64 protein-coding genes and 1 pseudogene are annotated in these 45,400 nt (G+C 48.3%); 8 read left to right on the forward strand and 57 right to left on the reverse strand.

Annotated features, from left to right (window positions below; translation table 11 throughout):
- The 24 genes from IJN28_05130 to IJN28_05245 form a co-directional block, all read right to left on the reverse strand.
- A partial coding sequence (locus IJN28_05130) for a hypothetical protein (protein MBQ6713150.1) occupies nucleotides 1-286 on the reverse strand: 286 nt, incomplete at its 3' end.
- Nucleotides 287-288: 2 nt separating this feature from the next.
- Nucleotides 289-561 carry a hypothetical protein gene (locus IJN28_05135; protein ID MBQ6713151.1) on the reverse strand — a complete coding sequence of 91 codons (273 nt, stop codon included), beginning with the start codon at nucleotides 559-561 and terminating at the stop codon, nucleotides 289-291.
- A gap of 3 nt (nucleotides 562-564) precedes the next feature.
- The gene (locus IJN28_05140; protein ID MBQ6713152.1) at nucleotides 565-1,038 is read right to left on the reverse strand and encodes a DUF4376 domain-containing protein; all 474 of its coding nucleotides are present in this window, start codon (nucleotides 1,036-1,038) and stop codon (nucleotides 565-567) included.
- A gap of 14 nt (nucleotides 1,039-1,052) precedes the next feature.
- Nucleotides 1,053-1,649, reverse strand: a complete 597-nt coding sequence (locus tag IJN28_05145; protein MBQ6713153.1) for a hypothetical protein — start codon at nucleotides 1,647-1,649, stop codon at nucleotides 1,053-1,055.
- A 12-nt stretch (nucleotides 1,650-1,661) separates the two neighbouring features.
- Entirely contained in the window at nucleotides 1,662-2,747 is a 1,086-nt protein-coding gene (locus IJN28_05150) for a hypothetical protein (protein MBQ6713154.1), read from the reverse strand.
- Between the two features lie 12 nt (nucleotides 2,748-2,759).
- Nucleotides 2,760-3,413: a hypothetical protein gene (locus tag IJN28_05155; protein MBQ6713155.1), complete on the reverse strand. Its 654-nt coding sequence runs from the start codon at nucleotides 3,411-3,413 to the stop codon at nucleotides 2,760-2,762.
- Nucleotides 3,414-3,429: 16 nt separating this feature from the next.
- Nucleotides 3,430-4,626 (reverse strand): hypothetical protein, encoded by a 1,197-nt coding sequence (locus IJN28_05160; protein ID MBQ6713156.1) that lies wholly within the window; start codon nucleotides 4,624-4,626, stop codon nucleotides 3,430-3,432.
- A gap of 10 nt (nucleotides 4,627-4,636) precedes the next feature.
- Nucleotides 4,637-12,988 carry a hypothetical protein gene (locus IJN28_05165; GenBank protein ID MBQ6713157.1) on the reverse strand — a complete coding sequence of 2,784 codons (8,352 nt, stop codon included), beginning with the start codon at nucleotides 12,986-12,988 and terminating at the stop codon, nucleotides 4,637-4,639.
- The gene (locus tag IJN28_05170) at nucleotides 12,989-15,112 is read right to left on the reverse strand and encodes a C40 family peptidase (GenBank protein ID MBQ6713158.1); all 2,124 of its coding nucleotides are present in this window, start codon (nucleotides 15,110-15,112) and stop codon (nucleotides 12,989-12,991) included.
- 4 nt (nucleotides 15,113-15,116) lie between these two features.
- Nucleotides 15,117-15,752, reverse strand: coding sequence for a hypothetical protein (locus IJN28_05175; GenBank protein MBQ6713159.1), 636 nt, complete (start codon nucleotides 15,750-15,752; stop codon nucleotides 15,117-15,119).
- Complete coding sequence (locus tag IJN28_05180) at nucleotides 15,752-16,222, reverse strand: DUF2833 domain-containing protein (GenBank protein ID MBQ6713160.1); 471 nt, start codon at nucleotides 16,220-16,222, stop codon at nucleotides 15,752-15,754. Before IJN28_05180 ends, IJN28_05175 begins: the two co-directional genes overlap by 1 nt.
- Complete coding sequence (locus tag IJN28_05185; GenBank protein ID MBQ6713161.1) at nucleotides 16,215-18,491, reverse strand: hypothetical protein; 2,277 nt, start codon at nucleotides 18,489-18,491, stop codon at nucleotides 16,215-16,217. The genes IJN28_05180 and IJN28_05185 overlap by 8 nt, the downstream gene beginning before the upstream one ends.
- Before the next feature lie 4 nt (nucleotides 18,492-18,495).
- Nucleotides 18,496-19,104, reverse strand: a complete 609-nt coding sequence (locus IJN28_05190) for a hypothetical protein (GenBank protein MBQ6713162.1) — start codon at nucleotides 19,102-19,104, stop codon at nucleotides 18,496-18,498.
- Nucleotides 19,105-19,146: 42 nt separating this feature from the next.
- On the reverse strand, nucleotides 19,147-19,296 hold the full coding sequence (locus tag IJN28_05195; protein MBQ6713163.1) for a hypothetical protein: 150 nt from the start codon (nucleotides 19,294-19,296) through the stop codon (nucleotides 19,147-19,149).
- Complete coding sequence (locus IJN28_05200) at nucleotides 19,293-19,625, reverse strand: hypothetical protein (protein MBQ6713164.1); 333 nt, start codon at nucleotides 19,623-19,625, stop codon at nucleotides 19,293-19,295. Before IJN28_05200 ends, IJN28_05195 begins: the two co-directional genes overlap by 4 nt.
- A gap of 13 nt (nucleotides 19,626-19,638) precedes the next feature.
- Nucleotides 19,639-20,652 carry a hypothetical protein gene (locus IJN28_05205; GenBank protein MBQ6713165.1) on the reverse strand — a complete coding sequence of 338 codons (1,014 nt, stop codon included), beginning with the start codon at nucleotides 20,650-20,652 and terminating at the stop codon, nucleotides 19,639-19,641.
- Nucleotides 20,653-20,667: 15 nt separating this feature from the next.
- Complete coding sequence (locus IJN28_05210; GenBank protein ID MBQ6713166.1) at nucleotides 20,668-21,276, reverse strand: hypothetical protein; 609 nt, start codon at nucleotides 21,274-21,276, stop codon at nucleotides 20,668-20,670.
- Nucleotides 21,269-21,634 (reverse strand): hypothetical protein, encoded by a 366-nt coding sequence (locus IJN28_05215; protein ID MBQ6713167.1) that lies wholly within the window; start codon nucleotides 21,632-21,634, stop codon nucleotides 21,269-21,271. Before IJN28_05215 ends, IJN28_05210 begins: the two co-directional genes overlap by 8 nt.
- Nucleotides 21,634-23,370, reverse strand: coding sequence for a head-tail connector protein (locus tag IJN28_05220; protein ID MBQ6713168.1), 1,737 nt, complete (start codon nucleotides 23,368-23,370; stop codon nucleotides 21,634-21,636). The genes IJN28_05215 and IJN28_05220 overlap by 1 nt, the downstream gene beginning before the upstream one ends.
- A 4-nt stretch (nucleotides 23,371-23,374) precedes the next feature.
- Nucleotides 23,375-23,578, reverse strand: coding sequence for a hypothetical protein (locus IJN28_05225; GenBank protein ID MBQ6713169.1), 204 nt, complete (start codon nucleotides 23,576-23,578; stop codon nucleotides 23,375-23,377).
- Nucleotides 23,579-23,590: 12 nt separating this feature from the next.
- Nucleotides 23,591-24,913 (reverse strand): hypothetical protein, encoded by a 1,323-nt coding sequence (locus IJN28_05230; protein ID MBQ6713170.1) that lies wholly within the window; start codon nucleotides 24,911-24,913, stop codon nucleotides 23,591-23,593.
- On the reverse strand, nucleotides 24,885-25,280 hold the full coding sequence (locus IJN28_05235) for a terminase small subunit (GenBank protein ID MBQ6713171.1): 396 nt from the start codon (nucleotides 25,278-25,280) through the stop codon (nucleotides 24,885-24,887). The genes IJN28_05230 and IJN28_05235 overlap by 29 nt, the downstream gene beginning before the upstream one ends.
- 50 nt (nucleotides 25,281-25,330) lie before the next feature.
- Nucleotides 25,331-25,483 carry a hypothetical protein gene (locus IJN28_05240; GenBank protein ID MBQ6713172.1) on the reverse strand — a complete coding sequence of 51 codons (153 nt, stop codon included), beginning with the start codon at nucleotides 25,481-25,483 and terminating at the stop codon, nucleotides 25,331-25,333.
- A 24-nt stretch (nucleotides 25,484-25,507) separates the two neighbouring features.
- Nucleotides 25,508-25,855, reverse strand: coding sequence for a hypothetical protein (locus IJN28_05245; protein MBQ6713173.1), 348 nt, complete (start codon nucleotides 25,853-25,855; stop codon nucleotides 25,508-25,510).
- Nucleotides 25,856-26,106: 251 nt separating this feature from the next.
- On the opposite strand from IJN28_05245, the gene IJN28_05250 reads away from it, so the two are divergent.
- From IJN28_05250 to IJN28_05260, 3 genes are read left to right on the forward strand one after another with little or no spacing between them, the layout of a single operon-like run.
- On the forward strand, nucleotides 26,107-26,379 hold the full coding sequence (locus tag IJN28_05250) for a hypothetical protein (protein ID MBQ6713174.1): 273 nt from the start codon (nucleotides 26,107-26,109) through the stop codon (nucleotides 26,377-26,379).
- A gap of 11 nt (nucleotides 26,380-26,390) precedes the next feature.
- Nucleotides 26,391-26,705 carry a hypothetical protein gene (locus tag IJN28_05255; GenBank protein MBQ6713175.1) on the forward strand — a complete coding sequence of 105 codons (315 nt, stop codon included), beginning with the start codon at nucleotides 26,391-26,393 and terminating at the stop codon, nucleotides 26,703-26,705.
- Complete coding sequence (locus IJN28_05260; GenBank protein ID MBQ6713176.1) at nucleotides 26,706-27,056, forward strand: helix-turn-helix transcriptional regulator; 351 nt, start codon at nucleotides 26,706-26,708, stop codon at nucleotides 27,054-27,056.
- A gap of 19 nt (nucleotides 27,057-27,075) precedes the next feature.
- On the opposite strand, the gene IJN28_05265 is transcribed toward IJN28_05260, so the two are convergent.
- The 22 genes and pseudogenes from IJN28_05265 to IJN28_05370 all read right to left on the reverse strand — a co-directional run bounded on the left by IJN28_05265 (nucleotide 27,076) and on the right by IJN28_05370 (nucleotide 36,467).
- The gene (locus IJN28_05265) at nucleotides 27,076-27,345 is read right to left on the reverse strand and encodes a hypothetical protein (GenBank protein ID MBQ6713177.1); all 270 of its coding nucleotides are present in this window, start codon (nucleotides 27,343-27,345) and stop codon (nucleotides 27,076-27,078) included.
- Nucleotides 27,320-27,841, reverse strand: coding sequence for a sigma-70 family RNA polymerase sigma factor (locus IJN28_05270; protein ID MBQ6713178.1), 522 nt, complete (start codon nucleotides 27,839-27,841; stop codon nucleotides 27,320-27,322). Before IJN28_05270 ends, IJN28_05265 begins: the two co-directional genes overlap by 26 nt.
- A gap of 177 nt (nucleotides 27,842-28,018) precedes the next feature.
- On the reverse strand, nucleotides 28,019-28,456 hold the full coding sequence (locus IJN28_05275; GenBank protein MBQ6713179.1) for a RusA family crossover junction endodeoxyribonuclease: 438 nt from the start codon (nucleotides 28,454-28,456) through the stop codon (nucleotides 28,019-28,021).
- Nucleotides 28,457-28,466: 10 nt separating this feature from the next.
- A complete protein-coding gene (gene ssb, locus IJN28_05280) occupies nucleotides 28,467-28,838 on the reverse strand; it encodes a single-stranded DNA-binding protein (protein MBQ6713180.1) in 372 nt (123 codons plus the stop codon).
- Entirely contained in the window at nucleotides 28,835-28,993 is a 159-nt protein-coding gene (locus IJN28_05285) for a hypothetical protein (GenBank protein ID MBQ6713181.1), read from the reverse strand. The genes ssb and IJN28_05285 overlap by 4 nt, the downstream gene beginning before the upstream one ends.
- Before the next feature lie 91 nt (nucleotides 28,994-29,084).
- Entirely contained in the window at nucleotides 29,085-29,906 is an 822-nt protein-coding gene (locus tag IJN28_05290; GenBank protein ID MBQ6713182.1) for a site-specific DNA-methyltransferase, read from the reverse strand.
- A gap of 10 nt (nucleotides 29,907-29,916) precedes the next feature.
- On the reverse strand, nucleotides 29,917-30,216 hold the full coding sequence (locus IJN28_05295; protein MBQ6713183.1) for a hypothetical protein: 300 nt from the start codon (nucleotides 30,214-30,216) through the stop codon (nucleotides 29,917-29,919).
- Nucleotides 30,217-30,222: 6 nt separating this feature from the next.
- Nucleotides 30,223-30,525, reverse strand: coding sequence for a hypothetical protein (locus IJN28_05300; protein MBQ6713184.1), 303 nt, complete (start codon nucleotides 30,523-30,525; stop codon nucleotides 30,223-30,225).
- On the reverse strand, nucleotides 30,492-30,680 hold the full coding sequence (locus IJN28_05305; GenBank protein ID MBQ6713185.1) for a hypothetical protein: 189 nt from the start codon (nucleotides 30,678-30,680) through the stop codon (nucleotides 30,492-30,494). The genes IJN28_05300 and IJN28_05305 overlap by 34 nt, the downstream gene beginning before the upstream one ends.
- Nucleotides 30,670-31,011 carry a hypothetical protein gene (locus IJN28_05310; protein MBQ6713186.1) on the reverse strand — a complete coding sequence of 114 codons (342 nt, stop codon included), beginning with the start codon at nucleotides 31,009-31,011 and terminating at the stop codon, nucleotides 30,670-30,672. Before IJN28_05310 ends, IJN28_05305 begins: the two co-directional genes overlap by 11 nt.
- A gap of 6 nt (nucleotides 31,012-31,017) precedes the next feature.
- Complete coding sequence (locus IJN28_05315) at nucleotides 31,018-31,269, reverse strand: hypothetical protein (GenBank protein ID MBQ6713187.1); 252 nt, start codon at nucleotides 31,267-31,269, stop codon at nucleotides 31,018-31,020.
- Between the two features lie 221 nt (nucleotides 31,270-31,490).
- A complete protein-coding gene (locus IJN28_05320) occupies nucleotides 31,491-32,318 on the reverse strand; it encodes an ATP-binding protein (protein ID MBQ6713188.1) in 828 nt (275 codons plus the stop codon).
- 409 nt (nucleotides 32,319-32,727) lie between these two features.
- Nucleotides 32,728-33,039 (reverse strand): annotated as a pseudogene (locus tag IJN28_05325) (replisome organizer).
- Nucleotides 33,039-33,578, reverse strand: coding sequence for a hypothetical protein (locus IJN28_05330; protein MBQ6713189.1), 540 nt, complete (start codon nucleotides 33,576-33,578; stop codon nucleotides 33,039-33,041). Before IJN28_05330 ends, IJN28_05325 begins: the two are co-directional and overlap by 1 nt.
- A complete protein-coding gene (locus IJN28_05335; GenBank protein ID MBQ6713190.1) occupies nucleotides 33,575-33,868 on the reverse strand; it encodes a hypothetical protein in 294 nt (97 codons plus the stop codon). Before IJN28_05335 ends, IJN28_05330 begins: the two co-directional genes overlap by 4 nt.
- On the reverse strand, nucleotides 33,861-34,475 hold the full coding sequence (locus IJN28_05340) for an ERF family protein (protein MBQ6713191.1): 615 nt from the start codon (nucleotides 34,473-34,475) through the stop codon (nucleotides 33,861-33,863). Before IJN28_05340 ends, IJN28_05335 begins: the two co-directional genes overlap by 8 nt.
- Nucleotides 34,408-34,776, reverse strand: coding sequence for a hypothetical protein (locus IJN28_05345; GenBank protein ID MBQ6713192.1), 369 nt, complete (start codon nucleotides 34,774-34,776; stop codon nucleotides 34,408-34,410). Before IJN28_05345 ends, IJN28_05340 begins: the two co-directional genes overlap by 68 nt.
- An 11-nt stretch (nucleotides 34,777-34,787) precedes the next feature.
- Nucleotides 34,788-34,991 carry a hypothetical protein gene (locus IJN28_05350; GenBank protein MBQ6713193.1) on the reverse strand — a complete coding sequence of 68 codons (204 nt, stop codon included), beginning with the start codon at nucleotides 34,989-34,991 and terminating at the stop codon, nucleotides 34,788-34,790.
- A 62-nt stretch (nucleotides 34,992-35,053) separates the two neighbouring features.
- On the reverse strand, nucleotides 35,054-35,203 hold the full coding sequence (locus tag IJN28_05355; GenBank protein MBQ6713194.1) for a hypothetical protein: 150 nt from the start codon (nucleotides 35,201-35,203) through the stop codon (nucleotides 35,054-35,056).
- Nucleotides 35,196-35,396: a hypothetical protein gene (locus IJN28_05360; GenBank protein ID MBQ6713195.1), complete on the reverse strand. Its 201-nt coding sequence runs from the start codon at nucleotides 35,394-35,396 to the stop codon at nucleotides 35,196-35,198. The genes IJN28_05355 and IJN28_05360 overlap by 8 nt, the downstream gene beginning before the upstream one ends.
- 124 nt (nucleotides 35,397-35,520) lie before the next feature.
- Nucleotides 35,521-36,159 carry a hypothetical protein gene (locus IJN28_05365; protein ID MBQ6713196.1) on the reverse strand — a complete coding sequence of 213 codons (639 nt, stop codon included), beginning with the start codon at nucleotides 36,157-36,159 and terminating at the stop codon, nucleotides 35,521-35,523.
- A 14-nt stretch (nucleotides 36,160-36,173) separates the two neighbouring features.
- Nucleotides 36,174-36,467: a helix-turn-helix domain-containing protein gene (locus tag IJN28_05370; GenBank protein ID MBQ6713197.1), complete on the reverse strand. Its 294-nt coding sequence runs from the start codon at nucleotides 36,465-36,467 to the stop codon at nucleotides 36,174-36,176.
- Nucleotides 36,468-36,561: 94 nt separating this feature from the next.
- On the opposite strand from IJN28_05370, the gene IJN28_05375 reads away from it, so the two are divergent.
- Nucleotides 36,562-36,762, forward strand: a complete 201-nt coding sequence (locus IJN28_05375) for a KTSC domain-containing protein (GenBank protein ID MBQ6713198.1) — start codon at nucleotides 36,562-36,564, stop codon at nucleotides 36,760-36,762.
- On the opposite strand, the gene IJN28_05380 is transcribed toward IJN28_05375, so the two are convergent.
- Genes IJN28_05380 through IJN28_05390 form a run of 3 tightly spaced genes read right to left on the reverse strand, consistent with a single transcriptional unit; the run spans nucleotide 36,680 to nucleotide 37,370 of the window.
- A complete protein-coding gene (locus IJN28_05380; protein ID MBQ6713199.1) occupies nucleotides 36,680-36,847 on the reverse strand; it encodes a hypothetical protein in 168 nt (55 codons plus the stop codon). The two genes, IJN28_05375 and IJN28_05380, sit on opposite strands and share 83 nt — an antisense overlap.
- A gap of 4 nt (nucleotides 36,848-36,851) precedes the next feature.
- Nucleotides 36,852-37,109 carry an aminotransferase gene (locus IJN28_05385; GenBank protein MBQ6713200.1) on the reverse strand — a complete coding sequence of 86 codons (258 nt, stop codon included), beginning with the start codon at nucleotides 37,107-37,109 and terminating at the stop codon, nucleotides 36,852-36,854.
- Nucleotides 37,110-37,166: 57 nt separating this feature from the next.
- The gene (locus tag IJN28_05390; protein MBQ6713201.1) at nucleotides 37,167-37,370 is read right to left on the reverse strand and encodes a helix-turn-helix transcriptional regulator; all 204 of its coding nucleotides are present in this window, start codon (nucleotides 37,368-37,370) and stop codon (nucleotides 37,167-37,169) included.
- Between the two features lie 160 nt (nucleotides 37,371-37,530).
- Between IJN28_05390 and IJN28_05395 the strand changes: the two genes are divergently transcribed.
- The 4 genes from IJN28_05395 (at nucleotide 37,531) to IJN28_05410 (ending at nucleotide 40,810) form a co-directional block, all read left to right on the forward strand.
- Complete coding sequence (locus IJN28_05395) at nucleotides 37,531-38,106, forward strand: helix-turn-helix transcriptional regulator (GenBank protein ID MBQ6713202.1); 576 nt, start codon at nucleotides 37,531-37,533, stop codon at nucleotides 38,104-38,106.
- A 15-nt stretch (nucleotides 38,107-38,121) separates the two neighbouring features.
- Nucleotides 38,122-38,958 (forward strand): DUF805 domain-containing protein, encoded by an 837-nt coding sequence (locus IJN28_05400; GenBank protein MBQ6713203.1) that lies wholly within the window; start codon nucleotides 38,122-38,124, stop codon nucleotides 38,956-38,958.
- Between the two features lie 80 nt (nucleotides 38,959-39,038).
- Entirely contained in the window at nucleotides 39,039-39,593 is a 555-nt protein-coding gene (locus IJN28_05405) for a hypothetical protein (protein ID MBQ6713204.1), read from the forward strand.
- A gap of 53 nt (nucleotides 39,594-39,646) precedes the next feature.
- Nucleotides 39,647-40,810, forward strand: coding sequence for a site-specific integrase (locus IJN28_05410; protein ID MBQ6713205.1), 1,164 nt, complete (start codon nucleotides 39,647-39,649; stop codon nucleotides 40,808-40,810).
- Between the two features lie 425 nt (nucleotides 40,811-41,235).
- Here the strand turns inward: IJN28_05410 and IJN28_05415 are convergent, their stop codons facing one another.
- The 8 genes from IJN28_05415 to IJN28_05450 form a co-directional block, all read right to left on the reverse strand.
- Nucleotides 41,236-41,694, reverse strand: coding sequence for a hypothetical protein (locus tag IJN28_05415; GenBank protein MBQ6713206.1), 459 nt, complete (start codon nucleotides 41,692-41,694; stop codon nucleotides 41,236-41,238).
- A complete protein-coding gene (locus IJN28_05420) occupies nucleotides 41,694-42,077 on the reverse strand; it encodes a hypothetical protein (GenBank protein ID MBQ6713207.1) in 384 nt (127 codons plus the stop codon). Before IJN28_05420 ends, IJN28_05415 begins: the two co-directional genes overlap by 1 nt.
- A 65-nt stretch (nucleotides 42,078-42,142) precedes the next feature.
- The gene (locus IJN28_05425) at nucleotides 42,143-42,865 is read right to left on the reverse strand and encodes a hypothetical protein (protein MBQ6713208.1); all 723 of its coding nucleotides are present in this window, start codon (nucleotides 42,863-42,865) and stop codon (nucleotides 42,143-42,145) included.
- A gap of 52 nt (nucleotides 42,866-42,917) precedes the next feature.
- A complete protein-coding gene (locus IJN28_05430; protein ID MBQ6713209.1) occupies nucleotides 42,918-43,094 on the reverse strand; it encodes a hypothetical protein in 177 nt (58 codons plus the stop codon).
- Entirely contained in the window at nucleotides 43,066-43,530 is a 465-nt protein-coding gene (locus IJN28_05435; GenBank protein MBQ6713210.1) for a hypothetical protein, read from the reverse strand. The genes IJN28_05430 and IJN28_05435 overlap by 29 nt, the downstream gene beginning before the upstream one ends.
- A gap of 198 nt (nucleotides 43,531-43,728) precedes the next feature.
- Nucleotides 43,729-43,977 carry a response regulator transcription factor gene (locus IJN28_05440; GenBank protein ID MBQ6713211.1) on the reverse strand — a complete coding sequence of 83 codons (249 nt, stop codon included), beginning with the start codon at nucleotides 43,975-43,977 and terminating at the stop codon, nucleotides 43,729-43,731.
- A gap of 223 nt (nucleotides 43,978-44,200) precedes the next feature.
- The gene (locus tag IJN28_05445; protein ID MBQ6713212.1) at nucleotides 44,201-44,722 is read right to left on the reverse strand and encodes a hypothetical protein; all 522 of its coding nucleotides are present in this window, start codon (nucleotides 44,720-44,722) and stop codon (nucleotides 44,201-44,203) included.
- Nucleotides 44,719-45,234 (reverse strand): N-acetylmuramoyl-L-alanine amidase, encoded by a 516-nt coding sequence (locus tag IJN28_05450; GenBank protein ID MBQ6713213.1) that lies wholly within the window; start codon nucleotides 45,232-45,234, stop codon nucleotides 44,719-44,721. Before IJN28_05450 ends, IJN28_05445 begins: the two co-directional genes overlap by 4 nt.
- Nucleotides 45,235-45,400 lie beyond the last annotated feature (166 nt).

Consider the following 45,400-nt stretch of genomic DNA (forward strand, 5'->3'; position numbering starts at 1 on the left):
CGGGGATCCCATCTTTGTCGGTATCGACCATACAGCCTGCGATGAATGTCACGAAAGCGATCATTCCACCGCCGACCATTTCGGTGATAAGAGAAAGGAGATCGCGTAGTGCGACCTCTCCTTCTTTCCACAGCCACAGCCATGCCGCGTAATATGTCAGCACAAGCACCGTGACCAAGCCGAAATATAAAAAGACAACCCATTTGATAGGTTGCTTCATCCCGACTATTTTGCTTTTTGCTGTCACCGTCAATCGTGACATTGCATCTTTTACCTTGTTCATCATCGTTAATCCTTCCTGCACTTGCAATTGTTGCAGAACGAGTGAAATTCTTCTTCCAAATGCGTTAGGCGGTTTGTATTTGTTTCAATCGCTGTTTCTCCCGCCGCCACTCGCTCCCCCAGTGCCGCCATCTCCTTGCGCCGCTCCTCAAGCGACTTTGCCAGATTATCTACCGACTTTTGCAGTCCATCTATCGACCCTCGCAATGGAGATACGATAAGCCATGTGATGACCATCGCCAGAAGTCCGATGACGTTGATGAAATCGTTCATATCCATACGTTATACCTCCAATGCCACCGCATTGACTTCCTCTGCCGTCATTGCTGCATTGACCTTCGCCTTTGCATCACGGTATGCGACATGAAGTGCGTTGGAACGGACAGCCACCGCCGATACCACCGCGATAAGGTCTTGTGCCGTTACCAGTACCGAATTGTTGTCGGCGAGAGTCCATAAAATAGAACCGTTCGATGCTTGCAACGCGATGATAGCATTATTGATACGCTCTCTTGCCTTTTCATCGTAGTCGTATAGATGACCGTCAACTTCAATATCCTCGACCTCAAGACGGTCGCGGTCTGCTTTGAGAGAAGCGATTTTTGCCGTTTTGACTTCATCAAGCGTAGGTTTGGGAATACCTACGATGCGATACCCACCTTCAATGACCTCCATGTACGCTCTGTTTTGGTTGCACCATGCCGCCGCCTCGGGCGGATATGTCTCTTTAAATGTTTGTCCGATATTAAATGTCATGTGTTATTACCTCCTTATGTCCCACTACCGACATAACTTGATGAGCCATTTGTGAATGTGATGTCATGGCTGGTATCCATCGTGAATGTGTATCTCCCCTTTTTCGTGTTCGTGCCGTCAAGTTTCACATATGTCATGTAAATCCAATCAGCATCGCTAGAGGTATCTTGAGCCGTCACGGTAACACTTGTATCTGGAGCTAAATACACAGACAGACTACCTATATACGACACTCCGTTTATATTTGTCGTTATGGTGAACTTTTCGCTATAGGTAAAGTCTGTAGCCGTTACAGTGAGAAGGTGCATCTGTACGAGGTGTACGCTTGCATCTTCGCCATAACTGACTTCTACCGTCGCCATGTACATTTCGTTATACACAATGTCAAAAGATGCGTTTGTGTTTTTCTCACCTTCCACGTATATCTTGCCTAAGCTGTCCGTAATAAGCGTTTCACCATTTATCACGACAGAAGCATTAGTCAGAAGTGTTCCATCGGGCATATATATGGTGAGCACTGATGTGGCTTGTAGCGATAATGTGCTTACATACGTTTTACCATTTCTTATGTATACGTATGTCTTGCCGTCATCTTTTTTTGCAACGTACATGATGTATCCTCCTTAGCGACCAGAAGCGTGCCAATATCCTCGAGAACTGTCGGTGATGTCCCACGTAAAACCAGTAAGAGATTCAGTGTACACAAAAGCTGTTTTGTCGCGACTGTTTGATTCATAGTCCACACCAAACGTTAAATATACTTCTGCGGAAAATGCTTTGGGGAACGTAATTGTTCCAGACGTGCCAGAACCAAAAGTACCGCCTTGTTCAAGCCATCCGTCAGAATACTTACGATACCAAGACGAACCATCGTCGCTTCGCCACGTTTCAACAATGAACGAATCAATGTATGCCACGTTATCCGTGTATTCATCCATCTTATTTTCTACTCGCGTAAGACCTGCCGAAACATCTGCGATATCTTGATTGCCAATATTCGACACCGTGCCAAACGCTTTGACAAGATACATCCCTACGATGGATGGTGGTTGTACCGTATCGCTGTTGCCATAAATTGGATTCGACAAAGATGCATCAAACGAAAATATATTCGATAAGTTTGCATACTTGCTACTAGATGCGGAATGTGGCTTATATGACCCTTTTTCCGAATCGAATGCACCTGCCGTATTCTCGAACGCAGCAGTATCATTCCCGCCTGTGCTTTGTGCACTACCTGTAATATTCGGCAACCCTGCCTTGAGGTAACCGCCTACTTCTTCGACACCGTTCGCACCCTGTACGTGGCACTTTAAGCTAGGTACGCGGAATGTCGTAGACCCGTCACCGTCCGAATAAAAGGCTACATTGCCTTCGTTCGCCGTGGCTTTCTCTTGCCATTCTGCTTCTGTGATGAGATAGCTACCTTGTGTTTGCACCCATGCCCACAAGTCAGCATATGCCGTTCGGCTGAATGTACCGCCGAAGAGAGGCAGACAGCCTGTCGGGATGTTCGGATTTGTCGTGAACCATTCGTGACCGATGGGAAGACCTGCCACCAGTACATCACCGTTTGCATCAGGCTCGATGCCGTTGACAGTACATACCGCACCTTCGACATATTTTACGCTTGTAACGGGGTAGTGCATCACAGTATTACCATCTTTGTCTTTTGTTGCGATGACTGTCTGACGTTCTATTACTGCCATACATTACACCTCCTATTCTCCGATGATCTGGAGAAACATTTCGCCTTCGGCAAGGTCATCAGGTACCGACGCGCCGCTCCTGACAGCTACGCCCCATTCACCCGCGCCGCTCCCTGTTGCGCGAAGCACCTGCCCGACTGTTCCGCCCGTAGGAAGATGCGTATTACCTGCTCCCGTCGGATGCTTATATACAGTCTTTTCTGTACCGTTGATCTTGATATTTCCGTTCGTGGACGATGCTTCGACCTTCGTTGCACCCTCTGCGATGCCGTTAAGCTTCGTGAGAAGTGCCGTTGTGAAGTCGTTCGTGGAAAGGCCTTTGCCGTCTACCTTATCCACCTTGTTCCCGATCGCCGCATTAAGCTGATCGATAACGCCCTGATTCGTTGTGATAGCCGTTGCGATCTCTTTCAACGTATCAAGCGTAGAAGGCGCAGAATCGACAAGCGCCGCTATCTTTTCGTTGATCATCGTTTCTACCTGAGTAGCAGTCAGACCTCCCGCCACCGCACTTTCAAGGTCGGCGATGATCTCTGCAAGAGCCGTCGCAAGCGTCTTGCCTGTCGCCTGATCCACGATGACGCTTGCCGAGCCTGTTCGTACATCGATCTGTTTAATTACGCCCTCGATCTTTGCCTGAAGAATACCTTTTACGATCGTTGCCATATTATATCATCCTCTCTTATTCATTCGTTGTTACACTGTAATGATCGCCGACATCATACAACGTGCCGTCCACATCAAGGCTCAACACGCTTGTCCCGTCTGCCAACGTTCCATCGCTCAACACGAACGATTCATCCGTCACCCCGTATGTCGGCTCATCATCTCCGCGTACTCGTTCTGATACAGTAATGAACCTCGGTGCATTTCTGATATACGCTTTCGATGCGGTATCTGTTTCATTCCAGTCCGCCTGCACCTGTCCTGTCGCCACACCATCAGCGGCATCCTGTGCCCTTTTTGCGCTTGCCTCAGCCGATTCAGCCGATGCGGCGGATTCATTCGCCTTAGTTGTCGCCGTTGTTGCCGCCGTGCTTGCCGTATCTGCCGCCTTACTTGCCGCAGACGATGCCTGCTGTGCCGTATTGGCACTTGTACTCGCCGAGAGCGAGCTTTTGTACGCGGCTGTTTCCGAAGAAGATGCCTTTGTCGCAGACGATTCGGCAGACGTCTTATATGCTTCCGCTTTCTTCATGTACTCCTCAGCTTTTGCCTCAGCATTGACCGCTACCGCCTTCGCATCTACCGCAGTATTCTTCGCATCTACCGCAGTATTCGCTGCATCAGATGCAGTCTTGGCACTATTGACCGCCGCCGTACTTTGCACTTGTACTGTCGCGGCAAGGTTTTCGACGACCCTGCGCACTACGGCGGGATCGTCTGTGACCTCCAATCTTTTGCCGTCATCGCTCCAGCGAAAGCTAGTCCCCTTTCCGTTCGGCACGATGAGCGAGATGTCGCTGTTATCGACCGATACACTAAGTCGCATCGCACGATTCGTTTCGTCTTTCAACTGTTGGGCAAGGATGGTGTTTTTGTCGATCATGCCTTCCAGTACCTTAAACGGATATTGATCGAACATCGCCACCTCCTGCGTGAACGGTACCTCGCGATAGACTACGAGCCGCCATCCATCATTGAGCGGAAGATACTCCTCGATATTCTCGGGTTCCTCGCCCTCTGCCCATCCCGGGTAAAAGACGATATTTTTTTCTACATCGACATAGTAGTCATTCGTAAGGACGGTCTCTGCCCCTTCGGGAGAGACCGTCATGACCTTGACGTCGGTGTTCTTCGTGATAACGAACGGATAGAAGAATTGTGTTGCTTCTCCGTTCCCTTCGTAGATCACCTTATTTACGCTGTCCTGTATCACGCTTTGTCACCTACTTTATTTTTTTGTCAAATACGATCGCTTTCAGCACTTCGCCAATATCGTTGTCGAAATCGTTGTCCGCATATCGGATAAACGTCCAGATGCCATCCGTTATCGTATCGCTCCAGCCTGTGAACGAATTAGATGCCCTTGTCACTTCTCTGCCGACATCGATCCAATCCTTTTTCTTGGACATGATCGCCTGCGATGCACGTTGTGCGCGATCGACCACATCGTATGCCGAGGTCATTTTTGCACCGTATACGCGCTCGCCCATGAACACACCAACCGTTACCTTGAAAAACTCTCTTGCGATTGGGATCATGCCGAACACCTGCTCGCCGAACGACTGCGCCATATGTGCAGGATCGAATACTTTTTTGATACGCTCCGACATATCTTCCTCATCGTCTCCCCACAGCGCACGAAGCACTTCTTCCATCGCCTTCGTAAGAATGAGCCAATACAGCACGCTTCGCGCAAATTTCATCCATTCTCCCGCGTTGACTGCCCTGCCGTAACGGAAGGCAAGCGCATTGAATACGGTGTTCATATACGAATAGAACATTGTGAGCTGTTTTGCGACTTCATGACTTCGCTGAACAGGCGCAAGGTCCTTGACATCACCGCTGCCGAATACGCGTCTGACCGCCGCATCGCCTGCCGCTACTGCTCTCCGCTCGATATTCTCCGCCGAGAGACCTTTTCCCACGCCTTCCCGATACACTCTTTCGTACTCGCTTTTCCAAAGCGGCGCAGCAAACATAAGATCGGTATATGCCATCAACGTAAAAGCATGCTCCTCCGCCCATTCGATTTTTTCTTTCGCTCCTCTGATCACCTTGCCTGCGAGATTCGGGAGCTTGCTTTCTCCTTCTCGTATCTCTCTCAGCTTCTCGCGCACATCTCGATCCATCGTCTCTGCTCGATGAGCAAGAAATTCCGATTTTTCCAGACAGAACTGATATTCCTTAACAGGATCGGACGCAAAATTCCTCAGAGCGGCAAACGTTCTGCCTGCGCCGATATACTCGGTCACAGGCGCAATGTTCACCAGATTCAGCGCTGCAACAGTGACGCGCCAGCCCATGACAGCCATCGTCGCGTTTCTGCGAAGGAACGCCGCAACCTTGGTGATCTTATCCTTCTTCTCGTCCATCACCCAATTATCTTTCACCCACTTGTCCAGACTTCTGTGTGTCGATGTGCCGTACGCTTCTTCGATAGCCACTCTGACTTCCTGCGCATTGATGAGCTTGTAGACATCTCGGATCGCCTCACGATAACAGATGTTGTGGATCACATCGTCAAGTGCCTTTGGGAGAGGATCAAGCACCGTATAGATCGGTCGCTCGATCGTCTGCCGACTGCGCTGTTTTGTGAATCCTCGGCGCGTACCAAGCACGGCATTGCCGCTCATCTGCATTTTGGCGACATCGTCTTTCTCTAGGTCCTGCTGCCGTCCGCTTTTGGTCGGATCATACATGATTGGATAATAGCCGCCCGCAAGATGGTAGACAGTGCCGTCCTTGCCGACGATATCAAACGGCACTGCCTGCTGTTTCTCAATTCCTACGCCTGTCATGCGCTCCTCAATAGCGACCGTATCGCCCCAGAACGATTCAAGCAGAGTCCACACGCCTGTGACCGTCTGCCAATCCTCCGCAGTAAGATTGCCCAACACTTCTTCAATGTCTTTCTCTGTGAGATTGACAAACGCATCTTTATTTTGCTCGTCAGGTTTCTTGAATCCGTCCAAGACACGCTTACGGTTAAGCTCCGTCCCCCAGTTAAGAGCCAGCACGATAACCTGTTCCTTCGTCAGCACCGAGGTACCGAGCTTATACCGTTCTTCTTTGCGATGCTCTCTGTATTTACCGAACAGCTCATGCACAGCCTTTGCCGCCTGCGCCTGCATGCGCATCTCCTTATTCGCCGCCCGATCGATCGGATCATACAGGAACATCATCGATACGCCTTCCTTGCCGCCGTCGTTCCAACGGAATATCGTCTCAGGCTTGATAAGTTCTCCAACCGCCGCATCGCGTGCTGCAGTTATCTTTTCAAGTGTAGTCGGCAGTGTCATGCCCGTCGGATCATCGTTTGCTTTTGCCTTTACGTTCTTACGGACACCATCTGCGATACGTTGTACGGCATCTTCAAACGATACCGCCTTGCCGTCCTCATCGATGACCGTAAAGAGCCTGTTCGCATTTTGTCCGATGGTGTATACGCTCGTCAGAATGTCGAACAATCCGTCAAACTCATCCTTCGTCAATGCACCATAGCCGAGAGCCTTAACAGGGTTCTTCCTGCCTTCAATATTGACCTGCGTTTTGTAGACATCATTGCCGCCTGCCGCATCCTTGATAAACTGCGGGATATCGACCTCGCCGTCCTCGTCAAGGAAGTGTGCTTCATATTCTTTGGCATACCGCTTGAACATCGCATCGACGCTCTCGCTCCCCTGCCACTCCTGTGGCATGATGGCATCTCGGCGATTGACACCGAACACGTAGAGAAGATGGTTATAAAAATAGCGTTCATCAGCCGCCAATTTGACATTGCCTTTGGCGATACTGTTTGAACGCTTTTTCAATTTGTTCACTTTTTTATCTACATCTGCTTTCAGTTTTGCAGATTCGTCGGCGAAGTAGCTGAACATGACCTGCTCCCGCTTCGCTTGTTTCGCTTCTTGCCACTTACCCTTTGCCATCAGACGTGCGACCTCGACACCTTTCATGCGTTCCTTATGCCGCCATGAGTAAGTAGCTGTCGCCTGTCTGATCGGCATATACATCAGATTCATGAACGCAGCACGTTTGTACATATCCATCTGCCCTTCGACCGCATCACGTACCAGTCGGATACCTTCTTTTGACGATGTAATAAAGTCCCTAAGCTGTTTGACAGTATCAAGGATCTTCGCCTTGTCCTGCTCTGCCTTTTCCTTCGCCTTGCCTACCGCTTTCTCGACAGCTTCTTCCTTATCCTGTTTCGCTTCGACTTTCGCCGCCTGCTTCTGCATTTGATTGATGAGCTTCATCTCGGCTTCACGCCATCGGTAGGTGTACTTGAGATCGGCAATTCGTTGTTTGAGCGACTTGACCTCTTTGCCTTCATCCTTCGGCTGTTCTTCTTCGCCGCGAAGAGATTTTTCGATCTCATCCAGAGCCTTGTCTACGCTCTTGTCAAGACGTCTTTCCTCTTTCTCTTTACGTTCCAGCGCTTCATATTCAAGCGTGAGGATCATCGCCTTATATTTTGAGGATGATAGAGCCTTTTCCGCTTCTGCGTTTACAGTCGCTTCAACATCAGTATACGAATCCATATCTTCTACGGCTTGTGCCAGCTCTTTTTCAACCGCTTTTTCAAGACCGCCGCCGTGCATTTCAAGCTCTGCTTTATAGCTTTCTTCGGTATATCCAAGCGTAGGCAGGATATCCATACTTCCGGACAATCGTACACACTCTTCTGCACGGAAAATATCCTGTTCTTTTAACCGCTCCTCAATATCCTCGCGCATCGCCTTGATGATCTCCTGTCTGCCCGCTTCCATTTCGTCAGACACATCTTGCATCGCGATCTTTAACACCTTTTCTTTTGCTTCTTCCTTCGCTTCGCGTACCCATCGTTCGTACATCGCCTGCGTCGTATCGTCGAGTATCTGCATACCCTTTTTCTTCGTAATAGATTCGATGCCCTGTACCTTTGCTTCGGCTTCTATCTCCTGCTCGCTTGCGAGCATACGTGCCATAACCGCCCGTACTTCCGCAGACGGTTTCCCGCCGAGCTGTACGAAATCGGCATAGATGTCGCACAGCCACTTTTTAAACGTGCGGAATACTGCTCTAAGACCGCGTACAGGTGCTTCGCCTGTGCGTAAGTACGCTTCGAATCCTCGAGCAAACTTCTCATGCTGTTCCCTTGTGAATCCTTGACTATCCTTATACCCAAGCCATTCTTTGACCGTCTGCCAATCTCTGACGAGCTGTGCAGGCGCACCATCCATCTCGGCAAGCATCTTAAGATCGGCAAGTGCTACATGCCCAAGCTCATGTACGAAGGTCGATTTGTCTGCCGATTCAAACAAGCTCACAACACGAGACATACCGCTGATGCGCGTCTGACCGCGGACGGATTGATTGTACCGCTCGATAACAGAGATAGCCTTATCGTCGAATACAACAAAGCATCTTCCGTCAAGATAACCTTCGTAGGTGATTCCTTTGACACCATATTCGTTGAGCTTACGCGATGCTTCTTCAAGAGAACCATATTCTTTTACCAACTTGGAGTAGATGGCATGTCCCGTATCGTTGGCGTTGAAGATGTTATACTTATACTCCTTCTCGTAAATCGAATCTGCAATTTCGTCCAACTCTTTGCCTAGATCACTACCTTTTCGCACATGCCTATGTGTGGAAAAATCAACCCAATCACCAAAAAGAGAACCTTTTACATATTTGTATGTCTTACCTTTATAGTCGACAAACTTGCCTGTTGTTGTGCGCTTGCCAATCTCTTTTAAGGCATTTATAACTTTTGGAGGTTGCTCTTTAAGTGGTTTCTGTTCGTCAAGCAGAACATCATTTTCGGGGATATCGACCTCATACAATTCCCCCGGGGTCTTTGCTTCGTTTTCTGTTTTTTCAATACCCTTCGAAGCAAAGTTTTCCTCCAGATAATCAGCCGCCTCATCAAGTCGTACATCGTTCCATTTGGACGCAGCTTGTTTTAGGCTGAGTATGGTCGCGGCGACGTTGCCATTTTCGTTGCTCAGGTAATTCAATGCTCTTTCCAAAACATCAGACGCTCTGTTTCCTTCGGCATCTCGCCATTCGCCCCGCACTGCTTTGTACCCAAGATAAATACTTTCTTTTACTTCCCCTGCTAATCTGCGGCGGTATTCTTCTGATACCTTCTTGTCCTGTGCGAAGTACAGCCCCCATCCATGCGCCTGTGCTCCTTCGCCTGTGCCGATCGCGCCCAAGTCGAAGGTATCAAAGGTATGCGGCGTGCCGTGATACGCGGTCTGATAATATGTAGGCATTCCCTTTTTTCGCTTGCGTAAATCGTTTTCATTTGGTATATTAGTAGTAGATAAACTACTGATTTTGTTGAGGACGTAGGGCGGTTTGAGCCTTGCCTCCCTTAACCAATCAGTAGTTTTTTTCTTGTTTATATACCGAATTTTATTGGTATTAAGGAAATTGTCTATAAACCATTTGTAATCTGTTTGTTTAACTGCATTGGCTGTGCCGTAAGCACTGTCTTTCCCATAGGATGATAAAATAAAGTTTGCGTTATTGCCTGTGCTGTCTCTTTTTTCTAATAAAAAAGTCACAATACTGACATCGTTTTTGTCGCCCAAATCCAACGCTACTAAAATATTCCCGTTAGATTCAGCAACAAATAGAGGATCAGTAAGAGCCCTCGGGATTTTTTTTAGCTCTTCCTTTCCTATACTGTCTTTGTGTTTCACAAGAATATGCTCAAAAGTTTTATTCTTTATTTTTATCGGTAAGTGTGCAACGCCTGCTATTTCCAAAGCTAACGGAGTATGCATCACATAGCTTTCTCCACGCTTCGGAAGTTTTGTCCAAGTATCTACCGTTTTTGCAAAATCAGCTTCATCTTTCTTCAATTTTGCTTCAGCAATATCTTGTCCATACGCGCCTTCTTCCACTTCCGTCGCATCTGCCACGATAGAGGTACGTTCACGCATATAATCCTCGGCTGTATACGGTTTGCCTGTTATCTTGCTGATATTGTCTGCCATACGGTCTGCATATCTGGCGAACAGGATGGCATTCATTCTGCCTGCCTTCTGTACATCTGCATTGCCGCGTTCAAACTGCTTGCGTGCCGCTTGATATACCTTGTAGCCGCTCGGTGTAAGACCGCGCACTACTGCCATCTCGCTCGCTGTGAGGTTTTCTACCTTGCCTTTGATATCATTGAGAATATCAAGATTCGCAAAGTCCTGATCGAGTGCATCGAAGTCCTCCTGCATCTCGTCTGTTGCTTCAAAGGTATATTCGGGCATCTGGTAGCGTTCGCCGCCGCCCTTGTATATCTCGCGTGCCATCTCCCACAGCTCGGCTTTGTTCGGCTTACGTTTATGCTGTTTATAAAAGTCGCTATACCACTCGTCATTATCGCTCATGCGTTTTGCAGGATGGCCTATCTCGTCAGAGTAGTACATATGTATGCCTCTGCTCATGCCTTCTTCCAGTTTCTTCACGATATTGCCGAGGCGCGCATTGATAGCTGTTTCTGTATCGTGCTTCATCTGTTTCCATGCCTGCATCGGATTGGACGGATTCGACAGGATGATAGCCGCGCCCATGTCCTGCTCTATGCCTGCTTCGGGGAAATTTGCCGTGATAATACCGTCTATCAGCTCTGCCTGCTTTTCTTCCTGCTCGATGCTGATGCTTTTTGCCATCTCCTCAGCAACAGCCATATAGTATTTCTTACGTGCCGCGCTGTGTCCCTTTTCATCAAAAGAGATGTACCGATCGAACTTATCATTGTTCATTACCGTCTGCGCGTAGATTTCCGTAGGCACGATGAGATCAGCCTTATTTTCGATGATGGCGTTGACTTCTTCTTGCTCAAGTCCCATTTCCTCAACAAGCTGATTGAACACTACCGCGCCTTCTTCGTCCTGCAGGGCAAGTTCCGTGTCGACGCGTACTTCCTTAAACTCCGTGTTCTCAACTGCACCTTTGACAGCCGCTTGATAGATCTCTGGATTTTTCTTGAACAACTTCGATTCTGCCATATTCGCCTGCAGATTCTTTATCATGGCAAGACCGTTCGCACGCTTCATCTCTGCAAAGAAGATATCATTTTGCTCTTTCTGCAGACGGGCAAAGTCGCTCACGCTTTTGAAATTCGACACCGTACCACCGATAACGCCAAGACCGATGATACCGGGAAGAGCTTCTGCCGACGCTTCCAGCGCACCTTTGGCAAACTCTGTACCTGTATACTTACGGTATGCCGCCTGTGGTGCATACGTTACGATGGCATTATGTACCGCCTTATCGCTTGCATCCTGCACCGCTTCTTCTGCCGCTTCGGTCGCTCCTGCTTTTGCCGCCTGCAATACGCGCTCTCTGATGAATTGGGACATACCTGCTTTCAACATTGCTTGATCGCCCGATGCCTTTGCCACGATTTCCATGATATCACGCTTGTAATTTGCACCGAGGAGATTCATGATCTGACCGTAATTCCAGAACTCCACGCCTGTTTCCATACCTGCCGCGATCGCCGCGAACGCACGTGCTTCATTCGGCGTCAAAAGGGTTTTGCCGTCTTTTGACTTCATCTCGCTGTACTCGGCATAATGTCTGCCTGCGCTGTTCATGAACATATCCTCTGCCATACCGTATCTGAATCCGATACCTGCCGTTGTGATAGCCGCACCCATAGCAGGAGCAGCAAGTGTACCACCCGACATGACTGATACACCTACCCCTGTCGCAAGAGCCGTAGCCGCAAGGTTTGATCCTCTCTGTATCCCCTTGTTCATGTGGTAGAGATTAGCACCCGTACCGCCCGCGATTGCTACCCAAGGATCGTCAAGGAGATTCGGCATAGACTTCTGCTCGGGGATAGACTTCTTGATAGATGCGATCTCTTTTTTCATCTCATCTGTCAGCTCACCGCCTGCAAAACCAAACACGCCAAGCTCACCGATGCGGTAATTCGCCTTGTCCATCGCATACCCAAGGCTAAACGCCTCTGTTGCCGACTTTGCTTTCGTCAAGTCCTCGATATTGTGCATGGCGATAGCAACATCGGTATCGCTCATATTCGGATTCTCAACGACTTCTTTCAGCCCGGGGAACTTCGCATACACAGCATCCATATCGTCCCAATCGTTGATACCCTCGGGCGCAAGTGCCATACGCTTCTTCGTATACTCCTGCACACTTCTGCCCTTCGCCATGTTCTCGTCACTGTACAACAGTGCATTGACAGGGATACCTGTTTCAATACTGATGACCTGTGCCTCACGCTTCTTTTCTTCATCCGTCGCCAAATATTTTCTATACGCATTACTGCCTTTCAGATAAGCGGCTGTATCCGATGCAGTTTCAACGATCGTAGACACCGCGCCTGTAAATGGTGCCACAGCACTTACAACATTCTCCGATACATCCGCACTTACCACACCTGTCATCGCACCGCCCGCCAAGTCAAGCATAGACAGATTGTCTGTGCTGTACTCATACTTCGGTTTCACAGGAGCAGGAGAGGATTGCTGTGCCTTGCGAATGCGTTCTGCACGCTGTTCGTCAACGAGCTTCAATCGCCGTTGCCACCGCTCAATATCGTTTGCCATTTACTCGTCCTCCTCGCCGTATCTGTCTGCCTGTTTGTAGAAGTCATCTTCATCCATTATCGCTGTTCTGCCATTCGGGTAAGTTACCGTAACAGTGCCGTCGCCGTTTTCTCTCGCGTTCGATATGCCCATCGCACGCATCGCCGCATTGCTGAGTCCCATCTGCTCATAATCAGCAAGATCGGAATTGCTTGCCCACCAACTATTCTGCGGTTTAACTGCCGCCTTGGTAAGTGCATCATATATCTGACTATAGCTCGGTGTTCCTCCGTTTTTCTCAACATAGTCCTGTATGAAATCCTGTGCCGCAGCCTTCGCACCGAGCCATAGACCGTTGTTATTGCCGTAATCACGCTGGAAATCTGCCTTCAGAGAGACCCAATCATATGTATCTTTCTGCATCTTGCGGTAATATCCCACGAGAGACCGTCTGTCGGCAGGAGATACCCCTTCCGCATCCAGTGCATCGGTAAGCATATCTTCACTAAGAAATCTCCCCATATCAATAGCATCTTTGAGCATTGCCATACCGTCCCTCGACACTTTGCCATAGCCGCCACTACCGCCACTGCCGCCCGTACCGCCCGATCCGCCGATATATCCTGCCATTCTTCTTTTTACTTGGCGATATACTTCAGGATCGTCGGCGTATCTTCTCGCAACCGCTTCAAACTGCCCCCGATCGGTAACACCCGACTGATGCAACTCCCACATCGCATCATCTGCGCTATCTACGCGCTGTCGGATACGCTCGTTCTCAATAGCTTTTTTTTGATTGCAGATGGCGATTACCCCGTTTCTTTGCTCCTGTTTTTCTTTGGCGGTAAGCGGTATCTTTTTTTTCGTTACACCGAGCGTACCATATCCGATTATCTTGCCTGCAAACGTGCTCATAGGCACAGAGCCGACACCCTTTGACGAGCCCGCCTGCGTGATATTGCCGTTTTCATCTACCATACCTACGTGCGTAACGTTTTTGTATGCCGTCTTATTTTTCGGATCGGTATTTACGATAAATACAAGGTCGCCTGCTTGTGGCTTGTACGAGCCATCGTTTGCACGGAATCTGCCGTTTTCTTCCGCCCACTTGCACTGTGCATCTGCTACTCGTGGTATCTCTACGCCCATATGATGAGCAAGCTGTTGCGTATATGCAGAACAGTCGATACCGTTTTCGTCGTTGCCGCCCCATTTGTACCGAACGCCCTGCATGCTGTCTTTGTATTCTTTTGCTTTGTAATAATTGCCGCCTTCTTCAATCTCTATCGTGTCATGGTTGGCAAGGATAGCATCGATCTTCGTTATATCATAATTCGCTTCTTTGGCGATCTGTTCTTCCGCAGTCAACATTGCTTCATCCTTATCCGATTCCACAAGTCCTTTGCGCCATCGATTTAGCGTGCTTGGTGGTACTCTATCACCGAAAACGTTTATCAAACTTCTTACCGCATCGTTATCGCCGTTTGAGTAAGCCGTTTCGACCACCGACGCTACCACTTTCGCTTCTGTTTCATCAAACTTCGACTTACACCACTCTGCGCCGTATTCGTTCTCGCAATTCGCACGAATATCCGTATAGATCGCATCAAGCTGTTCTTTGACCGCAGACGGGTCTTTGTAGTAGTGCTGTGCGTTCTCCATCTTGAAATTGATCGAATTAGTAAGATTGACATCACGATATGCCTTTTTCTGTTCAAGACTGTAATTGCGGACCGTATTGAAGTTTCGCTGTGAATCTTTGTCTGCCAGATTCGCAAACGCAATATGCGCTTTTTCATACTTCGGCAGCATCGGAAGAATGTCTGCTCTGATCTTTTGCTCTTCTTCCTCAAACGTCTTGCCGATACCGCGCGCATTGGCAAGCTTCTTGTGCATCAGTCCGTTCTCTTCGTTATACAGAAGGTCGCTGATACGCCTATCGTATTCATTTTTAGCCGCAGTAACGTCCGCTACCATATCTTCTTCACGCTCTTTCTCCACGAGCGAAAGAACCGTACCGAATCCTCTTGCCATCGCATCGTAGCCGCTTCCGTCACCATAAGCAATGGCAGGCCCTGTCGATTGTCTTGCTGGCGTACTGCCGACCTTAAGCCCCACGTTGGACTGGTATCCTATTGCTTTCATCTACTCACCACCCGCTATAATTCGGCAAGCCGTACGCGCCCCAGCCGTACTTCTGCTTTTTGGGAGCTTTGAAATCGTACGTATCCGCCCAATCTCCACTTACCGTTCCGCTTGTCGCCACTTCTTTCGCTGTATCTGCCGTCTTGCCTGCATCGTACGCACCGTAGATAGAAGATGCCGCACCCAAGATAGACCCGATCTGTTTCTGTCTGGACGCACGCTTGGCGTTTGCCGCCGCACTGTATGAATTAAGAGCCGACTGCATATAATTCGTTTCCTGCGCCCGCGACGCTTCGTTATCGTATCGCTGATTCTGCAGGAGATTCATGCTGTCTTTCTTCCATGCTTCTTCTGACGAGGACATGATATCAAGACCGCTTCCCGTCATCGTCATACCGCTTGCCCCTGCGCCTGCCGCGATCTGACCGTGAGCCAGTCTGCGCTTATCGTCAAGCATCATCTGATCCTGTGCATACTTGTCGGCGATACGCTCCTGCTGCCTACGCTCCGCTTCTGCGTTCATCTCGGCATTGCGTGCCTGCGCCTTATACATTGCCTCCTGTGCATCTCCTTCGGCTTTTGCCCCCATAAAATTAGAATACCCTTGGAGTGCCGCCAGACCTATTGTCAAACTGCACATCACTTCTCACCTCCGATCGTGAACATCATAAACTTATCGCCCTTCTCGTTGATGGGACGCGGCTCATGAAACACTGCCCCCATTCGTTTCAGCCATGCAACGGCTTTCTTGTTTTTCACACTTACGAAGTTAAACAGCATCCCGTATTCCGCCGTCCACTCTTTCAATACTCTGCGCGATTCTCTCACAAACGACTTCTTGCACTCGTCAATACCATCCGTTCCAAGACACCAGATGATGCGGCCGCCCGCATACTCTTCTTTCGACACGCCGAAGATACAGACGGGCTTCTCTCTGTGCCCGAAAAACATTGTGATCTCCGAGCCGTCCATACCGTCTTTGATCGCCTGCTCTCTGTCTGTGTACCCGATCGCCTCAAGCTCAAACACATCCATCTTACGCATGTTCCGCGCAATATCTTTCACCATCTCATCGGCTCTTTCGTCTTCACAAAATACTACCCTAGCCACCAAACTGCACCTTCCTTACGATACTGCACAGCGAAAACGGGAACGGCTCATCATGCTCAATAAGTATCCGCCCGCTGTTGTTGAAATTCACAGGCACCGTACAATGTTTGTCCCCTGTATATAAAGGATATGCGCCCGTTTCCATCAGCTCGTCATAAAAGATCATATCGAGCGCATCGATGCGCTGTCCCAAACGACCGCCAAGCGACCGCTCCAGACGGAGGATCGCTTCTTTCACGTCCTTCTTGCGCCCCTGCATCGTGCCGTCCTTTGCTCCGACCTCCACATTCGGCATCTCTACCGTCATGCTGATGGGAAGTCCGACTACGATATGGTGGGCAGGCATCACAAGCGACACCGTACCGTCTGATGCTACCTGTGCATCAGGCTGTCTGCGACCGTCTGCCATGATCTGCACCGTCATGCCGACCAAATGACCAGCCTGTACGATCGTCACAGCATCTTCATATCGGTATCTCACCGAACTGTCTGTACACGTATGTTCCATCACATCTTCGCTCACGCAATGCTTTGCCATACGCTCGATATATGTCACCGCTTCGCCGTCGATCTCGCGCTGTACCGCGACATACAGTGTATCTTCTTCCTGCCCGGGGATAGAGCATACCGATATTGCCTTGCCTTTGCCTAAGACGCTGTGCGCCCACGCGTACACGTTCTGTTCCCGAATATACGTGATCTCCACCAGTACGCCGTCACTTCTCACGAAATGCACGATGCTGTACGGCTCCTGACAGTACGCGCTGTCCACAAGGTCATATCCGTTTACGAGATGCTTTGCAAGCTGTGTGAGATCGTCGCCTGCATAATTATCCGATTCGTATGAATATCCCATATCTCGGACCGTACCGCCCCTTCGCTGTACGTAGATCACACGAGAGCCGATAAACAGCGGCTCGCACTCATTCGATCCACGCGTCGTCTGCATCTTCGGATTGATATTCGCAGGTGTCACTACCTCACCGCCGCTGATGACCCACTCATTGCCGTTCGTCAACACAGCCAAGTCCTGCCCCGGCACAAGATGATTGATCTTATACATCTTGCGCGAAATAAGGCTTGCCATGATCGCGCTGTCATCGGTAACAGTGCCGTTTACCTTTTCTACCGAGAAATTATAATAATCCCCGCTTCTGCTCATCCAGATAGAATGTGGATAATACTTGTTTCCTGCAAAGCACAGTCTATCTTGAAAGAACGCCGAACATGTCGGATACCCGTACGCCTCAGACCACACCGAGAAAGCAAAATCTGCGCTCGCTTCTGTCGAACCGAATCTGTCAACGACGGTCGCCGTTACCTCTTTGGCTGAGGTATATCCTGTGATCTTCGCCGTACCCGTATGCGTATAACCATAAGCAGACAGATCACACTCACACGTACCGCCCATGCAGGTTATTTTCAGCTTGATATACGTATGCTTATCAAACGTGCCGCTCTCTGCCACGTTAAGATCACCCGTGCCGTCAGCATATTTGCCGACATACTTGCGGTATTCCTTCCATGTCGCACCATCATCAGACTGCAAGATCGTGATCGTGCCGCCCCACTTCCCATGTGAAAGGATCTTCCAACCCTGTCCGCAGAGGAGCTCCGTGCTTTCGCTCGTTACATCTTTCGCTACTGTCAACGAAACTGTCTGTGTAGCAAGCTCCTGACTTATTTGTACGTGCGCTCCCACCATCGCAGATGTAAACGTATCCTTTGACGCTGTTATCGTGATACTGCCATTCAGTGCGCTCGGGGCGACCGTTGCTGTTGTCCCGTCGAGTGCAAGACCATTGGCAATATCAAAATACGGATGCGAACAGTCAAACTCTTTGATAGTCCACTCCGTATCACTGTTTCGGCGAAGCTCCTGCACAGGATGCGTACCCGAACAGATATACATCACATCCGCGCTCTGATTGAAGCGCAGATAAGGCAAGTCCGATTCCGAAAACGGCGATGCGATCTCTACGCCAAGATACACACCGTCCCGCCATACCCTGATGTACTTCTCTCCGACTTCAAGCATATAGCTGCTGTTGGCACTCTCGGGAAACTCTACCAGAATACAATTTTTACTCTTTGCTCTGCCGACATATTCCGTTCCCTGTCGCTTCTCGATACCGCCGTACGGCTTGACCACTACATTTTCCGCATTGAGTAATGCCGACTGGTACTTGTCAATGTCGGTACGTGATGCTACCTCGCTCGATATCTCCCCGCCCGCAAAAGACGGTTGAAGAATGTATATTGCACTCATCTCGTCACATCCTCACCGTCAAATAATCATCGGGAAAGTGCGGCATCGTTTCTTTCTCGTTCGCGCTTGCCAGCTTCGCATTGGCGATCATCTCGCGGAACAGCTGGTACTGCGTATTGGCGATGCTCTCCGATCCCGTCAAACTCTGCGCAATATTGTAGGCGATGATACGGCTGAGTGCTTCAACAAAGTCCACACTGAACGTATCCACATCGACTACATCATGTGTATATTCAAGATATGCGTCCTCGACATTGCAGGCAACAGCGACCACGCCATTGTCTAAAACGAATACCTCATATTTTTCTTTCTCATATTCCTTGACGCTCGCGCCCTCCTCATTATAGATGCGGCGCACTGCAAGACATTCGCTCGGATACGCATATGCATGTTCGTATCCGGGTATTTTTTTATCCACCTTTGCCAGACGAACGATACGCTTTGCAAAACCCCATACATAATTTCGCAGTAAGAGTTGGCGCAGATGATCGTAATACAGCTTACACATACGCGCTTCCTCGCTCTTATCTTCCAAGCTAAATATTCTGGTTTTCGCAATATAGCCGAGTGCCATATTGCATATCTCGATATTGGTTACGGCATTCACAGCCATATTGAATCCCCCTTAAAAAAATAAGGCAGGTGTTACCCTGCCCTATTGATTTTCCTTCACGAGCCGTTCAAGCTCCTCCCGCGTCGCATCGGTAGCATACTCTACCCCCTGCTGATACAAGATCGCCCTCAGCTCGTTCATCGACATATGTTCTACCTTATGACCTGCGTTGTAGATATCCCTCAGATTCATTTCACATCAACATCATACGCAAGATATGCGCTGACCTTGCCCGTGCAGCTTCCTGCCGCGATATCTACCTGCAAATATTTCTTCATACCGATCGGCACGCGTGCTTTTACAGGCGCGTCCGCCGCAAGAGGATACTCGCCGAGTACCACCGCGCCGCTCATCGCTACTTCATCAGAAGTATTGAGAGTGACCGTACCGCCCGTACCTGCCGCCACACTGACAAACAGATACATTTCTTTTACTGCGTCACCGCCGCCGACGAACACAACATTCGATTCGGTGCCGATATCTTCATTCGCAATGAATGTATTTTCCGCATCTCTGATCATCGCTATTCCCTCCTTAAATCTTCGCTTCGTCCGTACGCATGCAATCCATGCGGAACACAGGGATACCGCTAAGGCGAATACCCGAGATACCGCCTTCGAAATCAGCACGCGTTACATGTACGTTATTTTTGTTCAAAAGGAACACTTCGAGGAAGTCATAGACCGCATCAGGCACATACCATGCAAAATCAGTACCCGGCTGAGAAAGATTGCGGATGCGGTTTTTCGCATAGATGAATTTGTTCACAAGTGCTTTTGCATTCGCATCCGTAATGCCCTGAAGCGCAGTGCAGTCGATGTTGCGTACTGCCGCGTTCTGACGAATATCACGTACCGTAAGACCTGCGTTGTAGCTAAACAGCGTCTGTACCGCACGATACGGATTGCCGTTCTTATCGTAAACATCGCCTTCGCCGAGGTCCTGCATCTTCATACCGCACTGCGTACCTTTCGGATAGATACCTGCCGTCGCATGTTCACCGAAACCGATAAGGTAAGCAGAGCCGTTCACCGCAGACGCAGAACCCATGCCCGCGTCGATGACCTGATAGCCCGCCGTGCCTTTGTCGCCTGTGAACGTATTGTAGCGCACTGCAATACCGTTGAATTTGTCAGGATCCTTCTCTACATCACCATAGATAAGCGTAGATGCGATCTCTTGTGCATAACCTTCGATATGTGCCGCATCCTCGCTTCTGCGGAATGCTTCGGGATTCGTCTGAAGCGCAAGCAATTTCACGTCAACACAAGAACGAGATTCGTACATCATGCACGTATCGGCGATCTGTTTCGTGGTCGATTTGCTCACCTCAACACCTTGGTTGATCACACGAATGCTCGGCGCAGGAAGCGACGTACGCTGTGTCGTCTGAATACCAGTTGGAAGGTTACCTTCCATCCATTTGATGCGTTTCATGATCTCATTCTGCTGTGCGCAGTTTTCCATGATGAACGCAAGCGATCCGTCCGGATCAAGTCTTTTGCGGTAATCCATCATCGTTACCGCAAGGTTACCTACTGTAGCCATTTCTGTTCACTCCTTTTATTTATATTTGCTGAAGTCCGTCTTGTCATACATCGTAGACGAACCGCCCGCCGTACCGTTATCCAATCTGGTGCCGTTCTCCTCACCGACCATATCGGCAAGCCTTGCCATCAGATTAAGGAACACAGGATGATTGCCCGCCCCTGTATCGATCGCCATCTGCGTAAAGCCCGGGTGAAGCTTTTCTGCCCATTCCTTCGCAATGCCGATCTTTTGGAGCTTCGCATCATAGTCCTTGCCCGCTTCTTCGCGGAACGTATTTGCCCAGCCTTTTTCACGCTCGATCTGTGCAGCGATGACACTGTCTGCCGCGTCTTGCTGAAGCTTAAGCCCGTATGCGGCAAGCTTATTCGCCTGTTCATTGCCGATGCCCGCCTCCTTGCACACAGCGATGAAACCGTCGCTTGCCTCTTGGCTCATCTCAAGGCCGAGAGAAGCGCACGTTTCACTGAAATCGTATGTATCGGCGGGTGGATTTGCACCACCAAAGATATTGTCTGCCGCAGGTGGTGTCGGCTCTGCGGGCGGGTCTGTCGGTGTATTTGTCGGTTGATTGGTAGGCTCTGCCGGTGTCGGGTCCGCAGGCGTATTTAAAGTATCACTCATATTCATTCTCCTTCATTGATTCGATCAGTTTCTTTTTCATCTCATAGCTGTCAGCGATCAGCTTCGCATATTCGGCTTCTGCTTGTTGTTTCAGCTTCAAACCGTCCATGCCAAGCCCTTTGATGTCGGACAAAATATTGATGCCGACGCTTCGTCTGCCCTCGCTGTACGCATTGATAAGCGCATCTGAATTGAAAGCACTTCCGAAAATGTCTGTTCGGTCGAAAAGCCGCATCAAGAACCATCGCCCCTCCTTGCTGTTAAGCAAAAAAAGAAGTGCGTTTCTATCCATCTCCCTTTTATCGACTTCGACCAATTCCAACAGTCTTTTCAGGGTCGGATCAGTAATACAATCCATCAGCTAAGCCCCGGCAAGCCGAGCATCTGTGCCATCACATCATTACTACCGCCTACCGCCTCGCGGAAATTCTTTGCCGCCTGCGCCGTCTGATTGAGGGCGGGAGCTGTTTCCCTCATCATTTCCTGCTGTGCCGCCGCCTGCTGTGCCTGTGCGCGTGCTTCCTGCCGCTTCGCCACTTCCTCATCACTTCTGAGGATAGCCGCAGGCGAGCCGAGTGCAGACGCGTACTTGTCGAGAGCTTCCAGCGCATCGATCTTGTCCGCCACTTCGGGAAACATCTGCGCGATGGTACCCGTGAAAGCAAATAACTGTTCGATCGCAGTCAGCCCACTCATCTTCTGCGCCTGTGCCAAAGGTGAGATATATTCTATCTTCACTTCCTCACTTGCAAGCTGTGCCATCATCTCTTCGGGGAACGGCGGGAACATGTTTGCACGCTCCAAAATGTTGTACACTCTCTCCAAGATGACTGACAAGAACTCAAACTCAAGCCGTTCTACCACAGGCCCGAGCTGTTGCAATTTCTCTTGTGAACGCTCCATGACCTCGCGTGCCGTCATCTGTCCTTTCTCCAAGGAAGATATCGTCAGGAATAGATCGGCATTGTATGCGCGCTTGATAGCTTCTTTCGTCGCCTCGATCTTCGTCTGCACGCTCGCAATATCCAATTTCACATCGAAGATCGGCTTGATACCACCGTTCATATTCGTCGCATTCGCCGCACCCGGAATGATATTGATACCGCGCGCCGCTGTTTCGACATCTGCCTGCATCGGCGGGCGGACACCGAGCTGCACCGCAACCAATAGATCTTTTTCAAGCGCCTGCAACATCTTGCTGTCACCAAGTGCGAACCATCCCGCACCTTTTGCGTACGGCTCAAGTCCCGTCACAAGGTACCTTGCCACCGCAATAGGCATTTCGTAAGAACCGCCGATGTGCAGCCATTCATCATCAGCACTTCCATCCAGCCAATACATGACAACATACGGCATAGTCAACCGAGTAGGATTATGCCTGTCATACTCTCTGTTCGGCTCGATAAGACAGTAAACGAAATGCTGTGAATTGATACCGCCATCACGTTCTAACTCATGCCTCAATTGGTTGGGAAGATTCTCTATGCCGAATTGCTCCGCGATCTGGCTTGTGTACATCTTGTACTTGCGGCAGAACGTATTCGCGATACCGTCCGCCCCCACATCGATGCAATACGTGCCGATCGGATAATGCGTGAACCGCACACCCTTCTTCGCATCAGGAAACACACCGAGCGCGCCGATACCGAACGGAAGCTCCATGTAAACCGACTGTGCTGCGTTATAAAAATTACTGCCCGCCAATACTCTTTCCAAGATCGTGTTGCGCTCGTCAAGCACCATGCTCGCTTCCTTGTTCTCCTTCAATGCAGGATCGGCAAACGTAAGCTTGAACCAATTACGGCTTGGCGGCGTCAGCCCGCTCATAATGCCCGATGCAAAAATATTACAGCACTCCCACGCACAACCTGTATATATCTTCTGATCCCTGCGCTGGTGCTGATCGTTGAACTCACTATCCTCCAAGACACCGAGATACGGCAGTTGATAGTCGCGTATCTCCTTCCACTTCGTCAAGTAGTCGCGTCTTTTCTGGATCAGCTGTGATACCTTACTGTTTGCCTGTGCCTTTGACCTCGACCGTCGCTTTTTACCCGATGCACCCGCAGTCGGACTTCTAGCAAAAATATTCATGTTCTCACCCCAATGTGTCTTTCTGATTGTTCACGCCTGCCAAGATGTTAGCCATGCCCGAACGAGTAGAATTGTAGCCGCGTTTTTTGCGTTCGCGTTCGTTCGCCGCCGTTTGTGCACTCGTATCCGATACATCGCTGTTCATCACCGTCGCCGCAGGAGCAAACGTTACCTGCTTGGGCTTGCTCGGTTTCATAAATCCACACATATTCTCACCTCCTCATCCGAACGGATCATACTCTGTATTGCATCTTGTCATCGCTGAATTGTATAAATTTGTGTTTGGTAACACAATTTGATGGGCAAACGTCAATGCTACCGCGTCTGCGATATCAGGGCTCATACCAAAATCACGCTTGATATCTTCCTTCTTTTTCAGCTTCCGTCTGTCCGCATTGTCGAACCCATACTCTACTACTGTCAGTTCCGCTTTCAGCTCGGGCATATCGGGCAGACTTCCCGTCCGTCTGATCCAATCAGCCATCTTGTGCCACATCTCAGTCCGCAGATTGATGTACTTGTTGGGATCCTCTGCCTTACTGCCAAACGCTACCTCGATGATATTCGTATATCCAAGCTGTCTAAGCCTGTCTATCACACCACTGCCGCCGCCTGCGTCGATGAACACGGCTACAGGATCATATCTGCGTATCTCTTCCACGATGCGCGCCACCAGTTCCATATTGTCTATGCCCTTGTAGATTTTCGGCTCATACAAGACCTCGCCTTGTCTACACGCTATGACGCTTCTGTCATCACCGAATCTAGCCACGTCTACACCGAGGATGCGCGGCATCCCGCGCACCTGCGCTTCGGTGTACTTGCGTGCGATTGCTGTTTCCACCATGTCTATCGTGATAAGGATATTGAACGCCGAAACAGTGAAGTCGCACAGCATCTCCTGTCGGTACTCAATGTCCGTCATATTGTCTTTCATGTCAGCTAACTCCTCATCGTCAATGATGCCCGTTTCTGTGGCACGAAACAAAAAAGAGAACCAGTCATCCTTAGACAGGCTCTCCTTGTATTTTTCATAAAATTGGTTTTGTCCCTTCGGTGTTCCGATGAACCACGCGAACCCTTTTCTGTCGGCAAGCGCAGGACGGATGATCTCGCCCCACAGTTCCGGTTTGATCTGCGCATATTCGTCCAAGATCACCCCGTCCCAGTACGTGCCGCGCAGTGCGTCTGGTTTGTCCGCACCGACAATGTATATCCTTGCCCCGACCGCACCCTTATGCCTCGTCGGGATCTCGATGTACAATTCGCTCTCATTCGTTTTCAGACCGGGTATTTTATTGGCATAGAATTTCAGATAGTTCCATGCTATCATCTTTGCCTGATTGCGATACGGTGCGATATATGCGTACTGCGGACTTATCTTCACGTCAAGCAATGCTTTTTTCAGCATCGCATTGACGCTGCCGACCGTTTTCCCCAGCCTTCGATGTGCTACCAGTACACCGAAACGGTGTTTATCAAACGCAGGATGAAGAACGTCACGCCATATCTTTCTAGGACGATACGGTATCGTTATCTTCATTGCTGTCCCACTCGATCGTGATAGCACCTTCGTGCTCGTTCACACGCTTCTCGACGAACATACCGAGGCTCTTGCCGATCAGCTCCGATGCCTTCAGACGGTTTTTCATGTTTTCCTCTTCATCCTTCATCACACCTGCCCAAAATGCCGTAAGCTCTTCATTCAGTACGCCTGCCGCGTCCGCATTGCGCTCCTGCAGCTCACGTATGCGCGCCTGCACCGCAGGTATCTGCATGATACGATGTGCCTGCCTGTTCGCATTCGCCGGCGCATATCCTGCACGACGTGCCGCCTCCGCACGCGATACACCTACCTGCGTGACAAACTGACAGAACAACTCATGCTGTTGATTTTCTAGTATTGGCACCACCGTACACCTCCTTCATAAGAAAAGCCGCCCATAAGGACGGCTGTGTGTTATCTGTGTTTTCTTCTTTTTCGCTCGACGCGTTTACCATGAATGATGCCGAGCGCGCATGCATCGCAGATCGCACTGAACATATCCGCACGATTCGCAAGCATCGCAAGTTCCGCTACTAAATTTTTCGGCAGCGACTGATACCGAAGCATAAAGCCTCCTCCTTTCCTCGATTCTCAGATCGGGGAAAGTGTATCGCTTGGCAAGCCTCCTGCCTGCCTTGAGTAGAACAAATACGTTGTTCGCTTCTCTGTTGGCTTCTCCTTATCGCGGTCACGATATCCGCATGATACTGCCGTCACAACAAGCTCTTTGAAGCACCGTTTGATCTTCTCGGCATTGATGAGCATACGAAGCCGCGCTCCGCATTGTTCGGATTGCTCGGCGATTGCACGTTCATCCTTGTCGATGTATTCGACATATGTTGTCTGCTCCGTATCACACGCACGGCAGATATTTACCGTCACCACACATGGAGCAAGTACACCGACGATTGCCAAGAGGATCAGTATTAACTTTTTCATTTGCAATCACCTCCGCTGTTGAAGATTCTCTATTTATACCTATCTTCCTGCTAGGTATTGCAATGTATACATGAATACATAAAGGCGAGGAATCTCTCACCCTCGCCTTTATGCCTATGATAATAATATCACAGAAAGTATGTACCAAACCATACCAAACTTTTAAAAAACTTTCCCTAAACCCGTTGACATTCCGCCCATTGGGCGGTATAATATAATCAAAGGTAAGGAAAACCAAAGGAGAGATAACAATGTTGGAAAGAAAATATTATTCGGTCACAAACCCACTCGGACAAGAATATTTGTATGTAACAGAAGAAGGTCGCAGGATACCTTTGTGGGCAGATCAGCACAAGACGGAAATTTCGTATGAAGAAGCGCACCAAAAATTTCATAACGAGTGCATTTATACCGTATTCGACACCAAAAATTTAAATTGTGCAGGATCGATCAGATGTACGGAGCATCCCGATATTTTTGATGATGTTATTGCCGGCAACTGGTTTCCAACGCCAAAATTATAGGAGTAATGACTATGGATGAAAAAATGAAAGAAATGCTTACCGCCATTCACGAAGGAGAAATAGAAGGAATGACTGTAAGTTACGATTCCGAAGATCTGATTGCCGAAGTCAAAGAAGATATTGCCGAGCTCGGCGAAGACACATATGTCTTTGTTTGGGCACGATACGTCGAAGAATATGGCACCGCCTTTGCTGTCGATTATGACTTCCTCGATGCCACGATCCGCAAAGATGATATTGATGCAGATGAATCTGTAGGCGTCACTACACTCGGCGAGCTTCTTACACAGCTCGAAAAACAAAATAGCATCATGGGAGATGATTAAATGACAATCAAAGAAGCACGCATCGCCGCAGGTCTTACCCAAGCAGAGATGAGCCGCATTTTCGAGATACCTACCCGCACAATCGAGCACTGGGAGGCAGGCACACGCAAACCGCCCGCATATGTGGAAAAACTAGTCTTAGCTAAGCTGAAACGTCATTCCCAAAACAGATTTTATGCTGCCAACAATGAAACGCTTATTTCGGAGCTTTGCAGCGTTCAGAATACGCTTTGGGAGCTTCGCGAAGATATGAAAAGCCTCGGCATCAACGATAATGCAATATCTATCACGAGTAATGCAATCGACATGATAGACAATATCGTACTTGCTATAGAAGAAGAGCAGGAGTGATTCCTGCTCTTTTCTTTTTTTATCTTTTTTGGAAATAACCTCGATCGTTGTTCTTCTCCCACGCCAGCCGTCTCGCCATTGTCCGCTCTTTCGCTGATGTGCCGAGTAAATGCATCAATGTTTCGACCGACTGTTGAATGTCGGCGCACTCAATCAGAAGATTCAACCGCGATTCATGGTCGCCAAAGGCGCAGTATCTTTCATACGCTTCGTCCACTTCTGCTGCCTCTTCGCACATCTTCCCAATCTGGCCTTTGAAGGTGTTATCGCTGAAGCGGTAAGACGGCATCAACCATTCGTGATCTCGTGCGATACATCGGAGCGGGCGTTTCTTCCTGCTCATCTGCGACGTCGCACGCTCGACATCGTTCATCGTCATCAATCTCATCACCTCGTAATTTTCTAAGTATCTTTCTGTAGCGATGGTGGAGCGCGTTCCACGACAGACACATCGTCGCTGCCACCGCCTCCCACGTCATTCCGCGGAAGTAGTAGAGCCGTATCAGCATCTGCTCGTCTGCTTCGAGCGCATCCACCTCCGCTTCTATCTTCGCCTTTTGTTCCAGAAGGATTGACATGTTGTCGAAGTATCGCTTCCTGAGAGCGTCCGCGCGGGCAATGACTTCGCCGATCTTGTCGGTCGTCTGGTGCGCACCCGGCATACCCGACAGATTCTGTACGCTAGGCACGACCATCATCATATCCAGTTCGCGTATCTCCTCTGCTAACTGCAGTACTTCTTCTTTCAGATGTCGGTATTGTCTAAGTTCATCTTTCGTTACCATATCAATCCTCCTCTTCTCTCTTTAGTCAACAGTTACTGTTCGGTATCCTTATCGGCATGCTCCGTCTGTTTCGCTCTTTCAGCTCGTCCAGTCGTTTGCGATACCGTTTGTACTTCTCGCATTCTGTGTGGCAGGTCGCTGTTCTCATCTCGCATTTATTCGCGCATGGACAATGCATCACGACAGCTCCTTTCGCACGATGAATACTTCGACTTCTACACGCGGCTCATCGCTGTAATATTTCTCTACTCGCGAAAGAAGTATCTGTCTGTCATCGTGATATAACACGCCATTTAACGCATCTGATACCGCTTTGAAGATGTTATCGACATCGGGCTTTTTCGTCGGTCTGATGTCGCCTGCCACCGCCGCCGCATGGAATTTCTTCGTTTCGCTTTTCGGAATAGACATGTACGCGTACACTTTCATTCCGATGCCTTCTGTTTCGGCGAACGTCCACCCTTGCTCTCTCGCCGCCGTCTGTGCGATCAGTTTCACCTGCGTCTTGTAATTTCGGCTCTCGTCGGTGTTGTATGTATGTACCTTCCCATTCACCGCCGAGAATCTCGGTCTTGGTTGACCGTACGGCTCACCCGGTACTGTGAATTTTAACATAGCTTACCTCCTAGAACGGGATCTCTTCTTCTGGAAACGCCTGCGTGCCCATCGATTCGTAATTACCCTTGCTCTCTGTCTGCGTGCTTTTGCTGTCGCAGAAATACATGCTCGTCGCGACTACCTCCGTCGCCTTACGCTTTTGCCCTTCATGCTCGTACGACCGAATCTGCAATCTGCCCTCAATCAGAGCGCGGCGCCCCTTCGCTAAGTTGTTCCCGATGATCTCCGCAAGCTTCTCCCATGCCACGATCGGCACGAAGTCTACCCCCTCGCCCCTGCGGTCAACTGCCAGCGTGAACGATGCTACCGTCTTACCGCTCTGCGTATATCTGACTTCTGGATCGGCTGTCAGTCTGCCCATCAATGTAACGTGATTCATTTTTCTCTCTCCTTCATGTAATCGTCGGTTATCTTGCGTATTCTTCGCTTGTGTTCTTCTGCTCGCCATCTCCACTCTTTCCAGAGGAAATAAAATCCGAGAGTACCGAGCATGATAAAATATACATTTAGTAAAATATCGATTGCCTTTTCCATCACTCGTCCTCCTTCCACACCGTATCTCGGTACAATCCCACCGCACCGACCAGAGCAATCCCGATCAGCGCGACAGCAATGATAATACACATCATGTCGTATTGCCCTCCTCGAACAAATTTATCTGTTTCTCTTCTTCCGTTTTCAGCATCTTCTCCATCGCTTCTCGGTAAAATCGCTTATCGACCTCGAAGCCGTATGCCTTTCTGCCCAGCTCATGCGCCGCTCGAAGCGTTGATCCGCTTCCTGCACAGGGATCGATCACAACGTCCCCGGGATCTGTAAATATCTCGATCAGCTTTTTCAATACTCCGACAGGCTTCTGCGTCGGATGAATCTTTGGATATTCCTTCGCGCTATCTCTCGCCCACTCGATCCAGTTAAATATCATCTTTCCGCTCCCGCGTATGATCTTGCCGTTCTCATCGTACTGCCTGCCGTTGTTAAATTTCGGCAACTTATCACGATACAACACCACTGCGAATTCTGTCGCTCCGACTATCTTCATGTTTGCTTTCAGCACTTGTGCCGAGTAGTTTTTTATGAAAAAGAGAGGATAGTTCTTATCAAATCCGTACCGCTTGCCGTATTCAATGACCGTCTGTATCTGCTCGAACGCGCAGAACACGATCATGGCAGGTGCTTGTCCTTTCTCTTTCGGTTCTTTTTTCAACAGGCGATTACAGAAGTGCATATATTCTGCGATCTTGAAGTTACCGTCTGTGTTAAAAAATGTCGCCTTTGCCAGCTTGCTTTCACCATTCTTATTGTCACCATCGTTGTACCACATCGGATTGCTTGCGTAAGCATCTACGCCGATGTTGTACGGTATATCCGCGATAACAAGCTGTGCTTTCGGAATATTGTACCGTTTGAAATTCTGGAAATTATCGTTGTACAGCTCCATTTTCATGTGTTTTCTCCTAAAACAACTTTGTCTGTTCTACCACTCTCGGCTTGTCTATCGGTATCATATTTGCTCCACGCCTTACTTCAACTATTGACCGTTCTTTCTCTTGCTCATCACTACTTTTTTTGCGCTTATGGCTCTTACACGCCGCCCCGCCTCCATCAATGAAAACAGGGAAACCCTTACCCATATTGGGCGAATAATCTTTGTCGCCCTCTTGGAAACAATATCCGAAGATCCGTACTTCGTCACTTCTTTGATAAGGTGTTTTTAATTCAGCATAGAAACGGCAATTATTACAGCTTTTTCCCATAACCGATCATCTACTCTCCCACGCGATATTCTCATCACCATGCCGATGCAATCTTACTATCTTCCCGTCCTCGTCCACCGTTGCCCAACATGTCCGCCCCTGCAGAAGCGCAAGGCGGCATCCGTATTTTGGCTCGATGCCGAACACCCTCAGCATATCGCCTAAGCTCTCTGCCTTTGGACGAATGGCGTGCATCAGCTCGTCATTTTCTTTCAGTATCAGCTCGAATTCCGTTTTGTTTTCGGTTACCACACAATCCGCGCTGATGACCGACATCACGACAGCCTTACAAACCTGCTTTTCAGACATCCTTCGCACACCTCCACACCATCCACTTCGTAAATATCGTCCTCGATATCGTCGCCGCAATCATCGCAAACGATTATCTCCACATTTCGCTTCGGACAATGTCTGCCGATACACGTATCACACGATACGCATTGATTCTCGTATCTACTTGCCATCGTTTACCGCCTCCATTTTCGCTCCGCAGTTCGGGCAGTAATTACGTATTTCAAAATGCGGTGAACTGCATTCGGAACAGTTATGGCCAACATATTCTCCGTTGCCATATTCGAACTCAAATTCTTCCCAATGCCCTGTTTTGCGTTCTTCTCCGTCAGATTTCCCTAACTTATACATCCTGTCGAGCAAATCCATTCCGACATCGAACAGTTCGGAATATGTATCGTAATCAATATTGCCTGTGCTGTTTTTCCCATTCAGCTCATCTGCCCACTCAGCCTTTATCTTTTCCTTTTCGCTTGCATTTGGCGAAATTCCCCAGTTACCCATCACAAATCACTCCCCATACAACCACAAAATATCTTTCAAGTCTGGTTTCAATCGCTTTAACGTGGTCTTTTTCAATTGCGGATGATATGGAGAAGCAAACAAATACGGACAGCCAAGACACACGTTGTATGTCGCAAGACCCAATTCTTTTAAATTTTCTACGCATTTCGTAGGACATTTCTTGCCCCTTGCCTTCACAATGCTTTTTACCACTTTTCTGTAAGTTGCGTTTTTCTTTTTTCTAGGATGCATTGCCATCTTTCTTCCCCTCCAACACGTGGAATCCATCATCCGTACCGACAAGATCGATTCCCGTTTCTCGTTGTATCGCTTCGGCAATATCGTCGAAGCCGACATAATCTCTGTTCAGCCCGTCTTATATCTGGTACAGCTTGTCCAAATCGCTACGCTTGACTTGTAGTACCTTTTCTCCCTTGATTTTGGCACGTTCCTGCCGTCTGCGTTCTGCTCTGTTCATGTTACTCCCCCAACATATCATTCATCTCGGTAAAATCGTCTTTCAGCTCCTGTCGCCGTCTGTTCTCACCGGTCACTTCGACGGGATGGCATCTGCCGAGGATACGCTCATAAATACGCTTGTTCGCACTCGGTGTCGTCATCTCTCTGAGTGTCAGATTCGTCGTCACGATCATCGGCAGCTTGGCTCTGCTTCTAGTGTCGATGATGTTGAACACCTGTTCTGCCACGTATTCGCTCTGGCGTTCGGCACCGAGATCGTCGATAACGAGAAGGTCTACTTGATTCAGCGAGTCGATATACGCCTGCTTGTCCTCCACGCTCCACAGCGCATTGAGTACGCGTGAGAAACTTGTCATCAGGCAAGGCACGCCACTGTCTACCAGAGCATTTACGATGCACGCCGCCGCGTATGTTTTCCCGACACCGCAATCTCCGTAGAGCAGGAGGCCTTTCCCGCGTTTTTTCAGCTCGGCGAAATTCTCCGCGTATCTTCGCGCCTGTCGGATCACCTTCGTATCGTCCGCTTTGGCGAACGTCCATTCCTTCATGTCGCGTCCGTTCATCGCCATTCGCCGAAGGTCTTTTCTTAGCTCGGCTGCCTTTCGCTTTTCTTCCTCCGCCCGTTCTTTGGCGATCTCCAAAACTCGGCATTTGCAAACAACAGGCAGTGTCCGTAAACGCCCGAACATGACCTTTCGTATCATCATCGGCGTATGGCATTTTTTGCAGTACAAAATCCCGTTTTTCATGTATCCTCGCCCCAACAGCTCCTGTTCGACAGCTCGCATGTTGGGCATATCCTCAAGCACCGCACCGATGCTATGCATCTTTTCCACCTCGCTCAATGAAATCCGCCAACTCGTCCACCGCTTTCAACGTTTCCGCTCCTGCCGCTTTTTTATCACGCCGCGCCCAACTTCGGATCGTCGCCAGATGGCTCTTATATGTCTTCCCGGTCGAAGCCATGTATTCTGACAAACGCTCGATGCGTTGTTCGTAGTCGGCAAATTCTTTTTTCAGTTTTTCGTATTCGTCATCGGTGAGGAGGACGTTTTTATATGCGCCGTACTGATGGCGCATATATATCTCTCTATCCTTACCTAACCTAACCTTACCTAACCTAACCTGTGTATCCAACGTTTCGGTTTCTTGGATACAACTTGTATCCATTTTGTATCCATTTTGGATACAATCTGTATCCACGTTTGTCAATTCATACGATTTGTCTGGATTTACAAGAAGCATTTTTCGCTCATTTTGATACATCGTATCCTTGCTTCGGTCTCGTTGAATGTAGTTATGTATACGCCAATGCTTTACCACCAAAACACCGCTGTCGAACGGGAGTAGGAATTGTTTTGCGATGAGCAATCTGCTGTCATCGTCGGTACATCCGAGCATCCGCTGTATCTTTTTCGGATTGTTGATGAATCCCTCGTCATCGGCTCGCATCGACAGGTGGAAGTACAGTGCCTGCGTTGTCAACGGCATGTCCAAAAAAGCATCGCTGTCGATGATCGTCTTGGCGAACATTCGTCTTTCTGCCATCATCTATCCCCCCATTCCTCTTTCAATCTCGTCAGCTCATCGGGCGGAAGCGTTTCCACGCCGAGGGTCTTTGCCTCTGCGATCAGACCGTCTATCAGTCGCGCCATCTCTGCCGTATCGTATGTACTGCTGCCATGATATGCCGCAAGGTTGACGTATCCGCTCAACTTCGATTCGCCGAGTTCTTCCACGATCCATCCGATGCCATGCGCCGACCAGATGTGCTTGAAATGATCGACTGCCGTTTTTTTGATTGGAAGTATCGTACAATGCCCACATTCGGATATTGCCTTGCGGTAAACATCGACGGCAGACGTCATCACGTGCCCTGTGGTGAGTTTTTTCGCTATCGCATGACACAATACCCATGCGTACGAATTTGCATCGTTAGAACGGCGTTCTCGCTTGATTTCGACCGTTATTCGTTTGCCCTTCTCGCAGTACCGTTGGAGGGCATTGATGTCATCGACCGCACCGATCGGCACTTGCACCTGCATCATGCCGCCGAATACGTTGATATTGTCTGCTGTGAATCTCATTTGTTGCCCTCCTCCAGATAGTTCCTGCCGATCAATTTCATGAATTCCTCTCGGCTGTGTTTCAGTTCATATACCGCTTGGCATAGTCTTTTCAGCAACAGATCCACTACTCTGTCACGATGTACGCTTACTCGCCCACCCGTATGGTGGTCGTTGCACAGCCAGACGGTGAATCCGTTCTCATCGCTTATCTTTCGATTCTTGCCGAAGTAGATGTGATGACACTCCATATTCACCGTTGACCGGCAGAAGAAACATTCCTTCTCGACCTGCAATATCGACTTACTCATTGGCTTGCTTCTCTTTGATCGCTTTCGCAATATCCCACTTGATCGCCTTGTACTTGTCATCGCTCACGATCTTCTGCAAGCTCTTCATCGAGAATCGGCTCAACTCGCAATACTCGCCGTTCCCGCTTAGAACGTAAGTCTTGCCGCCTTCCTTCTTCCACGCCTGCTGTTCCTGCTGTTGTTCGCCTTTTGTTTCCCTTGCCTTGCTGTGCTGTGACGGATCATCGGCATCCTTCACATCATCGATACAGAAAAGCCCATTCAGCGCATATTTTCGCGCATAGCTTGACGCCGAACCTGTGATCTGCGACGCATCCATCCCGCTTTTGCTGTCCGCTTCTCTCGCGCACGCTTCTGCTTCGATAACATCGCCGTCACCTTCTAAATCGGTCAATAACGCTGTCGCCTTTACATAATACCGATCGCCAATCACGACGATCTCGTCTGTGATCGTCAATACCGCGTTGTACTTCTGGCACAGCGGCTTCACCGCCTCTAGAATATCTTCGCAGTTTCGGTAGTAGTACTTGCCGAAACTGTTATACTGCCCCTTCGGTGCTTTCAGCTCCATCTGGATCGCCTGCAGCTTCGTCATGATACCCGCCATCGTTTGCCTCCTCCTTCTCTGCTTTATCGACATAGCAGTACATCTCTACACCACACACATCTTTGCACAATCTGTCTCGGTTATCATATGCATATTTTCTTTTCGACTTCTCTTTGTCGAACGGGAAGTCTTCTTCGTAGAATTGCACGCCGATCGATTCACTATAACCAAGATTGATATATACACTCGTCGCTCCGATCTCTTTTGCCGCGATCTGCGCCGCTTTCAGATAGTCGATCATCTTGTCCATCATTTCTTCTCGGTACTGAACAACACACGCACGCATTTCATCTTCATTCATATTGCATCCTCCTAAACATGGAGCGCGTTCAACATCTCCGCGCCCAATTCATTGTCTTTTTTATACGCTTTCATCGCCCACTCACAGACGATCTCCAGTGCGATTCTGTCTGCTTTTGCTTCTTCTCGCATCTCGGCCGGAAGCGCAAGACGTTCTCTTACATATATCTCACGTGCGATACCTTGTACGCGTCGCACAGCTTGCTCTATTTCCATTGCAATAACCTCCAATGTGTGCTATACTTTTAACAACTTCTTTTGTCAAACCACAGTTCGATCTAATCGGCTGTGGTTTTTTTCTTTTTCGGTCGTGCCGTGTCTTTGGCATGCATCCACGCCATCGCTTGGTCGATAGAAAAATTCTCGTTCATTATCGTGATAAGCAGAGCGTAGTACCTGCGTTTCAATATCGGGTCGATGTTATCCACACAGCATCACGACCAATACTGCCAGCATTGCGCCGATAAAAAACGAAAGAATCGGTCTTTCGTTACGCAGGTACCATTCTTCTACCACTTCCGCTGTTGCGGCCGCAACAGCTAACGGCAGATCGCGGACATATATTCCGCGTGTATCTCCGCGTTCATCTACGACGAGCTTCCACTTCTTGCCCTTCATCATTTCTTGCCCCTCTCTTTCTTCAGTTCCGGGCGATACACCGCCCTGTTTTTCTCAAGCATCTTCTCAATGCGGCTCGTCTGCGCTCGTTTACCGTCGCAATACGCGACCAATTTACCTGTCATTGCTATTCCTCCGCTTCTATCGGCTGACCGTCTTTCAATTTATAGAACGTGTCAGCTTTGATTTTTTCTCCGTCCACCTTGAAGCACTGTACATCAACCAGATGCCAGTTATATTTCTCATCCTGCTTCTGCTCACCGAGAATGATCCAACAACCAAGTGCGCCTTTCGCTTTTGAATCATATCCAATTGCCATTGCTACGCTTTCTTTGCCTGAAACACTAGCCGCCGACCAATAGCCTGTGTTGGTAGCCGCCGACCAATAGCCTGTGTTGGTAGCCGCCGACCAATCGCCTTCCTGCTTTTCTTCTTTGTCCGCATCAATATGCGATTTGACATATTCGATAGTTGCTTTTACGATACCGGGAATCCCGATCTCTGCACCGATCGTCAGTTTGCTTACGCACACCTTCGTATCATTCTGCCCGCTGTTGTCCGCACATCCTTCGCCGACTACTTCCGTATATCTGCTGTCGGCAGGTGGATAATAGTCGAATACATCAAGTGGATACTCGCAGAAGTGGAATCCGCTCTCACACGTTACCGCCTTGCCTTCATGCTCATATGTCTTGCCTACTTCGTACTGGAATCCCCTGCATTGAAGATTCTTGTCATAGCCCTTGAACCCGTGAACCTTGCTCATGCCTTGCCTCCTGTTTAATAGATTCTTTCCATCTTCGCGGCGATACCGCCCTTGCGCGGTCTTGGGAGTGTACTGATCTCCTCCATTACCTCACGAAGCACTTCTTTTTTCTTCTTCGGTGCTACTGTCACCGTCTTGCGCGATTCAAGCCACGCTTCATAATCTTCCTCTCTGATGTAGCGGCGAGAGCCGACCTGTACACACGGCAAGCCATGTTTTGTTACCCACAGATAAACTTGATTGTATGTAGCATTCACAGCCTTGGCAAACTCAGCCAGTGTAAGTAAGCCGTCTGTCAGCTTCGTCATTGTTTGTACCTCCCAATATATTGTGTTTTTTATTCCTCCTCTTGTTTTTTACCCCTATATATGGTATTATCTCGGAACAAAAGGAGGTGAATAAATGAATCTTGTATCTGTAACCTCATCCAATGTAAGAGCCATTGGATACGAAAACGGTGTTATTGAAGTACATTTCCATAACGGCTATGTATATCAATACGTTGCTACCTGCGCCATGTTTAACGCATTTCTCTCGGCTTCATCAAAAGGGAAATTCGTACATCAGCATTTGAAGCATCTTCCGACGCGCCGCATCCGCTAACAGGCACAACGACCTCGTCGGCAACAACCTTGTACTGCTCATCAGTAATGACGATCGTGTCATGTGGTGAGCAGTTCTTTTTCATATACTCAACTACAGGAACACACACACGATGCAGCTCTTTCAAATCCATCATTCACACCTCCAAAAAATATCTCCCACGTTTCATCTCGCGTAAGCGGAATATGCTCCATCATTGCCTGTACTTCTCTCACGCGGAACGAACCGCCATCTTCAAGCCTGCGTGTAAACGTATCTCTGTTTATGCCGATTGCTTGGGCAACTTCGTAATACGTTTTGCTATGATACTTCAACTTTGCTTTCAGCAGCCGGATATCAACTGCCATGTTGCACCTCCTCTGCTCCCATGAAAGGAGCTTTTTGATTTGCCTCGATAAAACACGTTACGTGTTATCGTTTGGTAAAAAAATAAGTTTTTCTTGCGGAACACCGTACAAGACTACCATTTTCTTTACCGTGTCAAGAGTAGGAGAAGTTTCTCCCATTTCGTAATTCCACAAGGTTTTTCTTGTGATCCCTAGTAGTTTCGCGGCTTCTTCCATGTTAAACCCTTTGTTTACTCTCGCCGCCCTAGCTGTAATTTTCAAAGGATACCTCCTTTCCGAGAAACACGAAACGTGTTTTTCATCTATCCATAGAATACACCATAAAACCACCATTGTCAACACTTTTTGTGTTTTATTTTTTTGAGTTTGTTTACTTCTTTTCTCAAATGGTGTAAAATGCAAGTAAAGCGAGGTGTGATTGATGCGCGTAGAAATAGACAAGAAAGTTGTTGGGAAAAACCTCACAAAACTAGTTAAAAACAGCGGAAAAAGCAGAAAAGAAATCTGTGCTGCAACTGGCATCGGCTACTCCACTTTTACCGAATGGATAAACGGTAGGAAGTACCCTCGTCCAGAAGGCATAGAGATATTAGCTAAATACTTCGGTGTGTCTAAAGCAGACCTTATCGAAGAACAGACCGCCGCTCCTGTTCTCCTCTCCCCTGCCGAGATTGGCAACACCATACGCGCTCAGCGAGAAGAAAAGGGACTCACATACGAACAGCTTGCCGAACAAACGGGCACTACAGTAGCTGTCATCAAGAAATGGGAGAAAGGCAAGATTGCCGAACCTCGCATAGACATGGCATCAAACCTTGCACGTGCACTCGACCTGCCGACCTCTGCCCTCTTCGGTGTGCAAGAGAACGAAACGAACATACGCAGACAGAGATTCCGAACCATGCTATACGAAGAACTCCCTGACCTGTGCTTGACCGATGACGAGATAAGACAAGTCATCAACTATATCAAGTTTGTTATATCGCAGAGAAAATAGAAAGAAGTTGATTGTATGAAACATAAGATAACCTCATTACAGATAGCACAGCTATTCTTAATAGGATTTTTACTTATAATAACCACAGACCGATTTTCCTCGGGTGTATATACTCTACTTAGAATACTGGCAACAATCATCTCGGTATGGTCTGCAATAAAAACAGATAACAACATCCTTAAACTTATCTTCGCATTTATAGCGATACTATTTAACCCGATTATTCTCATCAAACTGGATAGAGATGAATGGCAGCTTATCAACCTAATTGTAGCTCTGTTCTATGCAGGAAACATTTTGTATCCTATCATCTCCAAATACAGAAAAACTCCAAAGATACCTTCAACGCCGCAAAGTGTTGTTAAAAGCGACATTGTTTGCAAAGCTCTTCAACCCACTCAAGAAGTCAATGTAAGAACCACTCCAACAGAAGAAACTAAAACTCCTTCTACGGACATTCAGCCGAAACCACAGGAACATATAACTATTGGACAGCGCTTCTCAAAATTATTTCAAGGGCGCTTGGGTCGATTGACTTTCGCAATTCGCTTTATTTTTACGTTCATAGGAGCTATGTGTTGTGGTATCATCTATAGCTCTATTTTCTCTACATACGTAAACCCCGATATGTTTTTTGTAGCCGTCTTTTGCCTTTTGGTTTTGTTGGCATTAATAGTTTATTGGTTTTCCATTGTCATTAGGAGATTACATGACATCAACGCTTCTGGTTTCTACTCAATTCCACTTATGGTAGTACAATCTTTGGGGATTATCGGTTTTGTAGGGATAATAGTACTTGCTTGTTTCCCCGGTACAAAAGGGAGAAACAAATACGGAGAACAACCTAAATAAAATCAAATCCGATAATTAGATACAAAATTTTTAAGATACATTTTTTCTTATCAAAACGAATTTAGAAAGAAGCTGAAACTATGTTTTTCTTTAGAACAATGTACCAACTGTTTTGCTTTATTTTTTTTATTTTCCGAAAATCAGAATATGAAAAAGTGTCTTTTGATAATCTTGTTAAGTTTTTTGAAACTGAAATCACCGAAATATGTAATCAGACAGATATCCCCCAAAAAGAGGTAATAAGATATACGTTTCAACCTATGTGCAACCATATACAGATGATTCGTAACAAGCGACTAGGCACCGAAGCCCATGATCCCCTTTATGCTTTTCGTGAAATTGATTTTTATTTTTGCTTTGCGGATATGTTGTCAAGTTACCATGACTACTGGCAAGATAGAGAATTTTATATCGAGATATTCAATGATCGCCATAAACTTCTCAAAGCCTTATGCGAGCGCGGATATGAAAAAGGATATTTTTCTAAATCTGCGGTGGAAAACTACCTGTCTTTATCAAGTAAGTTTAGCAAATGGAATATCCCCACTCGCGACAGCGACGCATTGAAAACAGCAGCATTGCTCATCTTTTTTCTCTATGTGCTTAAAGCAATTTTTTTGGGGGATTCTGAATAACACAACAACCGACTACCCTATCGTAGTCGGTTTTCTTGAAAGGAGAGAACCATATGCCGAGTAAGATACGCAAACGCGGTAACAGCTATCTGCTGACCGTCACGCATGAGAAGAAAGAATATACTAAGACTGTCCGTGTATCCACTAAGAAAGAAGCGGAAAAGGCATGGGCACTCTTCGCTTCTGAGGTCATCAAAGACAGGCTGTCTGCACGTGCCGAGGGAGATATGACGCTCGATGACTTTTATGCGTACTGGACGAAACATTACGCGGAGATGAATCAAGCTATATCATCGCAGGGATTGAACGAGCGCATATTCCAACGTATCAGCGGCGCACTCGGTCACATGAAGATATCGAAGATAAGACCGCGACACATTCTGTCTTTTGCCAAACAGCTTACTAAGCCTGATGCTTCAAATTACGGCAAGCCACTCTCTACCGCCTACATCAAGAAGCATATGTCCAATCTCCGCACAATGTTCTCCTGTGCTGTTCAGTGGGGATTCATCGACAATAACCCGATGGATAATATCAGATCGCCCAAGGGAGTGACGAAGAAAAAGGTACTCCCAACCGAGGCAGAGCTTGCCGCTTTTTTCTCGGCAGCAGACAATGCTACCACAAAACATAAGCTGTGGATCGCGCTTGCCTTTACACTCGGATTACGCAGAGAAGAGATATTCGGCTTGCAATGGGGGGACATCGACTTTGACCGCCGATCGCTTACTGTAAACCGAGTAGCGGTCTATGTGTCGGGTCGCGGTATATTTGTTAAGGATGCCAAGACGGATAATTCTTACCGCACGATACCGATAAACAATTTTGTCTTAAACCTGCTGTACGCATGGCGTGGCGAAGTGATCGCCGCAGAACAGAACGTGATAAGCATCAATGCACCGATAAGACCTGTTGATTTCCTCTTTCCGAAGGCAGACGGCTCTGTGGGGCATCCTCACGCGATCAACACATTTATGAGTAGATTTTGCAAGAAGAACAATATCCCTACTATCTCTCCTCACGATCTCAGACATATGTACGGAAGCTACCTCATTGCAGGCGGCGTGAATATCGCTACGATCAGTTCACTCCTTGGACACTCGGACAAGTCCTTTACGCTCAAGACATACATCCATGAATTGAAGTCCCTTGAATCTCATACGGCAGACATCATGGACAGCACGATGAGCCAGATGAAAAATATCACAGGCAAATAAAAAAAGCACGTCTTTTTCGACGTGCTTTACTCTTTTTTTGTAGAATTCGGGGACAAACACGGGGACAAACGCTATAGGTGCATTTCCCTTCGATGCCTGCGAACCCTTGATATTACTGGATTTGTTTGGTCGGAACGACAGGATTTGAACCTGCGACCTCTACCACCCCAAATTAACTACAAAACACGCGAAATGTCCGTGAAGCCTTGATTTTACTAGCTTTTTTATTTTTATGTTTATTAAAATTTCCTCTGTTTTTACTTATTTTTTGTCATTTTTGGGGACAAGCAAAGGGACAATTTGTCCCCTGTATAACAAAAGCAACACCACATTTCTGTGATGTCGCCTTCGTACACATTCATATTGATATAGGAGGTGTCTTGAACCTGTCCATAGTATACAAGATTTCTCATATACTTGCAAATTTATTTTTTGACAAACGCTACCGCCATCCATTGTCTGAATAGTTTGCCTTCTACCATGTCTGGATCTTCGAAGTAGAGTGCTTTTGCCATCTTTACATAGATGTCTGCACTTGTACCCATGCTTGCCGACAAGTCGGAGTACAACATATTCATCGCGTAGTAGAAGTCGCACTTATGCTCGATGCCGTGCGCGAGAGCCAGTTTGTCGGTATCGTCTTTCGTCCAATGACCACCGACGGTGCCGTCCACGTTGTGCATCTTGCCGACAGCCATTTTCGCCGTATCTTCATCGAAGTGCATACCGTGGAGCAGGCAATGCAGTTTTGTGACCATTGCCCAATACGTTTCAGGACAATACTTCTTCAAATCTTCTGCCATCTCGCAGACAACGTGTTTTGCTTCTTTATACTTCTCTGGATGCTGTTCAAGCTTCTCCATGTACTTCTTTAATTCGTGCATTATGCGCCCTCCTCTGCCGTTCCTGCGGTCGTAGTAGGTGCAGGTATACCAACTATCGCACCGCAATTTTCAGCTCGCAGGAAGCCATTCCAGAGGACAAAACGAGCGGTGTCTGCCGCGACCTTCACGACATATCTGCATCTCGTCTTGACTTGGTTTGCATACACGTTATGACCGCATTTGCGAACGAGTGGGTACTGTGTAGCATCCGTCCCGATCTGAATCACAACTGGCATCAGATTAGTCGCAGTCGCAGGAATGTCCTGTGCGATTCTGATAACGTATTGACAGCAGTTCTGGAAGGTCGCCTGCGGCAATGTCAGCACAAGCGTATCAGCCGTCACCGCGACAGCCGTGGTCAATATCTCTTTACAACAATTCATGTCTATTCCTCCTTATAAAAAGAGAGGCGTTACCGCCTCTCTCATAGTCACGCCGAAGCGGAAAGTTATGCAGCTACACCGCAACCGTATCCACAGCCGCCATAGCCGTAATTGTGACGAATCGATTCATACGGGCTCGACACAACATACGCAGGTACTACAGGCGGACGGACCGTATTGACGATGTTTTCCGTCTGGCGAATGTTGCCGATCTGAAGCTGTGCCGCTTGCAGGTCGAATTGAAGCTGTGCGATGCGCTGATCTTTCGCGTTCGATTCCATCAAGCAGAGCTTGTCAAGAATCTTCTGCGTATTTGCGGTCGCATTATTCGTGATCGTGCACGTGTTCTGTGCGTTTTCAAAGCGAACCGCATCAATGTTGCGGTTCGTTTCGCAACAACATTGCTGTGCCGCGAATCTGTTCTCGGCGATCGCCGAGCCGAGAGCAAAACGATTCTCAAGAACATCACGACCAAGACCGTTGAAGCCCTGAAGCATCGTAGTATTTTGTGCATAGAAGCCGTCAGCAAGACCGTTCTGCACGCCACGAATACCGTTCTTGATATCCTGCGAATTGAAACCATCAAATAAATCGTTGCGAGTAAGTGCACCGTTGGCGAATGCCGCCATGCCGTTGTTGCCCCAACCGCCGAAACCACCGCCACCCAAAAGAGCGAACAGCACTAAGAACCACATACAACCGCCACCGCCCCAACCGAAGCCGTCATTGTAACCGCGATTATTAATGTCCATGACAGGCACTACGCCTGCGCCATTTTCAAATGCCATACTTTTCACCTCGTTTGTTTTATTTTTTATCTGAACTCTGACTGCGCGCTTGTCAAAGTTTCATTCCGAATTGTGATAAGAATTGATTGAGGGAGGCATCGTCCATTCCTCTCTGGCGAGCGAGATTGCGAACAGTCGCTTTCAGCTCGTCCTCGTTTTTGCCTTGTGCCATCTGCATTGCTCGACCGAACATCGGGTCATTACCGAACTGCTGTTGCATCAGCGCCATTGGATTCTGACTTGACTGTAACATTTGCATCATTTGCATTGGATTGAACATTAGTTTGCACCCCTTCCAGTTTTCGTTCTAAGACCTCGATGCGTGACTGCAGAGCCGCGATGATGTCGCCCTCCTTTGGCTGTGCCTGCGAAATCACACGCTTATACTCCTCAAATATCGGCATCCCATCAAGTCCGATACTCTTTTTGTATATGGTCGCCTCGGACGGACAGTCGAAATAGTGCGGGGTTCCATCTAAATCTATTTGAGCCGCTTTTGCCTCGTCTCTGCCCGTCACAAGTCGACCTTTCAAACCACTCGGCATAGGCATCGAGCCGTATGCCTGTGGCTGAATCTGCTGTTGCATAGACCGTAACCGTTGCTGATACATCATCTGCATAGGATCGGGCGGTATGTGTTGATAGCCGTAATTAAAGCCGTTCATGTATCCTCACCTCTTGGCTATATAATGCCGTAAAAACCCCTACTGAAACGGTCGATAATACCCCAATAAACGGTCAGCAAAAGGTCACACAACGCATTTTTACAACCAAAAAATGCGTGTTGTGGTTTTTACCCCTCGTTTATGCCACGAATTCCCCTCATAAGAACCAAAAATGGGCATAAAAAAAGAAGCACCCCCTTAAAAAGGGAGTGCCTCTTGTATTGCCTTATGCAATTTGTCGTAGGCACGTTCTATCCGTCTGCCTACTGTTTTTTCAGAGAGATTCATGTGATACGCGATCTTCACATTGCTCCACCGTTTGCTGAACTTCAGCCGAATGATCTCACATTCTTCCTCGCTCAAGTTCGCTTCTTCGATGAGCGTATCTAATTCAGATCGGATCGCTCTGTCGGCGACATCACGTGCTGACTTGCGGTGTTCTCGCATTCGTTTCCTCCTTCTATGTAAGAGAACAGGAATGCGAGATTGAATGCAATACTCGCAACCAAGAGCAATACCGCGTAGAAACATCCTCTCTTCAATCGGCTAATTACTCTTTCCTGTTCATTGATTTTCTCCGTTGATTTAACCATGTGCATTGTTGCGATTGCTTCCTTTACCTCTGTCATTTTATCCCCCTCTTATGTTACCGACACAAATGTCGGTAACATTAAAATTTCATTTTTACACCGACAGCCGTACTGTCATTGTCTCGATACACCCATCCACCGACCGTATCTGACTTGCCGATGGGAAAGTCCACCGTATATGCCATGCCGTCATTGCCGTATCCGACACCGACTGCCCATCGCTTAGTTTCGTCCCGCGTGGGAACATTCACGTCCATCGTGACTTTGCTCGTCTGGTCGAGTGTGAGTTTGTTTTTATCGAACACATACCGTTCGTCCTCAGCTTTCGTGAATGTCTGTTCCTGCCCGTTCACGCGGACAACGAAGTCGGTCTTGCCGACGTCTGCTTGCAGGTCTGTCTTTTCTTTTTTCCCATTGACTACAGTTTTCGGCACGTATGCGATCTCGGTCTTTGTTACCGTTTCGCCCTGCACGTATACGGGCTTTTCTTTTGTCACCGTGATAGTTTCCCTTGACGCGTAATGTTCGCCCGCCAGACAGCCGCCTACGAAGCACAGCAGGCATACGCATACAGTAGGGATATACTGTTGAATGTTCATCATTGTTTCCTCGTGATGTAGTCCGTCACGCCGCGAGCGATGGCACGTGCAAACTCATCTTCTCGCTCAATAAGAAGTGCCTCATCATGCACATTATCGATGAACGCGCATTCCACAAGCACTGCAGGACATTTCGTATGTTTGAGCACATAGAAGCCAGCCTCTTTTATACCGCGATCGACGGTGCCGATGCTTGACACGACCTGCGACTGAATGTGATGAGCGAGCTTATCTCCTGTGCGAGAAAACGCGAATGTTTCCGTTCCGCGCGCGTTATGATTCAGACAGGCGTTGCAATGGATGGAGATAAACAGATCTGCTCCCCATCTATTTGACACATTACATATTTCGCCCAAATCATCTGTCTGCACGGCCATGACTTCGCATCCTGCTTTCTCCAAATATCCTGCTACACGCTGCATCAATCGCATACATACGTCTGCTTCTTTTACGCGGCTGCCAAGTGCACCGGGATCTCTGCCCGGGAAGTGTCCGCCATTGATACACACCTTCATTTTTTCTCCTCCTTCTCAAATTGATCGGGGATCCCATCTTTGTCGGTATCGACCATACAGCCTGCGATGAATGTCACGAAAGCGATCATTCCACCGCCGACCATTTCGGTGATAAGAGAAAGGAGATCGCGTAGTGCGACCTCTCCTTCTTTCCACAGCCACAGCC

Source organism: Selenomonadales bacterium, from assembly GCA_017442105.1.
Classification (GTDB): domain Bacteria; phylum Bacillota; class Negativicutes; order RGIG982; family RGIG982; genus RGIG982.

Bases quoted from the DNA above. Each gene is read 5' to 3' on its own strand.
- IJN28_05135 (MBQ6713151.1), bottom strand. From the start codon at position 561: ATGGATATGAACGATTTCATCAACGTCATCGGACTTCTGGCGATGGTC.
- IJN28_05140 (MBQ6713152.1), bottom strand. From the start codon at position 1,038: ATGACATTTAATATCGGACAAACATTTAAAGAGACATATCCGCCCGAG.
- IJN28_05145 (MBQ6713153.1), bottom strand. From the start codon at position 1,649: ATGTACGTTGCAAAAAAAGATGACGGCAAGACATACGTATACATAAGA.
- IJN28_05150 (MBQ6713154.1), bottom strand. From the start codon at position 2,747: ATGGCAGTAATAGAACGTCAGACAGTCATCGCAACAAAAGACAAAGAT.
- IJN28_05155 (MBQ6713155.1), bottom strand. From the start codon at position 3,413: ATGGCAACGATCGTAAAAGGTATTCTTCAGGCAAAGATCGAGGGCGTA.
- IJN28_05165 (MBQ6713157.1), bottom strand. From the start codon at position 12,988: ATGGCAAACGATATTGAGCGGTGGCAACGGCGATTGAAGCTCGTTGAC.
- IJN28_05170 (MBQ6713158.1), bottom strand. From the start codon at position 15,112: ATGAAAGCAATAGGATACCAGTCCAACGTGGGGCTTAAGGTCGGCAGT.
- IJN28_05175 (MBQ6713159.1), bottom strand. From the start codon at position 15,752: ATGTGCAGTTTGACAATAGGTCTGGCGGCACTCCAAGGGTATTCTAAT.
- IJN28_05185 (MBQ6713161.1), bottom strand. From the start codon at position 18,491: ATGAGTGCAATATACATTCTTCAACCGTCTTTTGCGGGCGGGGAGATA.
- IJN28_05190 (MBQ6713162.1), bottom strand. From the start codon at position 19,104: ATGGCTGTGAATGCCGTAACCAATATCGAGATATGCAATATGGCACTC.
- IJN28_05195 (MBQ6713163.1), bottom strand. From the start codon at position 19,296: ATGAATCTGAGGGATATCTACAACGCAGGTCATAAGGTAGAACATATG.
- IJN28_05200 (MBQ6713164.1), bottom strand. From the start codon at position 19,625: ATGATCAGAGATGCGGAAAATACATTCATTGCGAATGAAGATATCGGC.
- IJN28_05205 (MBQ6713165.1), bottom strand. From the start codon at position 20,652: ATGGCTACAGTAGGTAACCTTGCGGTAACGATGATGGATTACCGCAAA.
- IJN28_05210 (MBQ6713166.1), bottom strand. From the start codon at position 21,276: ATGAGTGATACTTTAAATACGCCTGCGGACCCGACACCGGCAGAGCCT.
- IJN28_05215 (MBQ6713167.1), bottom strand. From the start codon at position 21,634: ATGGATTGTATTACTGATCCGACCCTGAAAAGACTGTTGGAATTGGTC.
- IJN28_05220 (MBQ6713168.1), bottom strand. From the start codon at position 23,370: ATGAATATTTTTGCTAGAAGTCCGACTGCGGGTGCATCGGGTAAAAAG.
- IJN28_05225 (MBQ6713169.1), bottom strand. From the start codon at position 23,578: ATGTGTGGATTTATGAAACCGAGCAAGCCCAAGCAGGTAACGTTTGCT.
- IJN28_05230 (MBQ6713170.1), bottom strand. From the start codon at position 24,913: ATGAAGATAACGATACCGTATCGTCCTAGAAAGATATGGCGTGACGTT.
- IJN28_05240 (MBQ6713172.1), bottom strand. From the start codon at position 25,483: ATGCTTCGGTATCAGTCGCTGCCGAAAAATTTAGTAGCGGAACTTGCG.
- IJN28_05245 (MBQ6713173.1), bottom strand. From the start codon at position 25,855: ATGAAAAAGTTAATACTGATCCTCTTGGCAATCGTCGGTGTACTTGCT.
- IJN28_05250 (MBQ6713174.1), top strand. From the start codon at position 26,107: ATGTTGGAAAGAAAATATTATTCGGTCACAAACCCACTCGGACAAGAA.
- IJN28_05255 (MBQ6713175.1), top strand. From the start codon at position 26,391: ATGGATGAAAAAATGAAAGAAATGCTTACCGCCATTCACGAAGGAGAA.
- IJN28_05260 (MBQ6713176.1), top strand. From the start codon at position 26,706: ATGACAATCAAAGAAGCACGCATCGCCGCAGGTCTTACCCAAGCAGAG.
- IJN28_05265 (MBQ6713177.1), bottom strand. From the start codon at position 27,345: ATGCCGTCTTACCGCTTCAGCGATAACACCTTCAAAGGCCAGATTGGG.
- IJN28_05270 (MBQ6713178.1), bottom strand. From the start codon at position 27,841: ATGGTAACGAAAGATGAACTTAGACAATACCGACATCTGAAAGAAGAA.
- IJN28_05275 (MBQ6713179.1), bottom strand. From the start codon at position 28,456: ATGTTAAAATTCACAGTACCGGGTGAGCCGTACGGTCAACCAAGACCG.
- ssb (MBQ6713180.1), bottom strand. From the start codon at position 28,838: ATGAATCACGTTACATTGATGGGCAGACTGACAGCCGATCCAGAAGTC.
- IJN28_05285 (MBQ6713181.1), bottom strand. From the start codon at position 28,993: ATGGAAAAGGCAATCGATATTTTACTAAATGTATATTTTATCATGCTC.
- IJN28_05290 (MBQ6713182.1), bottom strand. From the start codon at position 29,906: ATGAAAATGGAGCTGTACAACGATAATTTCCAGAATTTCAAACGGTAC.
- IJN28_05295 (MBQ6713183.1), bottom strand. From the start codon at position 30,216: ATGGGAAAAAGCTGTAATAATTGCCGTTTCTATGCTGAATTAAAAACA.
- IJN28_05300 (MBQ6713184.1), bottom strand. From the start codon at position 30,525: ATGTCTGAAAAGCAGGTTTGTAAGGCTGTCGTGATGTCGGTCATCAGC.
- IJN28_05305 (MBQ6713185.1), bottom strand. From the start codon at position 30,680: ATGGCAAGTAGATACGAGAATCAATGCGTATCGTGTGATACGTGTATC.
- IJN28_05310 (MBQ6713186.1), bottom strand. From the start codon at position 31,011: ATGGGTAACTGGGGAATTTCGCCAAATGCAAGCGAAAAGGAAAAGATA.
- IJN28_05315 (MBQ6713187.1), bottom strand. From the start codon at position 31,269: ATGGCAATGCATCCTAGAAAAAAGAAAAACGCAACTTACAGAAAAGTG.
- IJN28_05320 (MBQ6713188.1), bottom strand. From the start codon at position 32,318: ATGCATAGCATCGGTGCGGTGCTTGAGGATATGCCCAACATGCGAGCT.
- IJN28_05330 (MBQ6713189.1), bottom strand. From the start codon at position 33,578: ATGAGATTCACAGCAGACAATATCAACGTATTCGGCGGCATGATGCAG.
- IJN28_05335 (MBQ6713190.1), bottom strand. From the start codon at position 33,868: ATGAGTAAGTCGATATTGCAGGTCGAGAAGGAATGTTTCTTCTGCCGG.
- IJN28_05340 (MBQ6713191.1), bottom strand. From the start codon at position 34,475: ATGGCGGGTATCATGACGAAGCTGCAGGCGATCCAGATGGAGCTGAAA.
- IJN28_05345 (MBQ6713192.1), bottom strand. From the start codon at position 34,776: ATGAATGAAGATGAAATGCGTGCGTGTGTTGTTCAGTACCGAGAAGAA.
- IJN28_05350 (MBQ6713193.1), bottom strand. From the start codon at position 34,991: ATGGAAATAGAGCAAGCTGTGCGACGCGTACAAGGTATCGCACGTGAG.
- IJN28_05360 (MBQ6713195.1), bottom strand. From the start codon at position 35,396: ATGATGAAGGGCAAGAAGTGGAAGCTCGTCGTAGATGAACGCGGAGAT.
- IJN28_05365 (MBQ6713196.1), bottom strand. From the start codon at position 36,159: ATGAGCAAGGTTCACGGGTTCAAGGGCTATGACAAGAATCTTCAATGC.
- IJN28_05370 (MBQ6713197.1), bottom strand. From the start codon at position 36,467: ATGACGAAGCTGACAGACGGCTTACTTACACTGGCTGAGTTTGCCAAG.
- IJN28_05375 (MBQ6713198.1), top strand. From the start codon at position 36,562: ATGAATCTTGTATCTGTAACCTCATCCAATGTAAGAGCCATTGGATAC.
- IJN28_05380 (MBQ6713199.1), bottom strand. From the start codon at position 36,847: ATGAAAAAGAACTGCTCACCACATGACACGATCGTCATTACTGATGAG.
- IJN28_05385 (MBQ6713200.1), bottom strand. From the start codon at position 37,109: ATGGCAGTTGATATCCGGCTGCTGAAAGCAAAGTTGAAGTATCATAGC.
- IJN28_05395 (MBQ6713202.1), top strand. From the start codon at position 37,531: ATGCGCGTAGAAATAGACAAGAAAGTTGTTGGGAAAAACCTCACAAAA.
- IJN28_05400 (MBQ6713203.1), top strand. From the start codon at position 38,122: ATGAAACATAAGATAACCTCATTACAGATAGCACAGCTATTCTTAATA.
- IJN28_05405 (MBQ6713204.1), top strand. From the start codon at position 39,039: ATGTTTTTCTTTAGAACAATGTACCAACTGTTTTGCTTTATTTTTTTT.
- IJN28_05410 (MBQ6713205.1), top strand. From the start codon at position 39,647: ATGCCGAGTAAGATACGCAAACGCGGTAACAGCTATCTGCTGACCGTC.
- IJN28_05415 (MBQ6713206.1), bottom strand. From the start codon at position 41,694: ATGCACGAATTAAAGAAGTACATGGAGAAGCTTGAACAGCATCCAGAG.
- IJN28_05420 (MBQ6713207.1), bottom strand. From the start codon at position 42,077: ATGAATTGTTGTAAAGAGATATTGACCACGGCTGTCGCGGTGACGGCT.
- IJN28_05425 (MBQ6713208.1), bottom strand. From the start codon at position 42,865: ATGGCATTTGAAAATGGCGCAGGCGTAGTGCCTGTCATGGACATTAAT.
- IJN28_05430 (MBQ6713209.1), bottom strand. From the start codon at position 43,094: ATGGCGCTGATGCAACAGCAGTTCGGTAATGACCCGATGTTCGGTCGA.
- IJN28_05435 (MBQ6713210.1), bottom strand. From the start codon at position 43,530: ATGAACGGCTTTAATTACGGCTATCAACACATACCGCCCGATCCTATG.
- IJN28_05440 (MBQ6713211.1), bottom strand. From the start codon at position 43,977: ATGCGAGAACACCGCAAGTCAGCACGTGATGTCGCCGACAGAGCGATC.
- IJN28_05445 (MBQ6713212.1), bottom strand. From the start codon at position 44,722: ATGATGAACATTCAACAGTATATCCCTACTGTATGCGTATGCCTGCTG.
- IJN28_05450 (MBQ6713213.1), bottom strand. From the start codon at position 45,234: ATGAAGGTGTGTATCAATGGCGGACACTTCCCGGGCAGAGATCCCGGT.